Origin of the sequence: Vibrio sp. zbq_1, assembly GCF_043102935.1 — a bacterium.
Taxonomy (GTDB): Bacteria; Pseudomonadota; Gammaproteobacteria; order Enterobacterales; family Vibrionaceae; genus Vibrio; species Vibrio parahaemolyticus.
The window spans coordinates 1-54328 of the sequence record NZ_JBICJH010000021.1; the positions used below are offsets into that span (position 1 = coordinate 1).

55 protein-coding genes, 1 tRNA gene, 1 pseudogene and 1 riboswitch are annotated in these 54328 nt (G+C 46.5%); of the genes and pseudogenes, 20 read left to right on the forward strand and 37 right to left on the reverse strand.

Annotated elements, in window-relative coordinates; all coding sequences use genetic code 11:
• Window positions 1–173: 173 nt before the first annotated feature.
• Window positions 174–629, forward strand: a complete 456-nt coding sequence (locus ACF8CV_RS10715) for an RNA-binding protein (protein WP_023583996.1) — start codon at window positions 174–176, stop codon at window positions 627–629.
• Here the strand turns inward: ACF8CV_RS10715 and murI are convergent.
• The 3 genes from murI to btuB are packed head-to-tail and all read right to left on the reverse strand — an operon-like array spanning window position 583 to window position 4014.
• A complete protein-coding gene (murI, locus tag ACF8CV_RS10720) occupies window positions 583–1395 on the reverse strand; it encodes a glutamate racemase (protein ID WP_138937999.1) in 813 nt (270 codons plus the stop codon). The genes ACF8CV_RS10715 and murI overlap by 47 nt on opposite strands.
• Before the next feature lie 40 nt (window positions 1396–1435).
• A complete protein-coding gene (locus tag ACF8CV_RS10725; protein ID WP_023583995.1) occupies window positions 1436–2119 on the reverse strand; it encodes an ATPase in 684 nt (227 codons plus the stop codon).
• Window positions 2120–2178: 59 nt separating this feature from the next.
• The gene (gene btuB / locus ACF8CV_RS10730; RefSeq protein WP_138938000.1) at window positions 2179–4014 is read right to left on the reverse strand and encodes a TonB-dependent vitamin B12 receptor; all 1836 of its coding nucleotides are present in this window, start codon (window positions 4012–4014) and stop codon (window positions 2179–2181) included.
• Between the two features lie 56 nt (window positions 4015–4070).
• Window positions 4071–4273, reverse strand: a riboswitch (cobalamin riboswitch).
• 184 nt (window positions 4274–4457) lie between these two features.
• Here btuB and trmA point away from each other — a divergent pair.
• A complete protein-coding gene (gene trmA, locus ACF8CV_RS10735; protein ID WP_005480873.1) occupies window positions 4458–5567 on the forward strand; it encodes a tRNA (uridine(54)-C5)-methyltransferase TrmA in 1110 nt (369 codons plus the stop codon).
• A 65-nt stretch (window positions 5568–5632) separates the two neighbouring features.
• Here trmA and ACF8CV_RS10740 read toward each other — a convergent pair whose 3' ends face one another.
• Both ACF8CV_RS10740 and fabR read right to left on the reverse strand, forming a co-directional pair.
• Window positions 5633–5998, reverse strand: a complete 366-nt coding sequence (locus tag ACF8CV_RS10740; protein WP_005460363.1) for a YijD family membrane protein — start codon at window positions 5996–5998, stop codon at window positions 5633–5635.
• Window positions 5998–6639 (reverse strand): HTH-type transcriptional repressor FabR, encoded by a 642-nt coding sequence (gene fabR / locus ACF8CV_RS10745; RefSeq protein WP_005480868.1) that lies wholly within the window; start codon window positions 6637–6639, stop codon window positions 5998–6000. The genes ACF8CV_RS10740 and fabR overlap by 1 nt, the downstream gene beginning before the upstream one ends.
• Window positions 6640–6901: 262 nt before the next feature.
• On the opposite strand from fabR, the gene sthA reads away from it, so the two are divergent.
• Window positions 6902–8332 carry a Si-specific NAD(P)(+) transhydrogenase gene (gene sthA / locus ACF8CV_RS10750; protein WP_072829052.1) on the forward strand — a complete coding sequence of 477 codons (1431 nt, stop codon included), beginning with the start codon at window positions 6902–6904 and terminating at the stop codon, window positions 8330–8332.
• Window positions 8333–8427: 95 nt separating this feature from the next.
• Here the strand turns inward: sthA and dinF are convergent, their stop codons facing one another.
• From dinF to lexA, 3 genes are all read right to left on the reverse strand, one after another.
• Entirely contained in the window at window positions 8428–9771 is a 1344-nt protein-coding gene (dinF, locus tag ACF8CV_RS10755; protein ID WP_171055909.1) for an MATE family efflux transporter DinF, read from the reverse strand.
• A gap of 55 nt (window positions 9772–9826) precedes the next feature.
• On the reverse strand, window positions 9827–10621 hold the full coding sequence (locus ACF8CV_RS10760) for a class I SAM-dependent methyltransferase (protein WP_021454316.1): 795 nt from the start codon (window positions 10619–10621) through the stop codon (window positions 9827–9829).
• A gap of 193 nt (window positions 10622–10814) precedes the next feature.
• Window positions 10815–11435: a transcriptional repressor LexA gene (gene lexA, locus ACF8CV_RS10765; protein WP_005480871.1), complete on the reverse strand. Its 621-nt coding sequence runs from the start codon at window positions 11433–11435 to the stop codon at window positions 10815–10817.
• 367 nt (window positions 11436–11802) lie between these two features.
• Between lexA and plsB the strand changes: the two genes are divergently transcribed.
• Complete coding sequence (gene plsB / locus ACF8CV_RS10770; RefSeq protein ID WP_005460370.1) at window positions 11803–14229, forward strand: glycerol-3-phosphate 1-O-acyltransferase PlsB; 2427 nt, start codon at window positions 11803–11805, stop codon at window positions 14227–14229.
• A 57-nt stretch (window positions 14230–14286) separates the two neighbouring features.
• Here plsB and ubiA read toward each other — a convergent pair whose 3' ends face one another.
• Together ubiA and ACF8CV_RS10780 are read right to left on the reverse strand one after the other, a co-directional pair.
• Window positions 14287–15141, reverse strand: coding sequence for a 4-hydroxybenzoate octaprenyltransferase (ubiA, locus tag ACF8CV_RS10775; protein WP_005460372.1), 855 nt, complete (start codon window positions 15139–15141; stop codon window positions 14287–14289).
• Window positions 15142–15681 (reverse strand): chorismate lyase, encoded by a 540-nt coding sequence (locus ACF8CV_RS10780; RefSeq protein WP_005460374.1) that lies wholly within the window; start codon window positions 15679–15681, stop codon window positions 15142–15144.
• 153 nt (window positions 15682–15834) lie between these two features.
• Between ACF8CV_RS10780 and ACF8CV_RS10785 the strand changes: the two genes are divergently transcribed.
• Complete coding sequence (locus tag ACF8CV_RS10785) at window positions 15835–16245, forward strand: flagellar basal body-associated protein FliL (protein ID WP_015297469.1); 411 nt, start codon at window positions 15835–15837, stop codon at window positions 16243–16245.
• A gap of 59 nt (window positions 16246–16304) precedes the next feature.
• Here ACF8CV_RS10785 and glpG read toward each other — a convergent pair whose 3' ends face one another.
• The 6 genes from glpG to ftsY form a co-directional block, all read right to left on the reverse strand.
• Window positions 16305–17147 carry a rhomboid family intramembrane serine protease GlpG gene (gene glpG / locus ACF8CV_RS10790; protein ID WP_005496414.1) on the reverse strand — a complete coding sequence of 281 codons (843 nt, stop codon included), beginning with the start codon at window positions 17145–17147 and terminating at the stop codon, window positions 16305–16307.
• Complete coding sequence (gene glpE / locus ACF8CV_RS10795; protein WP_005460380.1) at window positions 17147–17467, reverse strand: thiosulfate sulfurtransferase GlpE; 321 nt, start codon at window positions 17465–17467, stop codon at window positions 17147–17149. The genes glpG and glpE overlap by 1 nt, the downstream gene beginning before the upstream one ends.
• A gap of 491 nt (window positions 17468–17958) precedes the next feature.
• Entirely contained in the window at window positions 17959–18819 is an 861-nt protein-coding gene (gene rpoH / locus ACF8CV_RS10800) for an RNA polymerase sigma factor RpoH (protein ID WP_005490420.1), read from the reverse strand.
• A 175-nt stretch (window positions 18820–18994) separates the two neighbouring features.
• Window positions 18995–19963 carry a permease-like cell division protein FtsX gene (ftsX, locus tag ACF8CV_RS10805; RefSeq protein ID WP_005481956.1) on the reverse strand — a complete coding sequence of 323 codons (969 nt, stop codon included), beginning with the start codon at window positions 19961–19963 and terminating at the stop codon, window positions 18995–18997.
• Window positions 19953–20627: a cell division ATP-binding protein FtsE gene (ftsE, locus tag ACF8CV_RS10810; protein WP_005481953.1), complete on the reverse strand. Its 675-nt coding sequence runs from the start codon at window positions 20625–20627 to the stop codon at window positions 19953–19955. The genes ftsX and ftsE overlap by 11 nt, the downstream gene beginning before the upstream one ends.
• Window positions 20628–20649: 22 nt before the next feature.
• Window positions 20650–21843, reverse strand: a complete 1194-nt coding sequence (gene ftsY, locus ACF8CV_RS10815; RefSeq protein ID WP_138937899.1) for a signal recognition particle-docking protein FtsY — start codon at window positions 21841–21843, stop codon at window positions 20650–20652.
• Between the two features lie 223 nt (window positions 21844–22066).
• Between ftsY and rsmD the strand changes: the two genes are divergently transcribed.
• Together rsmD and ACF8CV_RS10825 are read left to right on the forward strand one after the other, a co-directional pair.
• Complete coding sequence (gene rsmD / locus ACF8CV_RS10820) at window positions 22067–22666, forward strand: 16S rRNA (guanine(966)-N(2))-methyltransferase RsmD (RefSeq protein WP_005455148.1); 600 nt, start codon at window positions 22067–22069, stop codon at window positions 22664–22666.
• 25 nt (window positions 22667–22691) lie between these two features.
• Window positions 22692–22958 carry a DUF1145 domain-containing protein gene (locus ACF8CV_RS10825; RefSeq protein WP_005496405.1) on the forward strand — a complete coding sequence of 89 codons (267 nt, stop codon included), beginning with the start codon at window positions 22692–22694 and terminating at the stop codon, window positions 22956–22958.
• Between the two features lie 52 nt (window positions 22959–23010).
• Here ACF8CV_RS10825 and ACF8CV_RS10830 read toward each other — a convergent pair whose 3' ends face one another.
• The 3 genes from ACF8CV_RS10830 to ACF8CV_RS10840 all read right to left on the reverse strand — a co-directional run bounded on the left by ACF8CV_RS10830 (window position 23011) and on the right by ACF8CV_RS10840 (window position 24626).
• Window positions 23011–23595, reverse strand: a complete 585-nt coding sequence (locus ACF8CV_RS10830; protein ID WP_005455144.1) for a YhgN family NAAT transporter — start codon at window positions 23593–23595, stop codon at window positions 23011–23013.
• A gap of 119 nt (window positions 23596–23714) precedes the next feature.
• On the reverse strand, window positions 23715–23936 hold the full coding sequence (locus tag ACF8CV_RS10835; protein WP_015297472.1) for a YecH family metal-binding protein: 222 nt from the start codon (window positions 23934–23936) through the stop codon (window positions 23715–23717).
• A gap of 69 nt (window positions 23937–24005) precedes the next feature.
• Window positions 24006–24626 (reverse strand): lysoplasmalogenase, encoded by a 621-nt coding sequence (locus tag ACF8CV_RS10840; protein WP_005481960.1) that lies wholly within the window; start codon window positions 24624–24626, stop codon window positions 24006–24008.
• 733 nt (window positions 24627–25359) lie between these two features.
• Between ACF8CV_RS10840 and ACF8CV_RS10845 the strand changes: the two genes are divergently transcribed.
• The gene (locus tag ACF8CV_RS10845) at window positions 25360–25539 is read left to right on the forward strand and encodes a hypothetical protein (protein ID WP_005458791.1); all 180 of its coding nucleotides are present in this window, start codon (window positions 25360–25362) and stop codon (window positions 25537–25539) included.
• 62 nt (window positions 25540–25601) lie between these two features.
• Here ACF8CV_RS10845 and ACF8CV_RS10850 read toward each other — a convergent pair whose 3' ends face one another.
• On the reverse strand, window positions 25602–25970 hold the full coding sequence (locus ACF8CV_RS10850; RefSeq protein ID WP_005489749.1) for a hypothetical protein: 369 nt from the start codon (window positions 25968–25970) through the stop codon (window positions 25602–25604).
• Window positions 25971–26211: 241 nt separating this feature from the next.
• Between ACF8CV_RS10850 and ACF8CV_RS10855 the strand changes: the two genes are divergently transcribed.
• On the forward strand, window positions 26212–26541 hold the full coding sequence (locus ACF8CV_RS10855; RefSeq protein ID WP_069548449.1) for a DUF2500 domain-containing protein: 330 nt from the start codon (window positions 26212–26214) through the stop codon (window positions 26539–26541).
• A gap of 1 nt (window position 26542) precedes the next feature.
• Here ACF8CV_RS10855 and ACF8CV_RS10860 read toward each other — a convergent pair whose 3' ends face one another.
• Window positions 26543–27556: an acyltransferase gene (locus ACF8CV_RS10860; RefSeq protein WP_017449415.1), complete on the reverse strand. Its 1014-nt coding sequence runs from the start codon at window positions 27554–27556 to the stop codon at window positions 26543–26545.
• A gap of 251 nt (window positions 27557–27807) precedes the next feature.
• Here ACF8CV_RS10860 and ACF8CV_RS10865 point away from each other — a divergent pair, with 251 nt between their 5' ends.
• On the forward strand, window positions 27808–28188 hold the full coding sequence (locus ACF8CV_RS10865; protein WP_021449829.1) for a cystatin domain-containing protein: 381 nt from the start codon (window positions 27808–27810) through the stop codon (window positions 28186–28188).
• Window positions 28189–28268: 80 nt separating this feature from the next.
• On the opposite strand, the gene arsJ is transcribed toward ACF8CV_RS10865, so the two are convergent.
• The 6 genes from arsJ to rhtB all read right to left on the reverse strand — a co-directional run bounded on the left by arsJ (window position 28269) and on the right by rhtB (window position 33601).
• A complete protein-coding gene (gene arsJ / locus ACF8CV_RS10870) occupies window positions 28269–29486 on the reverse strand; it encodes an organoarsenical effux MFS transporter ArsJ (RefSeq protein ID WP_069488508.1) in 1218 nt (405 codons plus the stop codon).
• A gap of 256 nt (window positions 29487–29742) precedes the next feature.
• A complete protein-coding gene (locus tag ACF8CV_RS10875) occupies window positions 29743–30237 on the reverse strand; it encodes a cyclin-dependent kinase inhibitor 3 family protein (protein WP_025533671.1) in 495 nt (164 codons plus the stop codon).
• Window positions 30238–30249: 12 nt separating this feature from the next.
• Window positions 30250–31251 carry an ArsJ-associated glyceraldehyde-3-phosphate dehydrogenase gene (locus ACF8CV_RS10880; RefSeq protein ID WP_005459102.1) on the reverse strand — a complete coding sequence of 334 codons (1002 nt, stop codon included), beginning with the start codon at window positions 31249–31251 and terminating at the stop codon, window positions 30250–30252.
• Between the two features lie 42 nt (window positions 31252–31293).
• Window positions 31294–31629 carry a metalloregulator ArsR/SmtB family transcription factor gene (locus ACF8CV_RS10885; protein WP_005478993.1) on the reverse strand — a complete coding sequence of 112 codons (336 nt, stop codon included), beginning with the start codon at window positions 31627–31629 and terminating at the stop codon, window positions 31294–31296.
• A gap of 106 nt (window positions 31630–31735) precedes the next feature.
• Window positions 31736–32959: an EAL and HDOD domain-containing protein gene (locus ACF8CV_RS10890; protein WP_005459079.1), complete on the reverse strand. Its 1224-nt coding sequence runs from the start codon at window positions 32957–32959 to the stop codon at window positions 31736–31738.
• A 24-nt stretch (window positions 32960–32983) separates the two neighbouring features.
• On the reverse strand, window positions 32984–33601 hold the full coding sequence (rhtB, locus tag ACF8CV_RS10895) for a homoserine/homoserine lactone efflux protein (protein ID WP_005459098.1): 618 nt from the start codon (window positions 33599–33601) through the stop codon (window positions 32984–32986).
• Between the two features lie 65 nt (window positions 33602–33666).
• Between rhtB and ACF8CV_RS10900 the strand changes: the two genes are divergently transcribed.
• On the forward strand, window positions 33667–34677 hold the full coding sequence (locus tag ACF8CV_RS10900) for an alpha/beta fold hydrolase (RefSeq protein WP_025501751.1): 1011 nt from the start codon (window positions 33667–33669) through the stop codon (window positions 34675–34677).
• A 245-nt stretch (window positions 34678–34922) separates the two neighbouring features.
• A complete protein-coding gene (locus ACF8CV_RS10905; protein WP_005478981.1) occupies window positions 34923–35747 on the forward strand; it encodes a Cof-type HAD-IIB family hydrolase in 825 nt (274 codons plus the stop codon).
• Between the two features lie 51 nt (window positions 35748–35798).
• Here ACF8CV_RS10905 and ACF8CV_RS10910 read toward each other — a convergent pair whose 3' ends face one another.
• Window positions 35799–36269 (reverse strand): EVE domain-containing protein, encoded by a 471-nt coding sequence (locus tag ACF8CV_RS10910; RefSeq protein ID WP_023623316.1) that lies wholly within the window; start codon window positions 36267–36269, stop codon window positions 35799–35801.
• A 47-nt stretch (window positions 36270–36316) separates the two neighbouring features.
• Here ACF8CV_RS10910 and ACF8CV_RS10915 point away from each other — a divergent pair, with 47 nt between their 5' ends.
• Window positions 36317–37867 (forward strand): COG3650 family protein, encoded by a 1551-nt coding sequence (locus tag ACF8CV_RS10915; RefSeq protein ID WP_138937901.1) that lies wholly within the window; start codon window positions 36317–36319, stop codon window positions 37865–37867.
• Window positions 37867–38481 carry a tRNA-uridine aminocarboxypropyltransferase gene (locus tag ACF8CV_RS10920; protein ID WP_138937902.1) on the forward strand — a complete coding sequence of 205 codons (615 nt, stop codon included), beginning with the start codon at window positions 37867–37869 and terminating at the stop codon, window positions 38479–38481. The genes ACF8CV_RS10915 and ACF8CV_RS10920 overlap by 1 nt, the downstream gene beginning before the upstream one ends.
• Before the next feature lie 72 nt (window positions 38482–38553).
• Here ACF8CV_RS10920 and ACF8CV_RS10925 read toward each other — a convergent pair whose 3' ends face one another.
• From ACF8CV_RS10925 to ACF8CV_RS10955, 7 genes and pseudogenes are all read right to left on the reverse strand, one after another.
• Window positions 38554–41040 (reverse strand): EAL domain-containing protein, encoded by a 2487-nt coding sequence (locus ACF8CV_RS10925; RefSeq protein ID WP_021822232.1) that lies wholly within the window; start codon window positions 41038–41040, stop codon window positions 38554–38556.
• Between the two features lie 139 nt (window positions 41041–41179).
• Window positions 41180–41896, reverse strand: a complete 717-nt coding sequence (yigB, locus tag ACF8CV_RS10930) for a 5-amino-6-(5-phospho-D-ribitylamino)uracil phosphatase YigB (RefSeq protein ID WP_025541918.1) — start codon at window positions 41894–41896, stop codon at window positions 41180–41182.
• Between the two features lie 8 nt (window positions 41897–41904).
• Window positions 41905–42837, reverse strand: coding sequence for a tyrosine recombinase XerC (gene xerC, locus ACF8CV_RS10935; RefSeq protein ID WP_005459099.1), 933 nt, complete (start codon window positions 42835–42837; stop codon window positions 41905–41907).
• Entirely contained in the window at window positions 42803–43534 is a 732-nt protein-coding gene (locus ACF8CV_RS10940; RefSeq protein WP_171055910.1) for a DUF484 family protein, read from the reverse strand. The genes xerC and ACF8CV_RS10940 overlap by 35 nt, the downstream gene beginning before the upstream one ends.
• Entirely contained in the window at window positions 43528–44358 is an 831-nt protein-coding gene (dapF, locus tag ACF8CV_RS10945; protein WP_005459097.1) for a diaminopimelate epimerase, read from the reverse strand. Before dapF ends, ACF8CV_RS10940 begins: the two co-directional genes overlap by 7 nt.
• A gap of 10 nt (window positions 44359–44368) precedes the next feature.
• Complete coding sequence (lysA, locus tag ACF8CV_RS10950) at window positions 44369–45622, reverse strand: diaminopimelate decarboxylase (RefSeq protein ID WP_138937904.1); 1254 nt, start codon at window positions 45620–45622, stop codon at window positions 44369–44371.
• Between the two features lie 60 nt (window positions 45623–45682).
• Window positions 45683–45894 (reverse strand): annotated as a pseudogene (locus ACF8CV_RS10955) (lipoprotein).
• On the opposite strand from ACF8CV_RS10955, the gene cyaY reads away from it, so the two are divergent.
• Window positions 45874–46188, forward strand: coding sequence for an iron donor protein CyaY (gene cyaY, locus ACF8CV_RS10960; RefSeq protein WP_005459084.1), 315 nt, complete (start codon window positions 45874–45876; stop codon window positions 46186–46188). The pseudogene ACF8CV_RS10955 and the gene cyaY overlap by 21 nt on opposite strands.
• Before the next feature lie 63 nt (window positions 46189–46251).
• Here cyaY and ACF8CV_RS10965 read toward each other — a convergent pair whose 3' ends face one another.
• Window positions 46252–48780: a class I adenylate cyclase gene (locus ACF8CV_RS10965; RefSeq protein ID WP_005496375.1), complete on the reverse strand. Its 2529-nt coding sequence runs from the start codon at window positions 48778–48780 to the stop codon at window positions 46252–46254.
• Between the two features lie 347 nt (window positions 48781–49127).
• On the opposite strand from ACF8CV_RS10965, the gene hemC reads away from it, so the two are divergent.
• The 5 genes from hemC (at window position 49128) to ACF8CV_RS10990 (ending at window position 53974) form a co-directional block, all read left to right on the forward strand.
• The gene (gene hemC / locus ACF8CV_RS10970) at window positions 49128–50066 is read left to right on the forward strand and encodes a hydroxymethylbilane synthase (RefSeq protein WP_005496374.1); all 939 of its coding nucleotides are present in this window, start codon (window positions 49128–49130) and stop codon (window positions 50064–50066) included.
• 2 nt (window positions 50067–50068) lie between these two features.
• Window positions 50069–50797 carry a uroporphyrinogen-III synthase gene (locus tag ACF8CV_RS10975; RefSeq protein ID WP_138937905.1) on the forward strand — a complete coding sequence of 243 codons (729 nt, stop codon included), beginning with the start codon at window positions 50069–50071 and terminating at the stop codon, window positions 50795–50797.
• A gap of 17 nt (window positions 50798–50814) precedes the next feature.
• Entirely contained in the window at window positions 50815–52026 is a 1212-nt protein-coding gene (locus ACF8CV_RS10980) for a uroporphyrinogen-III C-methyltransferase (protein ID WP_025522962.1), read from the forward strand.
• The gene (locus ACF8CV_RS10985) at window positions 52026–53207 is read left to right on the forward strand and encodes a heme biosynthesis protein HemY (protein WP_020904458.1); all 1182 of its coding nucleotides are present in this window, start codon (window positions 52026–52028) and stop codon (window positions 53205–53207) included. The genes ACF8CV_RS10980 and ACF8CV_RS10985 overlap by 1 nt, the downstream gene beginning before the upstream one ends.
• 512 nt (window positions 53208–53719) lie before the next feature.
• Window positions 53720–53974, forward strand: a complete 255-nt coding sequence (locus ACF8CV_RS10990) for a transposase (RefSeq protein WP_392416881.1) — start codon at window positions 53720–53722, stop codon at window positions 53972–53974.
• Between the two features lie 198 nt (window positions 53975–54172).
• Here the strand turns inward: ACF8CV_RS10990 and ACF8CV_RS10995 are convergent.
• Window positions 54173–54263: transfer RNA gene (locus ACF8CV_RS10995), tRNA-Ser, on the reverse strand.
• Between the last annotated feature and the right edge of the window lie 65 nt (window positions 54264–54328).

Genomic DNA, 54328 nt, shown 5'->3' on the forward strand with positions numbered 1-54328 from the left:
CTTTCAACCGTTCATTAATCCATCAAAACGCCGAAATTTGCATATTTCTTCGTCACATTTGAGACATATCACAGCAATTGGTTGGAAAAACACCAACCATATACGTAAGATTCATGTGTCTATTCTGTTAAATAGACAATCGATCTCTTTATTATCTATATGTAGTAATCAAAATGACGTCTAAAAAAAATCTGATCCTATGTGCCGGGCTGGCCGTCATTGGGGGAGTACTATTCTCTCAATTCGCTATTCCACCAGCTTTGAGCTTTCTTATCGGTGTTGCCGCTACTGCTTTTCTATTTTCATTTTCTAGCCAAACACCATCTATGCAACCAACGGAATCTGATCCTTCAACTAAAACGCTGTATGTCGGTAACCTTCCTTACAAAGCAAATGAGAGTCACGTTCGTGATTTATTTGCAGAGTATGGGCAGGTATTTGCTGTGCGCTTAATGAAAGATAAACGCACAGGTAAAAGAAGAGGGTTTGGTTTTGTCGTTATGGCCGCTGCTGATGCAGAACCGGCTATCGCGAAGTTAAATGAAAGGGAATACATGGAGCGAACACTTAAAGTTCGTATTGCTAACGATCCGAAACACCCAGATGGCGATAAATCTGAACTGGATTAAATCCTAATTTCGCCAGACAAATGTTCAGTGCATCTTCTTGCCAAGGAGGTGCACTGGCAAAGATTCGTTTTATCCCTTCTTCTTTCTCTTCAAGCTCACCACAAGACAGTAATGCTTTAACCCGGCGCGCTATCGCCTCCCCAGAATCAATCAAAACGACGTTGCTACCCAGCACTTGCTGAATTTCGCTTTTGATTAGTGGGAAGTGTGTACAACCAAGTACAGCGACGTCTACTTTATTGCATAGCGGCGATAAGATACTTTTCAGTTCATCCAAAGGAACACTATCACCACGTAGCTTTTCTTCTGCCATATCAACCAAACGCGTCGAACCTAGCAGTTCAACTGGCTTACCTTGCGCAAAATCGCGGATCAGCTCATGAGTGTATTGACGAGTGACGGTCGCAGGCGTTGCGATTAACCCTACTCCCTGAGTCGCAAGTAAGGAAGCCGGTTTGATGGCAGGCACGACGCCAACAACTGGCACTGATAAGTTGCCACGCAATGACGGCAGCACGATTGTACTGGCAGTATTGCACGCAATGACGACGATATCGATGTGATGCTCTGCCACCAATGCGGAAACCAGCTGATTGACGCGCGAGATAAGCACATTCTGATCGAGTTCGCCGTAAGGATAAGCTTCGTTATCGAACAGATAGAAGTAGTCTAAGTGTGGAAGGAGTTGGTGAATTTCTTGGAAAACTGACAGTCCGCCGACACCGGAATCAAACACTAGAACTTTTTTCTTACTTGATGCTCGCACGAGTCTTACCTGATGAATAGAGACTCGGCGATCATACTGGTTAGATTTGTTTTGGCAATGCTTTGGCGCGGTATCTTTGATGGCTAAATCGCTCCCCTATTTCTACTTCAAGCTTAGTCAGTTCTATATGTCCTTGAAATGATGGGGTTGATGTCACCAATGTGTGGAACTCACCATTTTCTCCACATGGATCAATATGACGTGGTAATGACTCGATTAATACTTGGTCATACCAACGACCACACCATTCTGGAGAGAGAACACTTCCGTCTATGGTGATCAACATAGCTTGAATACCACGCTCTATGACTTCCATCGCTAAGCTCAAACTATTCTCCCCTAAGAGAGGAAAGACACATTCCCATCCTGCTGGCTCAATGTAGCTACGACGATAATCGGCAATACCATTGCAGAACATATCGCCAAAAGCGACAGCTTCTACGTTCAGCCCACTACTTTGTAATGCATTAACGATGGTTGATTGATAAATGTCGTTACTCGGAAAGACTTCAGGCAGTTCGATAGTAATGAGCGGAAGCGCAAGTAAGTCTGCTTGCATTTGTACAACCTCAAGCGGAGTTGCTTGAAAAGGGACTTCTTTCCCTACGTAAGTCGTGTACAAACCGACAACTTGATAATTTGGATTCTCGTTAAGGCGCTCAAGCGTTAATGTCGAATCTTTACCGCTGGACCAACTGATCACCACTCGCTTGGGTTTCTTCATTCGATTTTCCACCACAAAATATTAAAAACCGCCCGAAGGCGGTTTGTGCTCATTCACGATTAGAATCCGTAGCCAACGTTGAGATAGTACGCTCGCTCTGCAGCAGGGTAACCTTTTGCCATCTCATACTCTTCATCAAGTAGATTATCGATACGAGCGCTAATAGAGGTCGACTCATTCGGATAGTAAGTCACCGCCGTATCAACCAACGAGTAAGAAGAAAGCGTAATATCTTGTGAAGGCCAAGTGCTGTAATCCACATCTGGACGCTTACCGACGTACTGATAGCTAACCGACCAATCCACTTTATCGAAGCTCACTAAAGCATTCCACTTATACATTTCTTTAGCGCGGCGCTGCAACTGATGCCCTTTATCGTCTTCAGCATCTTTGTAATCTGCACTCAACTGGTGCTGCACAATCCCTGTATCAAACTCAGCAACAAGCTCCACACCTTGGATATGTGTTTCACCATCGACATTCAAATATTTGTATGTGGTTGGATGGTAATCGATAAGATTCGTGATTTTATAGTCATAACCCGTTACGGACCAAAAAACGCCTTGGACATCACCGCTGAATGCTAACTCCCAAGCATCTGACTCTTCCGGCTTCAGATCTTTCTCACCGTATGTTGGGTCATACTGTTGATATAGGTTTGGAGCCTTAAACGCAGTACCAAAAGAGGCTTTAACCCCAAACTCTGGTACAAACTGGTAACCAGCCGCTAAACTGTAAGTGAACTCACTACCGTATTCTTCGTTATCATCAAGGCGAGCACTGCCCTCGAGCATTGCTTTATCAATACTGGTGGTTGCCATACCAAACAGAGCGCCATTGGTACGATCAAACGTTTTATTCGCACTCTTGTCATTATAAGACTCGTTGCGCCAATCAATACCACCAGCCAACGTCGTATTGTTGTTTAGCAAGTAACTGTTGGTCCACTGGACATTTTGCTGCTCAAGTTCATCTTCAGTACCTGAGTGTTTGCCTTTTGCTTGCTCATAGTTCCAAGACTTCTGTTTCTGTGCTGTTACTTGTAGTTCTGACATCACATTATCAGACTGATACTTACCGCCCAGAGTGACAGAAAGATCGTCTTTTTCTGCTTCGTAGTAACCGCGACTGCCGTAGCTGCTGTCATATTGATAAACATTTTCGTAAGCACGTAGGTTACCAAATGCAGACCACTGGTCATTGAAGTTATGCACGTAACCTAGCAGACCATTCTTTGTATCAAAGCCATGGCGATCGCCGTCATTAACTCCCGGTACAGGACGAACGTTATAACCATCATCACTTTCACTACCAAGCGCGATATTTAGCTGGCCGCTCTCTGTGACTTTAATACCAGATGCCACACTCAATTCTTGATAATCTAAACTACCTAAACCCGCACTTAACTTCGTTCCTTCTTCGTCAGCACGCGCAATGGTGATGATATTGATCACGCCACCAATCGCTTCTGAGCCATAAAGTGACGCACGCGCACCACGCACGTACTCAATACGTTGAACGTAAGTAAGTGGGATTTGGTTAAAGTCCACAGCGCCCTTCGCTGCTCGTGCAAAACGTACGCCATCAACCAGTACTAAAACTTGGTCGGAACTGGTTCCACGAACAAATAAAGACGCTAACTGACCACGACCACCATTTTGTGAAACTTGAATCCCTGTAAGACGACGCAATACATCTGGTAGGGTTTTCGCTTGAATGCGATCGATGTCTTGTCGAGTAACTACTTCGACATCTGCCAACGTACGGCTTTCGGCTTGCTCAAAACGGTTTGCCGTAACAACGATGGTTTCGTCAGTGGAGGTTTCTTGGGCCTGTAGATAAGAGACAGGTGAAAGCAGCGATGCCAAAGTGATCGCCAGTGCGGATTTTCTCATTGTATTGTCCTAAATCGCGTAATTCCTTCCGAGCCCTGCCTCCTTAGGCAGTCCAATGCTGTGGCTCAGTTGCTGGCAGGTATTCGGACTGAAGAGCGAGGTTTACACCACCTAGTTGCTCGACTTCCCACATAAACTAATGCAGTGTCGTGATGAGCGTTCGTTCTCTTTTACCGCTGCGCGTCAGTTCTGGATTTTCACCAGATTCCCATTTCAGCCATCTAGATTGCTAGATGACACCAGCTTGAGGCAAATATTATTCAGCTATTGATTATTTGTCCAGCCAATATTGCCCATAGAAATTGTAACGTTTTGATTAATTTTGCTTTCTCCTCAACCTGTACGCACTATCTTTAAATCAATTCCCGTACAAAACTGGACATACTGTTGAGATTGAATAAAATCTGCGCTCTTAAATTGAATGCACCATAAAAGGTAAGATCATGGCTACTCTTGATGTAAATCCACAACGCTACCAAGAACAACTGGCTGAAAAAGTCGAACGTCTCACTGATATGTTCGCGCCATACAACGTGCCAGAACTGGAAGTGTTTGAATCACCAGAGCAGCATTACCGTATGCGTGCTGAGTTCCGTGTTTGGCATGAAGGTGAAGACCTGTACTACATCATGTTCAACCAAGAGACTCGTGAGAAATACCGCGTAGACCAATTCCCAGCAGCCAGCCGTCTGATCAACGATTTGATGCCGCTATTGGTTGAAGCGATGAAAGACAACGAATCCCTACGCCGTAAACTATTCCAAGTCGATTTTCTATCGACGCTAAGCGGTGAGATTCTGGTTTCTCTGCTTTACCATCGTCAATTAGATGAGGAATGGATTGAAAACGCGAAAGCGCTGAAACAGCGCCTCAATGACGAAGGTTTCAACCTCAACATCATTGGCCGCGCACGTAAGATGAAAATTATCCTAGACCGTGACTACGTGATCGAAAAACTGGACGTAAATGGCCAAAGCTACATCTATCAGCAAGTTGAAAACAGCTTCACCCAACCGAATGGCAAAGTCGCAGAGAAGATGTTGGAATGGGCGGTTGACTGTACTCAAGAGAGCACTGGCGACCTACTAGAGCTTTACTGTGGTAACGGCAACTTCTCGTTAGCATTAGCGCAAAACTTCGACCGTGTACTTGCTACTGAGCTTGCTAAGCCTTCGGTAGAATCAGCACAATACAACATTGCAGCGAACAAGATCGACAACGTACAAATCATCCGTATGTCGGCAGAAGAATTTACAGAAGCAATGGAAGGTAAGCGCGAATTCCGTCGTTTAAAAGACAATGGTGTCGACCTGAAGAGCTACAACTGCAACACGATTTTTGTCGATCCACCACGTGCAGGTATGGATGTGGATACGTGCAAAATGGTGCAGGGCTACGAGCGCATCATGTACATCTCTTGTAATCCAGAAACACTAAAAGAGAACTTGGACATTCTAAGCGAAACTCACAATGTGACGCGCTTTGCTCTGTTCGACCAATTCCCTTACACCCACCACATGGAAGCGGGCGTTTTACTAGAACGTAAAGCGTAAGCCACCAGCGAAAGACATAAAAAAAGCGAGCTTAATAGCTCGCTTTTTTGTCGGAATTTTTTCAATTATTCAGCAGAAGTTTTCTTTTCCATGAAACCCAGCTTTTTACCAATCCATGCCAATAGGATCATCGACACCATGATTGCGAAGAAATTTGAGCCTGCTTCTGGGTATTGCGCTTTGATAAACGCAGAGTGACCAAAGGCACCAACAAAGAAACACGCTAAGCCCACTAACGGAATATCTTCCGATACCGGGTTGTTTAAGTACTCTTGGTAAAGAGCTTGTACAGCCAGTACGAGTGCAATCAATGGGAAGATTGAGAAAGACACTTCACTCATGGTCAACCATGACAATAAAGCATCACCACACATACCTGCAACCAGTGCCAAAATCAGCGTTTTCTTTTCAGATTTATTTCCATTCGACATTATTCTATCCCGCCTTTTAATCGGTTACGTTCACGTTCTTTGCGATACCAATAAGCCCCTTTGGCTATCATTCGCAATTGCATGATCAATCGCTCGGCGAGTTCATCGCGCTCACGTCGATCTAAATCTAAAGCTTCAGCACCCGAACTAAAGACCAAAGTCACCGACGCCTCTGCTTGAGTATACGCCTCTTCTCTGGTCATACCGGTGCTCATTAAATACTCGGTTAATTCTGCCGCAAAATGCTGGATTTCTCGAGCGACGGCAGTACGAAATTCAGAAGAAGTGCCAGAGCGCTCACGCAATAATAAGCGGAATACGTTAGGGCTACTTTCAATGAATTCCATAAAGGTTTCAACCGAAGTTCGAATCACACTGCCTTCTTTGACAATACGTTGACGTGCCTGACGCATCAGTTGACGTAATAGTAAACCGCCTTCATCAACCATTGTTAAGCCTAGCTCATCCATGTCTTTGAAGTGACGATAAAAAGAAGTGGGTGCAATTCCTGCCTCTCGGGCAACTTCTCGCAAGCTGAGACTGGAAAAGCTGCGATCCGCACTTAATTGACTAAATGCCGCATCGATCAGTGATCGACGTGTCTTCTCTTTTTGTTGCGCGCGGATTCCCATCGATTTCATTCTTAACTTGCTCTTTTCTGTAGGGTACAAGAGCTTCAATATAACGCAATTCCCCCCTACGGAGAAAGATATGTTGCCTCACCTGAGGTAAGCGGCGAGAACGTTACTATTGGCATGCATCTAATTGCAATGTTCTCGAGTCAATTTATAGACATACAACATACCAATTCATCCTTTTGTTCGATTCTGCGTGATCACTTCCACTCTCTCGCAGCCATTACGTGTACGTATAGAGCAAATGAGTTAAAATCGCGCTAAAGCAATGTTAAGCAAATATAACAAGGAAGGCATCATGGCGCATGTTAATCACTATGACGTGATCGTAATTGGTAGTGGCCCTGGCGGAGAAGGGGCTGCAATGGGGTTAACCAAAGCGGGACTGAATGTTGCCATCGTCGAGAAAGAAAGCAGTGTGGGCGGCGGCTGTACGCACTGGGGAACCATTCCATCGAAAGCGCTGCGCCATGCAGTAAGCCGTATCATCGAATTCAATAGCAACCCGCTATTTTGCAGAAACAACACCAGCCTTCATGCAACATTTTCTGACATTTTAGGCCATGCGAAAACGGTCATCGATAAACAGACTCGCCTTCGTCAGGGGTTTTACGACCGCAATGACTGCACGCTGCTGTTCGGTACTGCACGTTTTATTGATACGCACTCTATCGCGGTAATGCAAAATGACGGTACGGAAGAAACCTACTCGGCCGATAAATTTGTCATCGCGACGGGCTCTCGTCCTTACCGACCAAGCGATGTCGACTTCTTGCATGAACGAATCTACGACAGTGACTCTATCCTGAGCCTGAAACACGACCCTCGTCATATCATCATTTATGGTGCAGGCGTTATCGGTTGTGAGTACGCCTCTATCTTCCGCGGACTTGGTGTGAAAACCGACCTGATCAATACCCGAGATCGTTTGTTGGAATTCTTGGATAACGAAGTGTCTGATGCGCTGTCTTACCACTTCTGGAATAGCGGCGTTGTCATTCGTAACGACGAAACCTACGAGAAAATCGAAGGCACAGAAGATGGCGTCATTATTCACCTGCAGTCAGGCAAGAAAATGCGCGCCGATTGTTTGCTGTATGCGAACGGCAGAACCGGTAACACCGACAAACTCAGTTTGGATGTCGTCGGTCTAGAATCGGATTCTCGCGGCCAGCTTAAAGTGAACCGCAACTACCAAACGGCGGTTGAGCACATTTACGCAGTGGGTGATGTGATTGGTTACCCTAGTCTTGCGAGCGCAGCCTACGACCAAGGACGCTTTGTCGCACAAGCGATCACCAAAGGTCAGGCTGAAAACTATCTGATTGAAGACATTCCAACAGGCATCTACACCATTCCAGAAATCAGCTCTGTTGGTAAAACAGAACAAGAACTGACGGCAGCGAAAGTGCCTTATGAAGTTGGCCGCTCTTCTTTCAAGCATCTGGCCCGTGCGCAAATTGCAGGCAAAGATGTCGGCAGTTTGAAAATTTTGTTCCATCGTGAAACCAAGGAAATTCTCGGCATTCACTGCTTTGGTGAACGTGCAGCGGAAATCATCCACATTGGTCAAGCCATCATGGAACAAAAAGGCCAAGCCAATACGATTGAATATTTCGTGAATACTACTTTCAACTACCCGACCATGGCTGAAGCCTATCGTGTAGCGGCATTAAATGGGCTGAACCGATTGTTCTAGTAGCCATACAATGCTGAGATAATGAGGTTAAATGAGTATTTGGGTTGCCATGATCCAAATGCAAAAACAGCAGGTTTTCGACCTGCTGTTTTTATTTACGCGAGGAACGTTCCTTTACGCCATTGATAGAAGAATATTACTCCAAGACCAATCCCTCGCATTGCCATAAAGCTGGTCATCGCAAACCACAGTGCATGGTTTTGCCAGCCAGAGAACAAAAAGAAGATTACGAAGAAACAGCAAGTCGCCACGAACATACTGTTCCGCATATCTTTACCTTTGGTGGCACCAACAAAAATGCCATCGAATAAGAAACACCACATAGATGTCAACGGCATCACCACCAGCCAAGGTAGATAGATCGCTGCTTGCTGCTGCACAATCGCAATAGAAGTGATCATGGCGATCAAATTCGATCCCGCTAAGCCAAATACCGCAGTAAGCCCTAAGCAGATGATCAGACTCCAAAAGAATGTCCCGCTCAGAGAATCACTAAGCTGAGCTCGGTCTTTCGCGCCAATCGCTTTCCCCACCATCGCTTCCATCGCGTAGGCAAAACCATCCATGCCGTAGGAAATCATCATCAAGAAGCTCATCAACACAGCGTTTGCCGCGACAACATCATCACCAAAGCTCGCGCCCTGAAACGTCATAAAGCTAAACGCAGCTTGCAAACATAATGAACGAAGAAAGATATCGCGATTGAGTTTCACAAATCGCCCTAGCCCATGCTGAGTGTCAGCAAGTAATTGCTTGGGTGACGGCAACTGACGTGCTTGCCATGTCTTCCACACGCAGACCAAACCAAACGCCATGCCTGAGTAATCAGCAATCACGGATGCAAGCGCAGCACCTTCAACTTTCCAACCTAAGCCCATCACAAATAACAAATCGAGAGCGATGTTGGTGACATTGGTGATGATCACCATCCACATAGGCGCTTTGGAGTTTTGCGTGCCGAGCAGCCAGCCCAACAACACAAAGTTCATTAGAGCTGCGGGGGCACTCCACACACGGATAGAGAAATATTGCATGCCGTAGTGCTTCACTTCGGCACTGGCATCACTCCAGCCAAAAATCAGATCAGCAAGTGGGTTATGGGCTATTAAGAAAACCAAAGCAAACAGCAAAGCCATGAATGAGCCCTGCATGAACACCAAGGCGAGCTGTTTTTTGTCTTCACCACCGTAAGACTGCGCCGCTAGGCCAGTCGTCGACATGCGTAAGAAGCCGAGCAGCCAGAACGTCACGCTGATCATGGTACTGCCCAACGCAACACCGCCCAAATACCAAGCGTGGTCTAGATGACCAATCACCGCAGCATCGACCAAACCGAGCAATGGAACAGTAATATTCGACAGCACCATAGGTATAGCTAAAGCTAAGACTTGACGATGTACTTGAGGATTCGATAAAGGAGAGAAAATAGAGTTTGTCACAGGCACCTCGTTGTTTAGATCGACGAGTGTACCTGAGTGCTTAATGACTAGCCAATTACCACTTGATGTGAACAAGCACTGGCGTGAGACGGTGCTTTAGCATTGGAATTTTATTGAGCCAGCGTTGCCAAGCTTTCCATCGTGAACAGAATCGGTCGAATGGCGAGAACGCTTTCACCCATTGTGCCCACGGCAACCATCTCAGAACTTGTTCCGCCGGTGCCTCAAATCCATGGGCATAGCAATCCGAACCAAGCTTTTGCCCCCACTTGCTTTCTGTTAAGTCTCCAGCGAGTACCATACAAACCTCAGCTGAGATAAAATGGCGACCTAAGTTTTGAATAAACCGCGCAACATGTCGCTCAGAGCAATCCAACAATGCCATTTCGCACAGAATCAATACGGGTGATTTATCTGGAATGGTCAGAGATTCGAGCCACGACATATCTTCCACACTCCCACTGCGATGTTCGTAGCGTTCGTTTTTATGGAATAGACGCTGACGCCAAACTAGATTCTCCGTAACATCCAATTCAATCCAGTGACAGCGGCCGTTATCCAAACGGTAAAAACGGGTATCGAGTCCAGCTCCAACATTGATGATCCAAGCGTCCGGATTTTGCTGCAAAAACTGCGTTACCTGTTGGTCGCACAGTTGAGTCAACGTCACGTGTAGCAACTGCTTTTGCGCGACATCACCACTTAAACAATCAGGTGCCATCTTGCAGCTTAGACAAGCTTTCGCTGCAATGGGGTCATACACCAAACCATTGTCGACCATGCTTTCACGGCTGCGTAATAGCAAAGGCTTCAATAGATGATTAGGAACTTGATGTTTTGACTTAGACATGGGCATTTCCTGCGCCAGTGAGAAAGAGTGGACACTGGAAAAGATGATAATGAATATCAATTACATTATCAAGCACAGAGAGAGCCGACAAGAATATGAGAAATAAACTGCGAGCAGGAAATCAAAGCGGATGAGAAAAAAGTGCTAAGACAAATAGGCAACAGCCCAGCGAAGCTGGGCTGTTGCGATAAACTTACATCCAATCGGTATTGCGAATAATACCAACGGCTAAGCCTTCAATAGTCAGATGCTGAGACGTTAAGTCCACTTGAATCGGTGCGAACTCTTCATTCTCTGCATGCAGTAAAACGGTTGAACCTTTACGTTCCAAGCGCTTGACGGTCACATCGTCATCAACACGAGCAACGACAACCTGACCATCGCGAACATCTTGTGTTTTGTGCACAGCAAGCAAATCACCGTCCATAATACCGATGTCTTTCATACTTTCGCCATTTACGCGAAGTAAGAAATCCGCTTGCGGCTTGAACATCGCAGGGTCAACTTGGTAGTGCGCTTCTACGTGCTCTTGAGCCAGAATCGGCTCACCCGCAGCGACTTGACCAATCAGAGGCAAGCCCTGTTCGTCATTGGCCGCATCTTCAAGCAGGATTCGGATCCCACGCGATGCGCCCGGAATAATTTCAATGGCTTGCTTACGAGCAAGCGCTTTTAGGTGTTCCTCTGCGGCATTCGCAGAGCGGAAGCCAAGCTCACGCGCAATCTCTGCACGAGTTGGTGGCATTCCGGTGTCATCGATTTTGCTTTTAATCAAATCGAAGACTTGTTGTTGGCGTGGCGTTAACGGCTTCATGTCTCACCTGTCTTTTTATACAGTTAACTGTGAGTATATCCAGTAAATGGTCAAATGGAAACCCAATTGGTTGTTTTTTAATTTATTTGCTTCGCTTTCTGAACTTGCCCACAAACTGTGGCGCAAAGCGCGTTTAAAACACCGTGTCTAAAGTTAATCAAAGTAAAGCAACAACTTAGGAGTTCGACTAATTTCCACTCAATAAAATTAAAAGGTTTGACCAGTTTCTGGTATCCTTGCTGCGCTTAAAATTTATTGCCTAGGCTTATTTCTATTGCCGTACTCATTTCTTTGCCAAGAAGTTGAGCCACGCGGACACAGAACTAAGGTTGGGCCTGTTTGAATACCTATTGAGGCTGTGAACTTTATGTCTTCTGGACAATCATTTTCACGTTCATTACTAAAACTACCTTTATCGGTAATGGTAAAGGGCACCACAATCCCATCGAATCCGATTGACGATCTCAACATCGACCTAACTAAGCCGATTGTGTATGCCTTGCCGTTCCGTTCGAACGTGGATTTGCTGACACTGCAAAAACAAGCCATGAGCCTTGGGCTACCAGACCCGCTCAGTCCGCTGGAAATCAATGGCAAAACGCTTAATCGTTTCGTCTTTATTGCCTCACGTCCAACCGTGATGGGTAATGACAACGACATCCCGACAGATTCTGTTTCTCTATTTACTGAGCTGCTGGAACTGCACAAACTTGATAGCGAGCTTGATGTGCAGATGATCCCGGCGACCGTACTTTGGGGACGCAAACCAGGTAAAGAAGAGAGCCATCGCCCGTACCTGCAACCAATGAATGGGCCACAAAAAGCGAAAGCGGTAATGGCAGCAGGTCGTGACTGTTTGGTGCGCTTTAGCCCGGTGGTTTCACTGCGTTATATGGCGGACTCTCACGGTACAGACAGTGCTATTGCGCATAAATTAGCGCGCGTGGCACGTATCCACTTTTCTCGTCAAAAATTGGCGGCATCAGGTCCAAACCTACCGCAACGCCAAGTGCTGTTTGCTCGCCTGTTAAAGTCACCTGCAATTGAACAAGCGATTGAAGACGAGGCAAAAAGCAAAGACATTTCGATTGAGAAAGCGCGCAAAGAAGCCCATGACATCATGGATGAAATCGCAGCCGACTTCTCATACGGTCTGGTGAAAAACGGCGATCGCATCCTGAGCTGGCTGTGGACCAAACTGTATCAAGGCCTGCACATCAACAACGCTTCGACAGTGCGTCGCTTGGCGCAAGATGGCCATGAGATCGTGTACGTGCCGTGTCACCGTAGTCACATGGACTACCTACTGCTGTCTTACGTTCTGTACCATGAAGGTATGGTGCCACCGCACATTGCTGCGGGTATCAACCTGAACTTCTTCCCTGCGGGTCCGATTTTCCGTCGTGGTGGTGCGTTCTTTATTCGTCGTAGCTTTAAAGGCAACAAACTGTACTCCACGATTTTCCGCGAGTATCTAGCCGAGCTGTTTGCAAAAGGCTACTCGGTAGAGTACTTCAGCGAAGGTGGTCGCTCACGTACCGGTCGTTTACTGCAAGCGAAAACGGGTATGTTGGCCATGACGATTCAAGCGATGCTGCGTGGTCTAAACCGCCCCGTAACGCTGGTACCGGTTTACATCGGTTACGAGCACGTAATGGAAGTAGGCACTTACGCCAAAGAACTGCGCGGTAAACGTAAAGAGAAAGAGAACGCAGGTCTTGTTCTGCGCACTCTACGTAAACTGCGTAACTTTGGTTTGGGCTACGTGAACTTCGGTGAGCCTATTCAGCTCAACCAATACCTTAACGAGCACGCGCCAGAGTGGACAAAAGACATCGATAGCATGGGCGGTAGCAAACCACAATGGATGAATCCTGTGGTCAATGAGCTAGCGAACAAGATGATGACGCATATTAACGATGCGGCAGCGGCAAACGCCTTAACGCTTTGTGCAACAGCATTGTTGGCTTCTCGTCAACGTGCACTGTCTCGTGATTCTCTGATCAATCAGATTGAGTGCTACTTGAAGCTACTGAAAAACAACCCATACTCAAGCACTTCAACCATCCCAACAGAAAGTGCTGAAGAGTTGGTTGATCACGCTATCTCGTTAGATAAGTTTGTGATTGAAACAGACAGTATGGGCGACATCATTTCTCTGGATCGTAGTCAATCGATTCTGATGACTTACTATCGCAACAACATCATTCACTTGTTTGCGCTGCCATCGTTGATTGCCCAGATGATTATTCGTCAGCGCAATCTCACCGTGGAGAAAATCCAAGAGAACGTTGCGCAAATCTACCCATTCTTGAAGAAAGAGCTGTTCCTAAGCTACCAAGAAGAAGATTTAAACGACCTTGTGGTGAAAACGTTGAATGAGTTTGCCGAGCAGAAAATGATCTGTCTTGATGGCAACAAATTGGAAATCAACCAATCAAACAACCAACCGCTGGTTCTACTTGGTCGCACGATTACTGAGACGCTGCAGCGTTACTCAATCGCCATGAACCTATTGGTTGCGTACCCTGAATTGGGTAAATCAGATCTGGAACAGAAGAGCCAAGACATCGCGCAACGTTTAGGTCGCCTGCACGGTATCAACGCGCCGGAGTTCTTCGACAAAGGTGTGTTTACCGCCATGTTCAATACGCTCAAACAGCAAGAGTACCTCGATAGCGACGGTAACTGCGATAAGAAGAAAACGCAGAAATTTGCCAAGCTACTGTTTACGCTGCTGTACCCAGAAGTGAAGTTGACCATCGAAGAAAGTATCCACCAACTTCAGGCATAACAAACACAAAAAAACAAAAGGCATCCAATTGGATGCCTTTTTTGATCTTCGGATTGATTACCAGAACGCGACTAATAAACCTATCGCTATCACCATGCCAACGTAGTTGTTGTTAAGGAAAGCTCTGAAACACAAATCGCGCTCGCGGTGGCGGATCAAATGCTGCTGATAAACAAACAATGATGCGGCAATCAGAACCGTCCAGTAGTAACTTTGGCCTAATTGATAAAACTGCCCTAGCCCCACCAACATCGCCAACGTCACTAACTGTAACACTCCAATAATTAACTTGTCGTGGCGACCGAACAGAATCGCTGTCGATTTGATACCGATTTTTAAATCGTCATCGCGATCCACCATTGCATACTGAGTGTCGTAGGCAATCGTCCACAATGCATTAATCACAAACACAAACCAAACCATCACTGGTAGCTCACCGGTTTGTGCCGCCCATGCCATAGGAATCGCCCAGCTAAACGCTAATCCCAAAAACAGCTGCGGGATATGCGTGTAACGTTTCATAAAAGGGTAGATAAAGGCTAAGACAAGGCCCGCAAAAGAGAGCTGAATCGTTAAGGGGTTCATGGTCAACACAAGTAAGAATGAGCTCACGGCCAACACCAAAAATAAGCCAATCGCCTCTTTCGCCGTGACCTTACCCGAAGGCAATGGACGCTGTTTAGTACGCTTCACATGACCATCGACTTTACGGTCTGCAAAATCGTTAATGACGCAGCCTGCGCTACGCATTAAAAATACACCCAACACAAATACAATGAGCACATCCCAACTCGGTATGCCTTGGGCTGCAATGACCAGAGCCCAAACCGTTGGCCACAACAACAATAGTGAACCAATTGGGCGATCCATTCGCATCAGCTGCCAATATGCTTTGGCTTTTTCTGCGGACATTTACACTCTCTCCTTGGCGTAAATAGGTGAATTCGATAAGAATAACTCAGCGACTAACATAGGTTTGTGATTCATCCACAACCTTGAGCGTCGTGCGAGAAAACGACCTTGAGGCAAGTGAACCCAACCCATTTGTAGCGAGTCGCGCTCGACATTATCGGCGCTAAAGACGGTGAGCCCTAGTGGGATATCGCCTTGCTGCGCTAAGTCGTATTGCTGATCGACCAACGTAGTACGTGGGATCAAAGTACGACCAACAACCCAAGGGCAGTCGTCTCCACACAGGACGACCTCTCTTAGGAGGCAATCTTGCTCAGACAGTAACTGACTTTCATCCGATTTCAGTGTCTTCGCTGTGACGATATGATTTTGCAGCAGTTCTACTGTCAATTCCTGACAGTGCTGCTTTAAACGACGTGACAAAGACCCTTGTTCTTCCAGCCAATGCTTGGCAAATTCGTTTGGAAATTCAAATTCTTCGGGCTTTTGCCACTCTACTTCCAATAAAGAAGCAAGATAGAGTGATGTTGGCTGATTCATACTAGTATTCAATTGGAGGCTTTATGCGTACAATAAAGCAACAACTTACCGTCTTATTGAAACCGTAAGTTCCGTTATTTGTTATAGACGGTCTATTGTATCAAGACTGAAGCGATTCGAATATCGCGATCCAGAGAAAGAAAAGTTAGAAATATGTACAAACGTTATGTAGCCCAAATTATTTTTGCGTTAACAATCCTGATCTCCGCACCAAGTTGGGCTGAAACGGAAGAGACTGGACCAAAATTAGCGTACTTCACCCTAGAGCCAGATTTAACCACTAACTTTTACACCAAAGGTAAAAAATTAGGCTATGTACAAGTGCGTATCGACATCATGGTGATGAGCCAACAAGACCTAGCGATTGTTGAGCACCATCAACCCTTGATTCGCGATGCAGTCATCGAACTCCTAGGCAAACAAACCGAAGATACGATCAAGTCGCTTGCTGGCCGAGAAGACCTACGCAAAACGTTGGTGAAAGAGCTAAACGAAACCTTACTGCCAGAGACCGGAAAAACCGTCATTGCTGATTTGCTGTTTACCAAATACCTCTATCAGTAAATAACGCTGCTTTAGATACAAAAAGACCGCTTTCGAGCGGTCTTTTTTTGTTTTTGCTATCACGCTTGTTGTTGGTATTTCTGCTTGCCCGAGTCGAACAGCGCAATCGCCATCCCGGCCAACAAGCCAGCTAAGTGAGCCGTATTGGCAATGGCCATAAACGGTTGCACAAAACCAAGTACCAGCCACACCAACATAAAACCGATGATGGATTTCGGCAGCGTTAAACCTAAATGAGGTAAGCGGTAACCCAAAACCCACAAATAACCGAGTAGCGCGTACACAACACCAGATAACCCACCGAAGTTTGCACCTTCAACATAGAACTGACCAGCACCAGAGAGTGCCGCAGACACCACAAAGATTTGCAGTAACTTACCAGAACCAAGGCGACGTTCAATATCGCCACCAAGTTGCCACCACCACAACAAGTTAAAGATGATGTGTGTTACCGAGAAATGCAGCAATGCATGACTCACCCAACGCCATAATTGCCATTGCTGGCCTTCAAACGCGGGAAAGTGCAACAGAGCAAATACCCCATTTCCAAAGCCTAACATCTGCAAACCATAAATCACGGCACATACGGTCATGATCAATAAGGTCACTGGACCGGCTTTGGCTTTGATCATTCCCATGATGCTTGGGCTAGCGTAATGAAATTGGCTCTTACGAGTATCGGCAACGTCCCAGGAAGCGGCGCTGTATTTGCTAGCGGATGGATTCGCCAAAAATTGCTTCAGTTCGGCTTCTGCCTCAACTTCATGCTGGCTGTCCGTAAGCCAAAGTGCAAATTGTCCTTCACCTTCGGGCATCATCTCAATATCTATCTGACGAGAGGCCATATAATCGATAAAGGCTTGCGCCATTCGTGGATTATTTAACGTTACCAATCTCTTCATTAACTTCTCACTATCGGTAGTTGTGCTCGCTGCCAGGCTTCAAAGCCACCGTCTACACTGTACACCTGTTCGAAGCCTTGGTTAACTAAATATTGTGCTGCGCCTTGGCTGCTAATTCCGTGATAACACATCACGAGGATCGGTTGTTCAAACTCTACATCTTCCATAAACGCCACAATCGTATCGTTGGTTAGATGATAAGCCGACTCAGCATGTGCGACGGCAAACGATTGAGGATCACGAATATCTACAAGCTTTGCCTCGCCCTGCTCAAGCAAAGCCTGTGCACCTTGTACATCGATATGCTGAAACTGGTCCATTTACTTTCTCATTTTGTCGTTATGAATATACCCAAATAACCTTGGCACCCGAGCTAAACACTCTGTCGCTCGGTGTATTAAGTCGGAGAAAGTCATTTGGGTATACTGCCGCCATTGTAACCTATCCAGTGGTAAACTTAGACACAAGGATAATCAGGGCTTTTAAAATTGTACACATTCCAACCATTTGTGGATAAAGCTGTGAATTGCGTTGATAAAGTATATTTGGATCTTTTGATCCACAAGATGTAGTGATGATCCTGATCTAGCTGTGTGTATATTTATAACTATCCCCAAGCGATAAAACCGCTATCACCCTTATTTTGTCTGGGTTTCGAACAGTTGATAAATAATTACTTCACAGAGTTATGCACAGGTAGCACAGAAAATTTAGATCGCAAACGCTACCTATTTTCGATCGAAAATAAAAAAGCCGAGATCACATGATCTCGGCTTTCTATGAAAATCTTACTTTATATTAGAGGCTGAAGTTAGAACTCACCAACGGCCAGTTTCAGCTTCTTCATCGCATTCTTTTCTAACTGACGAATACGCTCTGCAGAAACGCCAAACTCATCAGCCAAGTCTTGCAATGTTGCTTTCTCATCGTCTAACCAACGAGAGCGCACAATGCGTTGGCTACGCTCATCTAGGCTTGCTAGTGCGTGACCAAGACGATTGTTGGTGTGCATTTCCCAGTTTGCAGCTTCGATGTTGTCAGCCACGTCCGACGATTTGTCTTCTAGGTACAGCATCGGTGCAGTGTATGAACTAGTCGCACTGTCATCATCGTCAGTTGGCATATCAAACGTTGAATCAACCGCCGCAAGACGTGATTCCATTTCACGAACTTCGGAAGGTTCTACGCCCAACTCACGAGCTACGGTTTCGACTTCGCCATTGTTAAACCAACCTAAGCGTTTTTTCGATTTGCGTAGATTGAAGAACAATTTACGCTGCGCCTTAGTTGTTGCAATTTTAACGATACGCCAGTTACGTAGTACGTACTCATGGATCTCTGCTTTGATCCAGTGAACAGCAAAAGACACCAAACGTACGCCCACTTCTGGGTTAAAACGTTTAACGGCTTTCATTAGACCGATATTGCCCTCTTGCACTAGATCTGCCATTGGCAAACCGTAGCCTGAGTAACCTCGAGCAACGTGAACAACGAATCTTAGGTGTGACAGGATCAGGCCTTTCGCAGCCTCAATCTCACCTTTGTAGTGTAATCGTTCTGCCAGTTCACGCTCTTCGTCTGCTGTCAGCATTGGGTAGCTGTTTACAGATCGAATATAGCTATCAAGGCTATCTTGCGTGACTAGAGCCATCGGATACGCTTCTTTTGTCATTCAATTCCTCATCAATCTCTGATCTGGAGCATTACATTGCAATTTAGCTTCGATATCTTGAACTCAAAATGAACAAGTTTCAAGAAGGGCGAGCAATTATCCATAAACAATTGGTCTAAACAAGAGGTAAAAATTAGCTTGTGCTAATAAATTCCAAGTATAAGACCTTCATCACTTAAACTGGTTCAATTTCTTTTAAGTGACGCTGCGCTGAAATGCGCGCGGCAATACAACCTAAAAGGCTACCGGTGATAATCAGCAGCAAAGATTCATCCCAACTTAGGCCAATCAAACGGAATTGGCTGTCGTACAACGCGGCAAGATCTTCTACAGCGCTGTTCATCACAATGGTCACTAACGCCGTGACAAACCATGCAATGACAGCACCTAATACACCAAACCACATGCCTGTGTATAGGTACGGACGCAAAATGAAGCCGTCGGTCGCACCGATAAGCTTCATGGTTTGAATCTCTTCTTTATTCGCCAGTACATTAAAACGTAATGTGTTACCAACGATTAAAAATACCGCACCCAACATCAGGATTGTCAGAGTCACGACAATAATGCCTGCTAGTGTTTTGATGGCATTTAAGCGCGCAAGCCAGTCTTCATCTAGCCTAACATCGGTCACATCTTGTTGTTGACCTACTTCTTTTGCTAGGGCTTGAATGTCTGTTTTGATATCAGATTCTGGCGTAATCACCAACACGCCTGGTAATGCATAACCGCTTAGCAAGCTCAGTGCTTGGTCAAAACCCGCGTACTGGCTTAAATCGGCCAAACCTTGCTGTGGAGAAATATATTCCACTTCTTTTACAAGAGGCCAAGTTTCAATTTGATCTTTGAGAACCATCACACGCGCATCCGGCATGCCTTCCACTAAGTAAGCACTAACTTGCGAGGGAGATGCCACATCTTCGGCAGCGCCTGCCACGTTTTTGCCCAATAGATACAAACAAGCTGGCATGGCAAGTGCCATGGAGATCACCGCTAGAGTCAGAATGTTGCCTAGTGGTCGTTGCCATAAGGCGCTAAAAGAGGATTTTGCTTGTTTTGCATGAACAGAGAAAAAACCATCGGTATTTGCACGCTTGGCACTGCGGCCTTTCCCTTTTTTTTGGGAGTGCTTGTTACCTGCCATAGTCTTCTACCTCACTTAGGAAGCCTTGGTTCAATTCAAAATGACGATATTGTGGGCGAGTGTTTACTAACCCAACATCGTGCGTGGCAAGTAGGATGGTCACGCCCGCACGGTTAAATTCTTCGAATAAACGCAACACACGGTTGGATAATTCTGGGTCAAGGTTACCCGTTGGCTCATCTGCCACTAATAACGTTGGTCGGTTTACCACTGCACGGGCAATACCAACGCGTTGTTGTTCACCACCAGAGAGCTGGCTCGGCAAACAACGGGCTTTATCGAGTAAGCCCGTTTTGTCTAACGCCGCAGAAACGCGACGCTTAATTTCAGTTTCGGAAATCGATTCAATACGCATCGGCAGTGCGACGTTGTCGTACACACTGCGATCCATTAATAGACGGTGGTCTTGAAAGACAATCCCTATATTGCGGCGCAAAAATGGAATGTCTTTGCTTGGAATGCGCGTGATGTCGTGACCATTGAAATGGATTTTGCCATCGGTCGGACGCTCTATCGCACATATCAATTTCAACAAGGTACTTTTACCGGCGCCGGAGTGCCCGCCTAAAAACGCCATTTCTCCGCGCCTCAGGTGAAAATCGACTTTCTGTAGTGCTTGTCGACCACCTCGGTAAGCTTTACTCACTTGTTGAAATTTGATCACCGTTGATTTCCTCTAACTTCAATTACTCTTCACGGCTAAACAAAGCGTCGATAAACTCTTGAGTTTCAAAAGGACGCAAGTCTTCAATGCCTTCGCCTACACCAATGTAGCGAATTGGAATACTAAACTGATCAGCGATAGCGAAAATAACGCCGCCCTTCGCTGTACCATCCAGCTTAGTCAATGTAATCCCGGTTAGAGGAGCTACATCACTGAAAAGTTTCGCTTGGCTAATCGCATTTTGGCCAGTACCTGCATCCAGCGTCAGCATGATTTCATGTGGTGCAGAATCATCAATTTTCTTCATCACACGCACAATCTTGCGTAGCTCTTCCATTAGGTTGGCTTTGTTTTGTAGACGACCCGCCGTATCGGCAATAACCACATCGACGCCACGCGCTTTTGCCGCTTCAATCGCATCGTAGATAACCGATGCGCTGTCTGCGCCAGTATGCTGCGCGATCACAGGAACATTGTTACGCTCGCCCCACACTTGTAGCTGCTCAACTGCAGCCGCTCGGAAAGTATCGCCAGCCGCTAACATCACTTTCTTGCCTTGGCTTTGGAACTGCTTCGCAAGTTTACCGATGGTGGTGGTTTTACCCACACCATTCACACCAACCATCAAGATGACATAAGGTGTTTTGCTGCTGTCGATCTCTAGAGGCTGTTCTACTTTAGATAGAATCTCCGCCATTTCTTCTTTCAGCAGACCATAAAGAGCTTCGCCATCTTTCAGATCACCACGAGAGGCTTTTTCTGTCAGGTTGTTGATGATTTTTGTGGTGGTGTCCATGCCCACATCGGCAATGAGCAGTTGCTCTTCTAGCTCTTCAAATAGGTCGTCATCGATTTTTTTACCGCTGAACAGACCAAAGAAACCAGCACCGATGTTCGCTTTCGTACGGCTAAGGCTGCGTTTAAGGCGAGCGAAGAAGCTTTCTGTCGGCTTTTCTTGCTCTTGAATACGAGGCGCAACCGGTACTTGTGGCTCTTCTGCTTCTGCTTCTACTGGGGCAGCCTCAGCTTTTTCTGGCTCTTGTTCAAGCTCTTGAGTTTGTTGAGCTTGCTCAGCAAACTCTTCGGTTTGCTGCTCTTCAGAAGGCGCTTCCACTGCTTCTTCTGTTACTGTTTCTTCAGTTTTTGGTTTTGGGCTTTGTTCTTCGTCACCAAAACCTAGCCACGAAAGTAATCCGCGCTTCTTTTTTTCCGTCATCTGGGGCTATCCTAGATTGTCTTTTTATCTATTAATGACTCTTTTTTGACAAGATTATTATCTGTCTAAAAAAGGCTAATGACAAAGTTGTGAAAACTTTCCAATTAGGTGATTCTAATCTTATTAGTGTTACACTCTGTCATCTTGAATTTTCTGGGCTGTATCCAAGCTCAAAGCTTGGGCGATTGGGTATAGTATCACTTTATTAGCGGTCAAAAAATCTATGGTAAGACGTCGCCAGCAAAACACATCACAAAAAAAGCCAACAACGGGCTTTGTTCGCATTATTAGTGGTTTATGGAGAGGCAGAAAACTCCCTGTTCATGACGCTGAAGGTTTGCGTCCAACCACTGACCGCGTGAAAGAAACCCTGTTTAACTGGTTAGCACAAGATGTGCCGCAAGCAAAATGCCTCGATTTATTTGCTGGCTCTGGTGGTTTAGGTTTTGAATCGGCGTCACGCCAAGCAGAACTCGTGACCATGATTGAGCTCAACCCGCAAGCTTTTCAGCAGTTACAAAAAAACGTCGCGTCGTTGAAAGCCACTAATATCCAAGTGGTGAATACCGATGCCTTGAGCTTTCTGAAACAACCAGGCACACCACATCACGTGGTTTTCATCGATCCACCTTTCCGTAAGGGACTATTGGATGAAACCGTGACCTTGCTAGAGCAAAACGGTTGGCTTGCAGAAGATGCAATGATTTATATTGAAACGGAAAAAGAGCTGAGCATTGCCGGGCTTCCGGAAAATTGGCACCTGCACAGAGAAAAAACCGCAGGCCAAGTCAGTTACCGTCTGTATGAACGTACCTCAGCCTAACGCCTCGATTTAAAAGGACACTTAAATGAAAGCACTACTTATCCTAGCTAAAGCGGCGATTGCCTTTGTTTGGCTGGTTTTGATTCTGAATATTGTGATGCCATTTCCAGGTAATGCTGCGATTGCGTTGTACATCATGACAGCCTTCTTGTTCATCATGCACGGTTTGCAAATGGCAATCTTCATTGGTGCATTTGGAGATAAGATTCAGATGAGCAGTTGGGAAAAGTACTCCATTTTGATTTTTGGTATTTTTGCCCTACTCGACATTCGTCGTAAACACATGATGTAAACATCGCCATAAAGAAAGCCGCTCACTGGAGCGGCTTTTTGTTGTCTTTGATTTATCCCAAATAGCTTTTCACACCATCTAGGAACATCTGGGTGGAAATCATCACCAATAACAAGCCCATTAAGCGTTCCACCGCTTTCAGACCGCGTTCGCCCAACAGACGATTGAAAAAGCCATAGAACATCAAAATAAAGAAGGTCGCGCCCCACGCAATCACCACCGACGCTGAAAGTTCGACCAGTTTGTCGGGATGCTGGGAAGAAAGCAGAAGCAACGCGGCAATCACTGATGGGCCAGCAATCATTGGAATTGCCATTGGCACAATAAACGGCTCTTCACCCGCTGCTAACCCGGTGATGCTCCCTGCACTTGGGAAAATCATCTTAATTGCGATGATAAATAAGATGATGCCACCAGAGATACTCAAAGTTTCCGGCTGTACGTGCAAAAAGCTCAAGATGCTTTGTCCGGCGAACAAGAACAACATCAAAATCAACAAGGCAAAAATCAGCTCGCGGATGAGCACCTTACGACGACGTTTGGGATCGATGTGTTTAAGAATGGACAACACAATGGGCAAATTGCCAAGAGGGTCCATGATAAGAAACAGCATGGTCGCTGCAGAAAGAATATCCATGTTCTGGCCTCGACGAAAAAAATGGCGACCAGTGTATAGTAAGGAGATTGTGCGAGTATACGGCTAAGGGCGAAATCAGATAATTCGCCCTCGATTACCGAAACAACCTCAGACGCCGCTTAATGGTTGCAAATACGCGCCATGTTGACGACGAACTTGCCTTCGAGTTCGCGAACCTTATCGCGCTGTAATAAAAAGGTTAGCAATGCATCTAAGTCTAGATCATTCAACTTACAGGTATGAAAACGTACGTCTGCGCCAAAATGTTGTGCGAGCTCGTCGCGGCTCATTGGGGTTTCACGTAGTAGGTTTAGTAAGTTGTGAGCATGAATGTCACTCATCATTAACTCCAGTTAGCAAATAGAACCCGACCAGTGTACTGAAATCGTCGAGCACTGCTTTGACTTACGTTAGTAAATGATAGAAGCAACAATGAGTGCATGAGCAAGAAAGTAGCTACCACTTACCCAAACATACGCGCGCTTCATTGGTTTACGGAATCCGTGTATGGCGTAAGCGAGCGCGGAATACGTCATGATGACGGTGCCACTAAAGCCAATGGCATTCGCGTAGCTAGGCGTTTGCAGCCAAACCTCACCGGCTGCCCAAGCGAGCTGCACTAGCATTATGCCCATAGTCACAACGGGAAAAACGAGCGAATCTAACTGCGGTAAAAGAAGGAAAAACGCCACGATACTGGCGGCAAGCAACAAAGCCAGCAACCACCACACGATATCGCCATTGAGCTGAACCCAAAAAGATTTGCTGTAGCACACTTGCGCTGCGAGATAGGCAGCAAAATAGATCAGCTTACGTGTTTTAAACGAATGCAGCGTATCGGCGAACATAGAAACCACCAAACCACCAGCAATCCAGTAGCTGTGATCGGCCGACGGCCCTTGGGTTAGCACCAAAATAAGAAGAAGTAATAGCGTAAAGATTTTAAACACTAAGGATTGTGTCGGGTTCGCTTGCTTTGCACCCAACACGGAATACATACCTGATAACCCTATCGCCAGCCAACTCCACATGCCGTACATACCTTTTACTTAAACTCGCCGCTAGTCTAGGTAGACCAGTTTTGATGTAAAGACACAATCTACGAAAGTTGGATCTCGCTAGCGATTCGAAACATTTTGTAACCCTCTCTAGCGCTAGCAAAAATAATGTGGATTGGAATTCGTGGTTAGTGCTCACACGATTTCATAGTGTGTGTAAAAAAGCCAACTTGTGTGTATGACCATCAACACGGACAAACATCAACCACAAAAAGTCTGGTTACCCCTATTCATCCTGATATGGGAAAGAATGCCATGATAAGCCCATCTAAACATCACTCTCCAAGTAGATTTGTTTGTATTAAAAATATCATTAAAACAACGTAACCCAATGATAAATAAAACACATTAACGTTAATGAGGGCAAAAACACCATTAGCCGCTCCACGACCCACCAATTATACTTCCTTGCCAGATTTTCTCATCAGATAAGAAATTCTTGCACCATCCTAGTGCCTTCATTAACCACCGCCATAACACAACACTCACTTTTCTCAACTTTTGAGAAATACAGACAAAATACCAAATCAACCACCAAACTGAGACAAAAAACAATATAACAGCCACTTATTAACCATTTACAACGCATCAAAATCAATAACTTAAAACACAAAAGCATAATTAAGACCCAAAGCGAACACTTTAAATACAGCCCAAAAAACACTGTTTTATTGGTCAATTTAAAGTAAAAACAACCAAGTTAAGTATGAGTTTTGAAAAGTTTTCTACAGATACGTTGATCAACAGCCAAAAACAGTGCTATATTTACTCCATCGAGTTCATCAAAGATTTAAGAGGTAGTGTTATGATTTCATCTTCTCAAAAACAAGGGCTGGTTATGATTGCAGTGGTTGTGGGTTTAATGACACTGCCAATGATGTACTAAGTCACTGATTAAAAATAAAAAAGGACGCTTTCGCGTCCTTTTTTATTTCTCAATTTTTAGGTTTACTGTATGTGCTCTGACAAGATGTCCCAATGCATGTAGTAAAAACCGAGTGCAGCGAGTGTGATTAGCGCCATTAGCAAAATAGCGGTTCGCCAAATAAAACGGGAACTTCTTGGCGTTAACTCTTTTTCACAGTCATCACACGCTGCCATGAAACCTTTTCGATCATCCAGCTTATAGTTGTCCTCATGCACGACTTTATTACGCACAGTGGCGATAAAACGCAATTTCGCGATCACATCATGAGGTAAGCGCTCTTCACAACTGCTGATAAGTTGGTGCAACCCTTTCCCTTCTGCGTGATATTGAGTACGCAGAAGCTTTTCGATCGTTCGGGTACGCATGACTACTTTTTCGATATCTGACATCGTAACCCTCCTTTACTGACCTTCCCTTCGTTAGTCATTTCATTCTTCTATAAATTTAGAGCTTTTTCGAGCGGTTAAGTGCAATTTTCCTTTCAAATTGTGCCCTTGCACGCATATAAACTGTGAAGTCCGCCGAATAAAATCTACACCCCTTTTATTAGATCACGAATAGTTTATCTCAACTCATAGTTTAATCAGGGAGTTCTGTAGAATAGGGCCCAATGAAACATTGGAGGTTATCATGCCAATCTCACTTATCTTGGCCATTTTTGCCCTCATCGCCCTTGGCGCTTGGGTGTTCTTTCGTTTCTACAGCAAACATTACGTTGGTGAAGATGCGCCAGAACAAAGTGTTCAAGTCACTATTTTAGACAAACAAGCGATCGATGTGCCGGATGCGCAGCCGGGACAGGACGACCAAGAATATTGGATTTATGTGCAACGTGGCCCAATCGGCCCGAAACGAGAATTCCAAATTGGTGTGCACTATTACCACGCGCTTAATCCAGGTGATAAAGGCACCCTGACCTACAGCGGCGACAAATTCCTACATTTCGCAATCAAACGCTAACTTACGGCAGTAACCAACGAGTCTTGGCTGATTTCGAGAACAAATAACTCATCGCCAAGGCTCCCGCCCCACTTAACACAATCCACACAGGGATCACCCATGCCGGATGACCGGTATACCAACCGAACTCTTTCATCGGCCATAAAAAGATTGGGTGAAGTAAGTAAATGCCTAAGCTGTGCTGGCTGATAAAACTCACCACTTTCTGCACGTTCTTCGGCAACCCTTCCCCAAAATACCGACACAGCATAAAAATCATCGATGCCGCCAAAATCACGTTCAATGTTTTGTATGACAACCAACGCCCCACGGTGTATTTCTCTGCTTCTAAACTGTTAGTCACCACCATGGTGAATGTCACGGCTAACGCTACCAATCCAAACCCAGTGAACAACGTCACCATAGAACGATTTAGTGGCACTTTTTGAAACAGAACATAACCCAAAGGCAGATAGCCCATATAGAGCCACATTTGGTTACTCCATGGTCCATCAATCTTGAACAGGAATAGCGTGCTAGTGAACATCCAAAAAGCCAGATAGGTATAGAGGACATTGTCATCGACATTACGTGCCATCCATTGGAATAGAGGAATCACGAAATACAGTGGAATAAAATAATAGAAGAAGCCTAAATGGTAATAGGTGGCATGAAACGGACTATTACTCAGCACTTCTTTGACGGTTTCAAAATCGAATCCTTGTGCCGTCCAACCCGATAGATACGCGTAGAACGTCGACCAAATTAGAAAAGGCACCAACACCTTCCCCAAACGCCGCTTCACGTAATACTTGCCATCAAAAGGACGTGTATCACTGAGCATCAGAGCGCCCGTAATCAAAATAAATACCGGCACCGCCCATCGGGTCACGCTGTTCACTCCAACGGCGGTGAGCCATTGGTCCATTGGTATCACGCCCAACTCGTTTCGATAAGGCGCCAAGACATGAATAGCGATCACAGCCACTGCGGCGACGCAGCGCAATAAATCAAAAAACAGAACCCTTTCTCTCATATCCTTTCCTACCTTGGATCGCTTATCGTTTATAGCATAGGGCAATTTTCACTCAATTAAATAGTTAACAATCTGTTTTTGCTTATTTTTAACCCAACAATGACCTGTTAATTGTATTTAACCGATAAATACTGCTGAACAGAATCAATTGAAACGAAGCGATATGTGACCAACACTTTCTCGAATATGAAACAGATATAATGAACAGAACCCCCTAGGATACTGAGCACATTACAAAGAAAGGTCTTGTTATGAAGAAAACATTATTGGCGTCACTCGTATGTGTAGTGGCTTTAGCTGGATGTAATCAAAAGGAAGAGACCGTGGCACCTGCCCAATCGCAACCGGAAGCGAACCCAATCTGTAACTTAGAAAAACTGCCCGGCGGATGGTCACAAAGTGACATGACCGATGAAGCGCAACCATTGCTTGATGTGGTACTCGCGCAAATGAACACTTCCGCTAAGTTAAAGCAAATCCTCAGTGTTCGCACTCAGGTGGTAAGCGGCATGAATTACGCGATTGAATTTGAAATGGATAATGGCGAAATCTGGAATACGATTGTCTACCGCTCGTTAGACGACGAAATCAAGATGACGCAACCTGCAAAACTTGGACGCTTCTGCTCATAATATGCAGACATAAAAAATGGCTTCCGATTGGAGCCATTTTTATTCACGATGTTCTGTTCAGCCCATCACATTCATCAGAACTAAGCCGTGGCGATATTAGCTTTAGGCAACTTAATCGAAATCAACGTTGTCAGCGCCAAGAAAGCGAAAGAGACCCACAAACACGCCGCTAGTCCAGCTTCTTGGTAAATCCACCCCGACAATACCGTGCCAATCAAACGTCCCATGGCGTTGGCCATGTAGTAAAAGCCGACATCCAACGAGACGCCGTCGCCTTTGGCATAGCTCACAATCAGGTACGAATGCAGCGAAGAGTTAATGGCAAAGACCGCACCAAAAATCATCAGCCCAACCACAATCACGATTTCCGGCTGCCAACCAATTTGTACTCCGTAAGCAATCCCGCCGGTGATTAAGGCAAGAATCCCCGCCCACACTAATGCCGCACTTCCATCAGGCACGCGACCCTGCGCTTTACCCGTAATGCGCGGCGCAAAACCTTGTACAAAGCCATACGCGATCACCCATGATGCTAAAAAGCCACCAACCCACAAGTGATCCCAGCCAAATACGCTGCCGAGATAAACCGGCAAAGCCACCACAAACCAGACATCCCGCGCACCAAACAGGAACATGCGCGCTGCGGACAAGATGTTGACCGATTCAGACTTAGAAAAAATGTGGCTAAACTTAGGCTTAGTTTTCGCTTTGCCCATATCGGCTTCTAGCCAGATCATGCTGCAAATGAACACTACCGCGAGCACACTCGCCATAATAAGCATCGAGTTTTGGAAACCCACCCAAGACAACAACAAGCCACCGACAAAGAAACCCGCCCCTTTGAGTGCGTTCTTCGAGCCCGTCAAAATCGCCACCCATTTGTAAAGCGCGCCTTGCTGCTCATCTGGTACTAGCGTCTTAATCGCACTCTTGGCACTCATCTTGTTGAGGTCTTTAGCGATACCAGACAAAGCTTGCGCAGCCATCACCCAAGGAATCGTCAGCCAAGCGTTGGGCACTGCCAACATTAACAACGCAAACACTTGCATCGCTAGGCCAATATTCATGGTTTTGTTCAGGCCTAACCGGGCCCCTAACCAACCACCAATCAGATTGGTCACCACGCCAAAAAATTCATAGAAAAGAAAGAGCGAGGCAATGGCTAACGTTGAATAACCCAAGTCGTGAAAATAGAGCACCACCAGCATACGCAGCGCTCCGTCGGTTACGGTAAAGTTCCAATAGTTAAACGTCACTAACATGTACTGACGAATACTTTTGCTCAATTGAGAAATCATATTGACCTCTTATGTACAGCGATAGACGCATTTAGATCATCATGTTCTAAATACTGATTAACCTGCACACCAGCCATAAGGCGATACAACCTTAGTTCAAGTTTACAAACACGCTGGCATTTATAATTGAAAATTAATAATCAATAAAAACAAAAGGTTAAATTACCACCTTCCGCTTTATCGCTGAGCTATATTCCATTATAAAAGCCAGACAATAGCTTTTGGATCATGATGTTCCAAAAGCTATTTAAGCTGATCAGGCGTCTTTCGCCACCCGTTCGATGTACTCAAGCTGCACTGGTTTGGTAAACGCGCCTGGGCGCAGTGCCTGAACTTCTCGCACGATATCGTCCAGCGTCCATTCTTTTTCTAGCAGCAAGTGAGCTGCGAACAAACCAGTGCGACCCGAGCCGCCCATGCAGTGCATCGCGACTTTGCCATCTTGAGCAAGAATCGCATGCAGTTCAGGGCTAGCTTGTTGCCACTTCACCGCGAAATCCTCACTGGGTGCGCAATCATCTTCAATCTCGATCTGGAACCATTTCATGCCCAGTTGTTGGGTAACTTCACCCAAATCCGCGACGTCTTTCGATGCTAGCTCAGCATTGTCCAGTGCCGTAACCACTGCTTGAACACCCTGCTCTTTTAATTGCTGTAAAGACGTTTTCAAATCGACGCCTTTCGTGCCCGGGCACGGTGTTAGGACTAATGCACCAGAGGCCAAATCTAATTGCCATGTAGGATGAGACATTGTGAACTCCTATTAAGCCAAACCAACGTTACGAACCAATTCTGCGGTACGCGTTGCGTAACCCATTTCATTGTCGTACCACGCGTAAATCTTCACCATGCGAGAGCCAACGACCATTGTTGAGAGTGCATCAACGATGGTTGAGCGTTGATCGCCTTTGTAATCGATCGACACCAACGGACGCTCTTCAAAGCCAAGAATGCCTTTTAGCTCCCCTTCCGACGCTTCTTTCAGCAAAGCATTCACTTCTTCTGCGGTGGTATCGCGTTTCACATCGAAGATGATGTCTGTCAGTGACGCATTCGCTAACGGTACACGCACTGCGTGGCCGTTAATCTTGCCTTTTAAATCAGGGAAAATTTCCACAATCGCAGTCGCACTGCCCGTGGTGGTCGGGATAAGACTCATGCCACACGCACGAGCACGACGCAGATCTTTGTGCGGAGCATCCAAAATGGTTTGCGTATTGGTCAAATCATGAATCGTCGTGAAAGAAGATTGCTCAATGCCCAATTTCTCATGAATGACTTTTACCACTGGTGCGATGCAGTTGGTCGTGCACGAAGCCGCTGTCACGATACGATGTTTGTCAGGATCGAAAATGTGGTCGTTCACGCCAACAACGATGTTCGCAATGCCTTCTTCTTTCACTGGTGCGCTAACCACCACTCGCTTCACGCCCTGATCGAGATATTGGTCAAGGTACGAAGTTTTGCGGTGCACGCCTGTCGCTTCAATCACGACATCACAACCAGACCAATTCACTGCATCGATGTCGCGATGCTGTGTCGTCGCGATGCGCTTGCCATTGATGACGAGTTCATTTCCCTCAACCTGCACTTCATGGTGCCAACGGCCTTGAACAGAGTCGAACTCCAATAAGTGGCCCAACGTTGCTGCATCGCCCGCAACATCATTGATTTGCACAAATTCCAATTCTGGCCAATCGAATGCCGCGCGCAGCGCCAAACGCCCAATGCGCCCAAACCCGTTAATCCCTACTTTAATCGTCATAGTCTCACCCTTTAATCTTCAACCTTGAATCTTTGTTCGCTGTTAACAGCAAGCCTCACGACTTTTATCGTGCAAGCGTGTAATGTCGTCTTGGTATTCTTGCTTCAAGCAATTCGATGCTACTAAGTCTTCAATCAACTTGCGCATCCATCCTGGCAATTGCTGCGATAACTCGTAGTACACCCATTGTCCCTGACGCTTATCGACTAAAATGCCACTCGATCTTAACTGAGCAAGATGACGAGAAACTTTCGGCTGACTCTCTTGCAATGCAAACGCCAAATCACCTACGCAAATTTCTCCTTCGCGGGCCACCAGCATTAAACAGCGCACACGAGTCTCGTCAGATAAAAGCTTGAAAAACTGATGTGGAAGCATAGTTAACATACCTATATATGGATATGCGCATATGTTTATTTAATTGTGCCAAGGCGTCAAGAGCCACGCCCTTGCCTTCATAAAAGTTTCATACTAATAGAGAGAATTAGACCGTGACGACGCTTTGGCTCCAGCGAACCGCTTCACTTAACGAGGCTTTGACTTCATCGAATGACAAACCCAACTGACCCGAGAGCTTTTCGACGCCATGCCAATCTGCTCGCTCGTAGCATTCTTCTAGTGAGATCAGCACGCCGTACTCACCCTTACGATGCAGTAACGCTTGCTGCACAGAATCACTCAACGGCAGTTGCTTCACCAAAGCTTCGATCGATAAGTCGAGCATGGCATCTAAGATCGACAATAAGCCGACCATAAAGCCTTGCTCATTAAGATGAGAAAAAGGTTGGTAACGCGACATCAGCTCACAGAACTGGGCACGTTGCAAAGAGAGGTTGTACAACTCACGCGGTTTGTTGCTTGAGATGTAAGACGCCACCACCAAAGAGACAAATTGCTTCAGCTTGTCTTGACCAAGGTAAATCAGCGCCTGACGGAACGAGCTGATTTCCACCTCTAATGTGGTGATCTGGGTATTCACAAAACGCAGTAACTTGTACGACAAGGCCACATCTTGCGTAATGATGCTTTCAATGCGGTCAAAATCCGGCTCTGGCGCGCAGACTTCCCGAAACAGTTGTAACGCTAACACCTGCTCCGGACTGACGTATTTGGTTTGCGACACCAATGGCTTGCTAAAAAAGTAGCCTTGAAAGAATTTAAAACCCGCCGCTTTGGCTTGCTCAAACTCTTCTGCGGTTTCGACGCGTTCCGCTAAAAAGTGATATTTGACGCGCTTAGCGAGGTGGGTTTTAACCAGCTCACACGCTTTTTCTAGCCCCATCGCCATGATATCGAGTTTAACGATGTGCACATAAGGTAAGAAGCGACGCCACTCCGGCGTTAAGGTGAAATCATCCAGCGCGATCAAATAACCTTCTCGATATAACTCGCGAATTGCATCGAGAAGATCATCGGTAGGTTGGCAAGTCTCTAAGACTTCTACGACGATTTTGTTTTTTGGCAAGCTGCGAGGCAAACGGCGTACCAAGCTCTGATGAGGAAAGTTGATGAAGCATCGCGAAGACGCAATCACTGGGTTAGTACCCAGTGATAGAAAGTTCTCGACGATTAATCGGTATGTCGCTCGGTTTGATTCGATATGAGCGGGATAGGCGTTGCTTTCTCCATCTCTAAATAACAATTCATAACCCAGCGTCTGTCTTTTACGGTTAAAAATCGGCTGACGAGCGACATACGTTGTATTCATGCGATAGAACTACCTATAAATGGCTTAGGATTTTGCAGCCGCTAATAATGCGCCACAACCCATAAACATTGAACCGAATACTTTGTTAATTTTACCCATGATCTTGTCTGAACGGATAAAGCGTCCCATCTGCGCCGCTAACGTGGTGTAACCCAACATTACGCACGCATCAATCACCACTGTCGTCACCCCTAGCGCCAACAATTGCGTCAGTTGGTCTTTTGCAGGGTCGATAAACTGAGGGAACAACGCCACCAAAAAGACGATCGATTTAGGGTTAGTCAGGTTAATTAAAACGGCTTTATACAATAATGCGCTACCTGACATCTCTTTGTGACTCTCATTGGCAATCAAGCCTGAAGTGTCACGCCATTTCTGAATACCCAACCATACAAGGTAAGCCGCGCCTACCCATTTAATGATAGTAAACGCAGTTGCCGATTGCGCCACCAGCGCACCGATGCCAGCGCCAACCAAGGCGATGTGAATCGCGAGTCCGATTTGCAGACCAACAATCGCGCCAAGCGATTTACGCGTGCCGTAACTCAAGCCATTGCTGATTGAGTTAACCGTGCCTGAACCCGGAGCCAAACTAAAAACGATTGCAGTTACCACATAGGCCAACCAAACGTGGGTATCCATTGCATTTCCTCACTAATTCTTCGATGATACATCGCGTCTACAATGTATCTTCAGGTAATCGACTAATGGCTACTAACCATTCACCTTTGACTTATACTCAAGAGACTTTATTTGAGCAAGCAATTGGTGGTCCGATCGCAGCACTTTGGCAAACTCGCCAAGAGGGCTTTGTTAAAGGGACAGAGAAAAAGAAAATCTACTGGTGCAAACTCACCAACCCTGAACACAAAAAAGCCGTGCTGATCGTCAATGGCCGCATCGAATCTTCCTGGAAGTACCAAGAGCTGTTTTACGATCTCTACCGCCAAGGTTACGATGTGTATTCCTTTGACCACCGAGGACAAGGTTTATCAGATCGCCTATTATCTGACTCTGATATGGGTCACGTCTATGACTTTACTGACTATATTGATGATATGGACGTGGTGATCAAACAACACGACCTTAAACAATATCAGCAATGCTTTATCATCGCGCACTCCATGGGCGGTGCCATCGCAACGCGCTACCTGCAAACCCACCCAGAGAACCCATTCACTGGTTTGATTTTAAGCGCACCCATGTTTGGCATTAACTTACCGTGGTACTTATCACCCATCGCTATCCCAGTGACGCAAATTCTTTCTGCCGTGTCACCACTGCCGCGTTATGCGCCGGGCCACAAGCCGTACTTTCCCAAGCCTTTTGAGGACAATCCTCTCAGCCAAAGCGCAGGCCGCTACCAGTGGTTTCGCAATCTCTATACAGAAAAACCGGAACTGCAAGTCGGTGGACCAAGCACTCGCTGGGTATGGCAAGGACTCATGGCAGCGAAACAGTGCTTTTTGTTAACTCGCCAAGTAAAAGTGCCTGTGCTACTGGTTCAAGCAGGCAATGATCGTATCGTCAGCAATCTCGCGCAAAAACGCTTTATCGAGAAGCTGCGTAAAACCAATCCTCATGCGGCATTGCTTTCTATTGAAGGCGCACAGCATGAAATCTTGTTCGAAACAGACCAGTACCGCAATCAAGCGCTCGATGCGATCTTCCGCTTTATGGATGACCCTACTTCGTCGTCAGACGAAAAAATGCAATAAGAGTTGTAGGCGACCACTTCACCGCAATAATTAAAGAGGAAATGTCTCTCAAACGATTTACCCTCTTTTTCATCCTTATTTTGGCGTACACTGCTTGCGTCTGTTTCGCCCACCTCGCACGTTTAACGAGGAAAGCAGGCAGCATTACGTTCCCCCGCATTCGGAGCAGTATGATCTAGTCAGTCTACTGTACTCCGTTTGCAATCAACCTGTTCCACTCTATCCAAACCGTTTACGAGGGCTTCATGAGCACATCGCTACCTTGCAAAGAGATCACTAAAATCGTTGCCTCAGATCTGGATGGCACGTTACTGGCACCAAACCATCAGCTAAGTGCTTACTCAAAAGAGACGCTAAAAGCGCTGCATGAAAAGGGTTACACCTTTGTCTTTGCAACGGGTCGCCACCACGTAGACGTTGCAAGCATTCGTCGCCAAGTGGGCATTCCGGCTTACATGATCACCTCAAACGGTGCGCGTGTTCATGACCAAAACGATCAACTGATGTACAGTGAAAACGTACCTGCGGATTTGGTTCAAGGCGTGATCGACACGATCAAACATGATCACGAGATACTTATCCACATGTATCAAAACGACAGTTGGTTGATGAACAAAGACGACGAAACACTGCGTGATTTCCATGACGAATTTACATACGTCTTATTCGATGAAGACCAAGCGCCTACCGACGGCATTGCGAAAATTTTCTTCACCCATCCAGCGCAAGATCATGAACGTTTGGTGGTGTTTGAAAACAAACTGCGTGAACAGTTTGGCGACAAATTGAATATCGCGTTCTCTACTCCTTGGTGCTTAGAAGTAATGAGTGCCGGCGTTTCGAAAGGCCACGCGCTACAAGCAGTCGCGGAAACTCTGGGTTTAACGCTCGAAAACTGCATTGCATTTGGCGACGGCATGAATGATGTCGAAATGCTATCAATGGCAGGCAAAGGCTTAGTAATGGGCACTTCGCACGAGAAAGTGATGAAAGCGCTGCCAAACAATGAAGTGATTGGCAGCAACGCAGACGATGCCGTGGCGCATTACCTGCAAGATCACCTGCTCTAACCCTTGGGTTAACAACAAAATCACGAAGGGCTGCAATTTGCAGCCCTTTTTTTATCTCTGGCTTGGTAACTTCTCTTTGCCAAGAATCGCTTCCCACTCATCTTCGGTCACAGGCATGATCGAAAGGCGATTTCCGCGTTTCACCAGTGGCATGTTCTCAAGTTCAGGCATCGCTTTCATGACCGACAGTGGGATCACCCGCGCGGTTTTACGCACAAACTCAATATCGACCATGATCCAACGAGGGTTATCTGGGTCCGATTTTGGGTCGTAATAATCACTTTCTAGGTCGAACTGAAAATGGTCGGGATAGGCTTCTCGTACGACTTTGGCAATCCCCGCCACGCCAACATTTTTACAGGAAGAGTGGTAAATCAGGACGAAATCGCCCACCTTTACTTGGTCACGCATCATATTGCGCGCCTGATAATTACGAACTCCCTCCCAACATGAAACCTTTTGGGTTCTAAGCGTGTCAATAGAAAAGGTATCTGGTTCTGTTTTAAATAACCAATATGCCATAATGCCATCCGATGCCGATTGAGTAACAATAATGAGGAAGATATAACATGAAGGCTTTGAAAAACCCAGTGGCACTCGCCACTCTGCTGGTTCTGCAAGCATGTAGTTCGCAACCGCCACAATCTGGCGCGGAAACACCAACCTCTCCACCAGCATCATTAGATAAGCCTGAAACCATTCAACCTCAAACTTTTATGTTGCGCGGCAAAGTAATCATCGGCCATGAAAGCCAATACATCATGCCTTGCGGCAGCGACAAACAATATTGGTTGCAACTGTCACCACAACAAATTCAACGCGCCATTAAGCTCGGCAATGAACCGTACCAAACCATGTATGGCGAAGTCATCGGTCATCTTAATCCTCCGGGCATTGATGGTTTCTCTGCGGATTTCGACGCCAACTTTGTGGTTGAGCAAGTGAACTTCCTCACTACCGAAAACCCAAATCGTTGCAGCCAACCGCAAAAACCGACGCGTGTATTTGGCAACGAGCCGTCTTGGGCAGCCAGTTTTGAAGCCAATGCGCTTAAGTTCCAACAAATGGGTAAAACCACCGAAATGCTGTCTATTCAAAGCAGTCAACTGCAGCCGCGCCAACGCACTTATAGGCTTGATGATGGTGAACTACGCATGACGGAAAACCTCTGTTCAGACACCATGAGCGACTCTTTATATGGCTGGAAAGCAACACTCAAACACGATGGAAACACTTACCAAGGGTGTGGCATGGCAGCGAACGTTGATGCAACGCTTAGCTGGGCAAATACCTATGTAGCCACCTCAACGCAATCACAAGGTTTTGAGGTGCAAATGACCTTAAACCCTGACCACAGCGCCACGACGAAATACAGCTACTCAAACGGTCAAGACCCATTAGTGGAACGCGGCTTCTGGCAACAGTTGAGCCCGTCGCAAGTTCAAGTTGTGATGACCCACCACCAGCAACAACGTTTGATGTCTGAGCGACTCTTTACGCGCGATGGCAACCAACTCAAAGCCACCAAGGAAAAAGTGGGCAGCATGGTGTACCCGATCGCCGATGGTGGCTTAGTGCTTTACCCAGCAACCGTTCGTGATGCAGGCGTTCAACAACCGGCGGCGAAGCGCGCAGACCAACCTATCGGCAGTGCTGACGTCCCATCCAGTGCCGATTTCGATTCCAAAGTCGATGCTGCGGTACGTAACTACTTCTTCATTCACCAAACCGACCCAAGCAATAACCAATACCGCTGGTTAACGTACGATCTCAATGGTGATGGTAATGAAGAACTGCTGGTTCAATTGGATTGGTGCGGCTCAGGCGGTTGTACGCTCTTGGTGTTCGAAAACCATGAAAAAGAATGGCGCTTCAATAGTCGAATTACACTGGTAAGAAGCCCAATAATGCTCGGCCAACAAACGTCGCACGGTTGGCGCGACCTGATTTTCGATGTTAGTGGCGGTGGCGCAACACCAGCAAAACATGTCATGCAGTACACTGGCGTAAGCTACCCTCTGAACCCGAGCATGGCACCAACAGCCACACCAGAACAAATCAGTGGTGTTCGTCTGTTCTCGGATGGTATTAGCCCAGTGCGTGAAGGGGTTCGACTGTAATGTCACAACCGTGTCCCCATTGCGGTTTTCAGTTCAACTGTATTTGCTCGCTGGTGCCTAAACTCACCAGCAAGCACGACATACTGCTATTGATGCACCCAAATGAGCTTACTCGTGACACCAATACGGGCCAGCTATTACAGCATTGCCAACTCAACGTCGAGCAAGCAATCTGGGATCGCAAACAACCACCAGCAGAGTTGCTCACTCGCTTGGCTGATCCTTCGCTGTACCCGGTGATTCTATTCCCAAGTGAAGAAAGCATCACACTCGAACATGTGGAAATGCAAAGCCAGCAACAAGCCAAAATGCCGCTGTACATTATTTTGGATGCCACCTGGCAAGAAGCACGCAAGATGATCAATAAGAGTCGCTGGTTAGAAGGTATCCCTACCATGGGACTTTCCGCACTCGCCGATTCTCAATATCAACTGCGACGTAATCAGCAACAAGGCAACTTGTGCACCTTTGAGGTTGCTGCCCACTTATTAGGTCAACTTGGTGAGCAGGATAACCAACAGCAACTGCATACGTTTTTTGCTCACTACCTTGTACTGTTCCAAGCCGAGAAAAGTGGCCATGCTCTCAAGCCGTCACCACTCTCTCTCGAATAAACCCAATCGACGAAACAAAAAACGCAGCCAAGGCTGCGTTTTTTTATTGGCATTGTTTCACGTGAAACACGACTAAAACAGACGCGTAGGTTCACCTAAGTAGTAGCCTTGCAGATAATCGACGCCCATATCCTGCGCGATTTTGCACACCTCTCGATTGTGCACAAACTCCGCGACCGTTTCTGCATTAAACACCTGGCACAAACGCACCAACTGAGAAGCTATTTTGCGCTGCTTTAAATCCTTATCGATGTCTCGAATCAAGCTGCCATCCAGCTTTATCACTTCCGGCTCTAGCTTTAAGATCTCATCAATATTGGAGTATCCAGAACCAAAATCGTCCACGATAATGCGCGCACCCAGTTTTCTGAAATGGCTGCACACTTCTATCATACGGCCGTAATCTTTAATCTGTTCAGACTCCAGTACTTCCAGCCCTATTCGCGTCGGGTCATTCAACTGGCTGATTTCATGCTCCAGCAACATCAACGTTTTGTCGCTCAACAAATCTTGCGGAGACAGGTTAATCGAGAAATCCCCTTTCTTATCTCGCATGTAATGCAGCGTCGAGCGGATCATGTGACGACTCAATCTGGTGTACAAATGCGTGTCTGAGATGATCGGTAAAAATCGCCCTGGAGCAATCACTGTTCCGTCTTCTTCTAAAATCCGCACCAGACATTCTTGGCTGGCAGGAAGATGACTGTAAGCGTGCACAATCGGTTGGCTATACGTAATAATGTTCTGCTTGAGAATCGCGCGGCTGACGCAACTCAACCACCCTAGTTGCTCTTTACGTACATCTTCACTGACTTCGATGTCTTTAGCGTTGCAAATATGCGTGTTGCTGCGAACGCCAGAACGACGCGCTTCTATGCCTTTTAATAAGAGCTCATCAGGAGAAGCCGAAGGAAAATCACGACGGCTAACCAAGCCACCACACAAGGAAATAGACAGGTAATCAATTTCGCGCAGGCCGAGCGGCTCAAAGTTAGTTTGCTCAACCGCATCAGCAAAACGAGTAAAGTGCTGTTTGATAGTCTCGCTACTTTGTTCAGCCTTAAACACAAAAGCCCACTCACCTACACCAATGCTGTACAGTTGCAGCGCCGCTGGCATGCCTAAGCGCTTTCTCAATCGATTGGTAAAATGCATCGACAGATCTTTGAGCAGCTGGTCTCCGACTCGATACCCGTACTTTTCGTTGATGTGGCTGAAATTGAGTAGCTTAAGCGTTAACAAATGCTCGTCACAATCGATGTGACTTAAGCGCTCTTGCAGCGCCACGCGATTTTGCAGCCCCGTGCGACTGTCACGACGGTAGCTTTCTTGTAACTTGCGAGTTTGACGATCAAGTTGATAACCCATGTGAGCGTTCATATGATTCAAATCGCCAATCGCATTGCGTATTAAGCTAAACAGCGGTGAAATCGAAGCGCTCACTTGCGGTTTAGGCAAATTCAGCGATTGCACCTCATCGCCTTCGCGCATCGCAAGGTACGTCAAACTGTGGTGAAGAATTTCTGGCTGGCCAATGTCACCATGTATTTCACCCATGCAGTAGCTGCCAAAGGTCGCGGCAATATCCATAAACGCCTGCACTTCATCGCTGCTATCAATAAAATCCAGCCGTGAGGCACAGTTGTAAATCATCACTACTTCTGGCTGATGCATAGCAAGTTCCACCACCCCATGACGCACTTGTTCTAACGTCAGAGAGGGATGGTTATAGCAAAACTGAACCTCATCACCGAGGCACCACGGCCTATCGAAACTCATGCTTCCATCAGCGTGAAGTTCTGTGACGGTACAAACTTCCTTGCGCCCCAACGTTTCTCGATACAACGGGAAACTGAGTAATTGGTTAATCGTCACGTCGTGCCCGTCGGCAAGATAATGCTTGTAAACATCGAGGGCTTTACGCTCTCCTAAGCAATACAAGCGCGTGCCTTTCGCATGCGTCACTTTGTGCGGCATGCCGATTGGGTTCCACTCGGAATACGCGTCTGTCCAAGTTTTCAAAGTATCACTGTGCAAAGCCACTGCCACTACGGCGTTGTCGTATGTTTGGTTTTGATAGAGCACCCAACAACCGTCTTCTATGGTTTGCGCTAATCCACCAGACACTCGCACGTTTTCGGTCGCAAAAGTTTGATACAAAGGATAATCACGACGTTCGATTTGCACGGCAAAACTGATGATGACTTGAGAGTTGCTTTGTAACTGCAGCGAACGTTTGAGCTCGCCACCGTCTATATCGGGAGAGAAAGAATACGCTTGGACGGCAGACGTTAGCGTGGTTTGGTCAAACTCAATCAGGTTGATGAGGCAGCCAGAGGTAAAAATGTCGCCATCCAAAATTACATTGCGAGTACTGTGACCGATGACATGAGCATTGGGCAACATCGACAAAACCGCTTTGGCGAGTGCAGCCGCACATTCTCGCGATTGCGTAGACAAAATTTGCACCAAATACTGTTTATCTGGGTGCAACTGAGAAGTGACTAAAAAGTCATTAAGCTGACTTACATCGTGGACCCGTTTGGAAAAAGCTCGCATGTACCCTACTACTGCCGTAACACTATTTTCACCACGATGAGTGGCGTCGTTATTTTTACTTTAGGCTTAGTAATTTACGTTTCTTTTTGATGCTTTTCTAGGCACAAAATGACTTTAGAATGGATTAATGCGAAAGCAATTAAAAAAGTGTGAGTAACGGCTGCAAACTATTGATTTCAATGTCAGGTAACGTACGTGTTCTTGAATGATTAATGACATTTTTATTCATATCATTAAACCAACATGCGGCAAAACCCGCTAACTTTGCACCATATACATCCGTCGTGAGGTGGTCACCAACATGCAAAATGTTTTCGGCAGGTAAATCGAGGAACTGCTGCGCTTTGACAAACAAATCGGCAGCAGGCTTGGCGAGACCGTCAGGGCCCGCTTTTAATACGCGTTGGAAGTATGGCGTCAAACCGATTTTATCTAAGTCGACATTACCATTGGTGATCGCCACCAGAGGAATGCGTTCTCCCAACTCCGCCAATACATCGAGACTTTGCTGCGGCACGTCAAACTGACTGCGCCATTCCAACGCCAGTTGCACGCCCTCTTCCGCTGCGACTTGAGCGTGCGCTTCATCATAGCCAACCGATAGAAAAGCATGCTTTAGCTGCACTAGGCGCCAAAGCGTCACATCGCTTTTGAGATCAGGACTTTGCTGGAGCACATGTTTTTTTACCTGCAACCAGTCGGCCTTTTCCATGTGCGCCACAGCAGGATGCGTTTGTTGCAACCAGGTCAGTAACTCGCGCTCCATACGGACAATCACTGGATGGTTGTCATACAGCGTGTCATCCAGATCGAATGTCATGGCCTTAATCGGCTCGATACGGCGGTAAAATTTCATGCTTTGGCTCACTCCCCGTTCTTTTTGCGGGCGCGTGGGTGGGCTTGGTCATACGCTTGCGCTAGATGCTGGAAATCCAAGTGTGTGTAGATTTGGGTCGTCGATATGTTCTCGTGACCTAAAAGCTCTTGCACCGCACGTAAGTTGTTGCTCGACTCCAGCATGTGCGTAGCAAATGAGTGGCGCAACTTATGTGGGCTAATGTGACTAGCTACAGACTGTTTTTGTCCCCACTCGGCCATGCGTTTTTGCACGCTACGGTGCGAAATACGGGTTCCGAGTTTAGACACAAACAATGCAGGTTCACCTGGCGCTGCTAAGTCACCACGAACGCGTAGCCACTTACCAACCCATTCCGTTGCCATCCCCGAAAAAGGCACTTTACGTTCTTTGTCACCTTTACCGATAACACGAAGCTCGCCACTGCGCAGCTGCACATCTCGCACATCCACACTGACCAACTCGGCTAAACGCAGGCCGGCACCGTACATCAGCTCCATCATTGCGCGATCGCGGATCGCCAATGGGTCATCTTCATTCACTTCGAGCAGTTGATTCACTTCATCCACATCGAGGTTTTTTGGCAGCGGGCGCTTTTTACGAGGTGCAGACACCCCTTTGGCAGGGTTGGCTGACATCTCACCACGCAAAATCAAGAAATCGAAAAAGCTACGCAGCGAAGACAAGCGCGTAGCTAAGCTGCTGGCCTTCATGCCTTCTCGCATGCCTTTACCCGCAAGTTGTCGAACCCAGCCAGCATCAACTTGAGACCAGTCTTTCAGTCCCATTTCGGCAAGATGCTGCGCCATGGTTTCCAACTGTTGCTTGTAATTGCGTTGAGTGTGCAAGCTGAGCCCCTTTTCGCTTCGCAAGAATTCGTAAAAGCGTTCAAGAGGCTTTTGAAGACTATTTGGCAGAGGAGTGTTGGGAGTTGTCGTCATCGTAACTTTGCCATACCAATGTTTGAGCAAGATGTGCCACTACTAAGGATAGGTGACGCAAAAACAAGGTATCCATATCTGGTTGGAAATGACCGCCATCTTCGCTAGAAAACGCAAGCACGCCAAGCGTCTGCTTCTTCACCAGCGGCAGTACCACATAGGAACCCATTTCTGGCACATCCATATTGCCAAACAACGCTTCACGATCCACTTTACGCAAGCGGCCCAAATAAGCCTCTTTGCCATTTAGGTGGTTGGTCGCAAAACGCTGGTAATGTTCTTTGCTAAGTTGCGTCGATGCATCGCATTGGCTAAACAAGCGAACATACGCACGCAGTCCGAGATCTTTGGCTTTTAGCTCTATCGCGCTAATAACTTGCTTGAAGTCACCACACTTTAGAATCGAGCCCTGCAAATCCATGAACTCGTAGAAGGTACGATCGTTGTTTGCCGCAAGCGACATTAACGTGGTGATCTCTTCTTCAAGCTCTTCAATACGCTGACGCTGGCGATTCATTTGAATATGCACCAACGAAACCGTACCTAAATCCGAATGTGGAAAAGACAGACGATCCACCATCTCAGGGCGCTCAACAAAAAAGTCAGGGTGATCTTTTAGGTATTCAGCCACCACTTCTGCCGTTAATGCGTCAGCTTCAACTTGAGACAAACCGTTTCCTTTTTCTTTGACTAGCACGACAGTTGACCATCAAATACGTGAGTAGCAGGGCCGGTCATAAAGAGTGGTTTGCCCGGGCCTTGCCAAGAAATATGCAGCTCACCACCAGGTAGCGATACTTTCACACTCTCATCCAAAAGTCCTTGCAAAATACCCACAGCCACCGCGCCACATGCGCCGCTACCACAAGCTTGTGTTTCACCTGCGCCGCGCTCGTAAACTCGAAGACGAATATGGTCACGACTCACCACTTGCATAAAGCCAGCATTCACACGCTCAGGGAAGCGCTCGTGTGATTCAAGCAGCGGACCTAGAGTGTCCACATCTGCGGTATCCACGTCATCCACTACTGTCACCACATGCGGGTTACCCATGCTGACGGCGCCACAAAACAGCGTCTTGTCACCCGCGCGCATGATGTAGGTTTTTTCTTTCTGCTTCGCTTTGAACGGAATTTTGTTCGGCTCAAACTCAGGCACACCCATGTTGACCGTCACTTCACCGTCGTCTTCCACATCAAGAATCATCTTACCTTTCTTGGTGCTCACGCTGATGCTGTACTTATTGGTCAACCCTTTCAAACGAACAAAACGCGCGAAACAGCGCGCGCCGTTGCCGCATTGCTCCACTTCACTGCCATCGGCATTAAAAATGCGATAGTGGAAGTCGGTTTCAGGATCATAAGGTGCTTCTACCACAAGCAATTGGTCAAAACCGACGCCAGTGTGACGATCCGCCAAACGACGGATCAAGTCTTGCGAGAAAAACACGTTCTGGGTAATGCAGTCGACGACCATGAAGTCGTTGCCCAAACCGTGCATTTTGGAAAAGTGGAAATGCATTTGTTGTGTGTTACTCCGGTAGAATCTGTTCCAGCTGCCACAAACTGGTCAGCTCTTCACGCTGGCGAACAAGGTGGCTTTGATTACCATCCACCATTACTTCTGCCGCTCGGGTACGAGTATTGTAGTTCGAAGACATCACAAAACCATAGGCACCTGCTGAACGAACCGCGAGTAGATCACCTTCTTGCAAAACGAGCGCGCGATCTTTACCCAAGAAGTCACCAGTTTCACAAATCGGGCCAACCAAATCGTAAGTTTGTGGCTCACCATTGCGAGGGGAAACAGGCACAATATCTTGCCAAGCTTGGTACAGTGCTGGACGCATCAAGTCATTCATCGCCGCATCAATGATGGCAAAGTTTTTATGCTCAGTGTGTTTTAGGAACTCCACACGGGTGAGCAAAATACCGGCGTTTGCTGCAATCGCACGGCCTGGTTCAAAAATCAGTTCTAGGTCTTGATGATTTTCAAGGCGCCCCAACAACGCTTTCGCGTAATCAGACGGCTGAGGCGGTAATTCATCACGATATACCACGCCTAAGCCACCACCAACGTCGAGGTGACGAATGTTGATGCCTTGTGCTTTCAGGTCATCAATCAAAGCCAGCAAACGGTCGGTTGCATCAATAAATGGGTCAATGCTCGTTAACTGAGAACCAATATGGCAGTCGATACCTTGCACATTCAGATTAGGTAGGCTCTGGGCGAATTGATACACTACTGGCGCGCGGTCAAACGCAATGCCAAATTTGTTGTCACGAAGACCAGTCGAAATATAAGGGTGAGTTTTCGCGTCAACATCTGGGTTAATACGTAGCGAAATAGGCGCAATCACACCAAGCTCGCCCGCCACTTTATTCAAGCGTTCGAGTTCCGGCTCTGATTCAACGTTGAAGCACTTGATGCCAAGCTCTAGTGCGCGCTTCATTTCTGCTGGCGTTTTACCCACACCAGAAAACACGACTTTCTTCGCATCACCGCCCGCTGCAATCACACGCTCTAGTTCACCACCAGATACGATATCAAAACCCGACCCCAAACGAGCCAGCGCGTTCAGTACGCCCAAGTTTGAGTTGGCTTTTACTGCGTAGCACACAAGATGAGGATGTTGACCCACAGCACTATCAAACGCCTTCCAGTGGCGCTCTAGCGTGGCTCGAGAATATACGTAAAGAGGAGTGCCATATTGCTCGGCAAGAGCTTGAAGTGGGACGTCTTCGGCCCAAAGTTGGCCATCATCCTGATAGTTGAAGTAATCCAAAATTCGCTTCCCTTATTTAATTCGACTGCTGAACCCTAATTTCACCCTAAGGTGCGGTTATTATTGTGATTGCTCGTTTTGTTGTGCGTCATCTGGGATGTAAAGCGAGCCAGATTGGCCACACCCTGCCAGCATCGCGGCAGCCATCACAAACAACACAGTTACTAATTTTTTCATTTGGCATATCGTGATTATTGAATCAATGCCCCCTATAATCGCACCACACTCAGGAAAAGCAATAGGATAGACGGATGAACGATACTGAATTTCATCAACTGGTGGATGCGCAGATGCAAATCATCGAAGAATCCATCGATGATTCAGGCGCAGACATTGATTACGAGGTGTCTGGCAACGTAATGACATTAGAGTTTGAAGACCGCAGCCAGATCATCATCAACCGCCAAGAGCCAATGCATGAGATTTGGTTGGCCTCAAAATCGGGTGGTTTCCACTTCAAGTTAGTGGAAGACAAATGGACCTGCTCAAAAACGGGTATGGAACTGTTTGAAATGGTGAAGCAAGAGTGTGAAAAACACGCTGGCGAAGAGATTGATTGGGCGTAAATCCTCTCGATGAACACCAAAACAAAAAGAGCACCTCGGTGCTCTTTTTGTTTATGGATATGGTTACGCGTTTACCGCTTTAGTAGGACGATGCGGTGAGCACCCATCATTGCGATAAGGAATGATGTAAGCGTTACCCTCTTCAGGGTGAATGATCTGATAGTACTGCGGTAAGTTGAAGTTAATAAACTTCGACGCCACGCGGCTGTCGTCTTTAACCGAAGTGTAGAAGCTGTTGACCGAGGCGATCATCTCATCTTTTGAGCCACTGAACTGGTGATACACTTCCACTTGGTTCGACTCATCCAATACATAGATGTTGAAACCATCTTCGTTATCTTCAAAGAAGAATTGCACCAAACCTTCACTGGCAAAACCATCCACCGCTTCTGGTAATTGGTATTCTTGCTCACGGTCGAGCATTAACAACGGCGAGCCTTTAAGCTTGTTGGTAGAAATGCTGCGGTAGAAATCGATGGAGTTTTCTAACTTCTGCACCGACACACCACGGCGTTCAAAGAACAATCCGTAGGTTTGGTTACCAAGACGCATCGCTTTAAAGCGGCGGCGTTTTTCTTGCTCCACCGGCTTCAAACGCAAGTCGATGCATTCCGCAAGAAGCTGATACACCATATTACGCATCACTCCACGCATGTTTTTCGCGTAGCAGAACACATCAACCGATTCTGGTGGCAACGCATCTTGGTGCATTTTGCCCAAAATGGTTTTTAGCGCATCCAACATCGCCGTTTCGCCTTTGAAATGCAGTGTACGTACTTCATGCCAGGAGTTGCGGTAAACCAAATCGACACTGCCGACTAAGTTTTTATGTTCTGGACCAAAACTGAAGATATCGGTATTTTTCACATCCACTTTCAGTGAACGCCCCGACAGCTCCGAGGTAGGGTCATTTTCGAAGTTGATGAACATCGCCAACTGGCTGATTTCACACGGGCTCGCTAACGCTTGCATCGTCGGACGACGTTTACGCAGTGCAAAGGTATTTCGTAAGTCACTCACCATTTGGTAGAACTTATCGATATCTAGCTGTGCTTCACGCACCACGGCATGCAAACGCGTAGATTCGGTGATGAGGCCATTAAAGAAAGCCCACGAGACCAGTTTGCTCAAGTACTCGTGATGCTCAAGACATGGCTGACCAAGAATGCGATGTGCGATCAATGGTTGCTTGTAGAGATACCAACCCGACTTGTTCACCCCGCCTTCTTTAACTTCGATGAAGCTCAAATCTGGTTCATGTAAATCAGGGGAAATTTGTGGGTTCAGCAACGTCACTTTACCCGGCAACACTTCAAACGCAGCGTACAACTTACGCGCAAGAATGCTGATGTCTTGCGGGCTGATCGCGGATGTGATGTCGTTGCGACGCGCAAACTGAATCAAGTTACGGTAGCTCTGCATCAACGCATCAAGCAACGCATGATGTACGACTTTCACCTGTTCAACTTTCCAGTTGCGGCGGTCATCGAGCTCGGCAACCACACTGTCATCCCAATTCCATTTCGCAATCATGTCGCTCAGCGCTTCACGACGCCAGGCCACTGAACCGACATCGGGCTCACGCGACAGCTTTTCATGGGTTTTGAGATAAAAACAACGACGCACCAAATCCAAACGTGTATCGTCTTGGATTCGTTCTAAATAGCGCGTAACTTTTTCCAACATTAAGTAGTATGCGTCCATGCCATAGAGATCTGGCTCATGGGCAAAGAATCGACGCTTGGTATCAATACTTAACAGTTGTGTGTGCGGATATTCCCACGAGTAAGCTTCTAGCAGAATGGCTTTTAATACCGACTTGTATGGCGAATCGATACTTTTGTACAGTTGCCACAAGTTCGAGCCAAAGTATTCTTCGGCAGGAATGCGGTTCAACTTACCAAAATCGATCCATTCGCTACAGTCGATGTAGCCATCGCTGCACAATTGAGAAACGTACTCGTCGTAACACTCTTCCATTTCTGGTGGCACAATTTGCCATAACAGGCGCTGGCCAGCGATACGCACTGCACTGCGATAGAACTCATCAAGCAAAAGCAAATGCTGTGAGGAGCCGCAGTTGTCACCCGTCATCTCTTCAGAATGGTTACTTCTAAAACGCTCTTCATCCATCAAGAAGAAGTTTGCTTCCACCCCTTGGCTTTGCGCCCAATCGGTGATCAGCAAACATTTGTTGGTGAGCAGTTCACGTTCGTCGCAATCCATCTCTGGCGAAATACATACCCAAATGTCTAAATCGCTGGAAGTGCTTTGACCAATCGATGACGTACTACCCATGGTATATAAGCCCAAGATCGCTGGCTTTTCTGCCGTCTTGAGTGGCTGACCAATAGCGAGTTGTATGTCGTCGATGAATTGCTGTTGGATAGGATTGAGTTCAAGACCGTGTACGCCGTACGGAACGTCAGCGTCGTAGTAGCCCGGAATGACTGGGTGATTGTAGTTCAGTAAGGCAGGAATCAAGTGGAAAACTTGCTGGCTTTGCGAATCCATAAGCGCCAGCGCGCGATCGATACGCTGCTGGTTCAAATTGTCTAATCGCTGAATGATGGTATAGGTGTAAGCCTGCAAGGGTAATTCCTTGGTTGAACAATCACGGACATCTGCTGATGTTTTAAACCAAAATGGCCTAAAAACGTGATCAATTTAACACTTTCATTGGAGTTGGTAAAGTTTTCCACCCGTAATTCGCACCGGACGTAAAACCATACTTTAGTCACAAAAATGAAGACGCGGTAGTGTCGCTTGTAATCGCCTCTAACTAATAATAGTCCTTAGTCTAATTGAGAATCCAGTCACACTATTTTCACAACCTTATGTAAATCCTTCCTTAGCCCCACGAGATAACTAACTAACAGTAAGCATTTCTTTATGAGAATGGTAGGATAAAGCCAAATCCAAACAGCATTGAGAAGATCATGACCCAATCCACACCAATTCGCATTGCAACTCGAAAAAGCCCACTTGCACTATGGCAAGCTCATTTTGTTAAAGACGCTCTTCAAGCCGCTCATCCTGGCTTGGAAGTCGAGTTGGTAACCATGGTGACCAAAGGTGACGTGATTTTGGATACACCGCTGGCTAAAGTTGGTGGCAAAGGCTTGTTCGTTAAAGAACTTGAAGTTGCCATGCTTGAAGGCCGCGCCGATCTAGCCGTGCACTCAATGAAAGACGTACCTGTCGACTTCCCTGAAGGCCTTGGCCTCGTGACCATTTGCGAGCGCGAAGACCCTCGCGACGCCTTCGTTTCTAATACCTATAGCAGCATTGATGAACTCCCTCAAGGTGCGGTCGTCGGTACTTGCAGTTTGCGTCGCCAATGCCAACTGAAAGAATACCGCCCAGACATCATTATCAAAGAACTGCGTGGCAACGTGGGGACTCGACTTGGCAAACTGGATGCGGGTGAGTACGACGCTATCATTCTTGCAGCCGCAGGTCTAAAGCGCTTGAAATTGGAAGACCGAATTCGCAGCTTTATCGAACCAGAACAATCACTGCCAGCGGTTGGCCAAGGCGCAGTCGGTATTGAATGCCGCGTAGACGACGAACGCTTACTCAAACTTCTGGAGCCACTCAACCATAAAGACACTGCCGATCGCGTGTTGTGCGAACGTGCCATGAACCTGACTCTTGAAGGTGGCTGTCAGGTGCCAATCGGTAGCTACGCGCTACTTGAAGGTGATGAAATTTGGCTTCGCGCGCTCGTCGGAGAACCAGATGGCAGCGAAATTGTGCGTGGCGAAGTGCGTGGTCACCGTAAAGATGGAGAAGCGCTCGGTATCCAGTTGGCTAACGAGCTACTTGATAACGGTGCCCGCGACATTCTAACCAAGCTGTACGCAGACCACGATTAATCATGGCAGTGTTGGTCACTCGGCCGGGAGAGCAAGGCAGCGCGCTTTGCTCTCTGCTCGAAAGGCACGGCATTTCCGCACACCACCATCCGCTGATCGACATTGTTGCCGATCTCACGGACACGCACCTCACGACTCATCTCCATCAAGCTCAAATAGTTATCGCCGTTAGCCGACACGCCGTGCAATGTGCCCAGCAAATCCTAACCAGCAATGGCGCATCATGGCCGAAACAAGCGGTATACCTTGCCGTTGGTCAAAAAACAGCACACTATTTAAGCAAATGCACCCAACAGAAAGTACACTATCCCGAAGTCAGTGATAGTGAACACTTATTGCGACTTCCAGCGTTACAGAATGTAGAACTGCAGCCGGTTCTTATCCTTCGTGGTAACGGAGGAAGAGAGCTGATCAAAGATGCATTGGTGAGACGCGGAGCAAAAGTTCACTATAGTGAGACTTACAAGAGAGAATTCATCCCATTCGATCCAGTAAGCTGTGTCTCACTATGGAAAACCCTACAAATTGACCAGATCGTCGTCACCAGTGGTGAACAACTGGATTATTTGTGCAGCCAATTGACGTCAGAGCAATTGACTTGGCTTAATCAACAAGAGTTGTATATCCCCAGCCAGCGCATCGCTGACATTGCAATTCAAAGGGGGTTCACTCGGGTGAGGTGCACAGGAAGCGCATCCAACCAAGAATTACTGGCTGCTCTCCAGCCCTAGCTACACAGGATATAGGCATGACAAGTAAAAATAACGACCAAAAAAATAACGATAAAAACCTTTCCGAAGAAACCTCATCGGCACCGCTAGCTGAAAAAGACGCACCGAAAAAGGATGCTGAATCTAAAAAGGAAGCCTCTAAACCGGTTGAGCCTGCAAAACCAGCAGAACCAACAAAGGTTGAATTTGAAGAGAAGCAAGGCAAACGTGGCGTCAAGCTCGGCACCGTAGCGATCATTCTTTCAATCATCTTCGGTGGCGGTCTCGCTTATAAACTTCACGAGCAACAAGTTGATTACCAAACCCAAATCGCTCAGCTACAAAACCAACTAGAAAAAGCGCAAGCTTCGATGAAGCAAGAGCTAAACCAAGTTAAAGAAGAAACCATCGAGAAAGCGACCACAGTAACGCACAAAGCAGAAGTAGTGCTTGGTCAACAACAAAAGAGCATTGAAAGTTTACAACTCGCCGTCGCAGATGTGAAAGGCCGACGTCCAAACGACTGGCTATTGGCAGAGGCCGATTACCTTGTGAAGTTGGCTGGTCGTAAACTGTTCTTAGAGCATGACGTAGAAAGCGCAACTCAACTAATGGAAAGCGCAGACCAACGTATTGCCGCGCTAAACGACCCAAGCTTAGTTAAACTGCGTAAAGCGATGGCAAACGACATCACCAAACTGCGCACTGTCCCATTGATTGACCGTGACGGTCTTGTTCTGCGTTTAACTGCTCTACAGCAGCAAGTAGATAAGTTGCCTCTAGCAAATGCACTACTGCCGGAAGCCCAAGTCGTTGCTCAACATGAAGTATCAGAAGACATTTCAAACTGGCAAGATAATTTGATGACCTCTCTGAAAGACTTCTCTGAGAACTTTATTACTTTCCGTACTCGCGATGGCAACGTCATCCCATTATTGTCTCCAGAGCAGCATTTTTATTTAAAAGAAAACATCAAGGCCAAACTGGAAACAGCAATCAAAGCGGTTTACCAAGAGCAAGGCGAAATCTACACCACGTCGTTAACGACAGCTGACAAGTGGGCGATGGCTTTCTTCAATCAAGACGACAACGCAGTGAAAGAATTCAACAAAGCACTCAACCAATTAAGCCAACAAAATATTCAAGTTGAGTACCCTGCAAAACTGGAAAGCCAATCTCAGCTATCGGATGTGATTCGTGAGCGACTACGTCGTGAAGTCACAACAATGACAGGTACGGGGGATAAATAATGATTCGCCTTATTTTCCTATTTGTCGTTCTAGGTGCAGGTCTATTTGTCGGTACTCAGTTTTCTGGTCAACAAGGATATGTACTGATCTCAATAGCAAACAAGACCATCGAAATGAGCGTGACCACTTTGGTGATCTTCGTTATCGCTGCGCTAGCTGGTCTTTTCCTCCTTGAATACCTGATTAAAAAATTGGTTTACGCAAGCTCAAGCACTTGGAACTACTTCAGCGTACGTAAAATGCGTCGTTCTCGTCGCTACACCAATGAAGGCATTATCAAGCTCCTTGAAGGTGATTGGAAAGGTGCAGAGAAGAAAGTCACTCGTTGGGCAAATCACCATGATATGCCACTACTGTGCTATCTCGTTGCTTCTGAAGCTGCTCAAGGTCAAGGTGATAAAGCAAAACGCGATCATTATCTTGCATTAGCTAGCCAACAGGAGAATGCTCATCTCGCTGTCGAACTGACTCGAGCCAAGCAATTTATTCGTGATAATGAGTTCGAAGCCGCTTTCGATACCCTGCAATCGCTAAAAGGCCAATACCCAAATAACTCGATTGTCTTGAACTTACTCAAAACAACTTACATGCAGCTTAAATTGTGGCAGCCATTGATTGACCTAATGCCACAACTGGCGAAAGCAAAGCTAGTAACGGAAGAAGAGCAAGCAGAACTGATTCAGAAAGCACAATGTGGTTTACTGCATGAAGTCGCGCAACAACAAGGTAGCGAAGGGCTAATTTCTCATTGGAACAGTCTGGCTCGTAAAGTGAAGCAAGACACGCATCTTATTGCTTGTTTTGCACGTGAGCTTATCGCTCGTAAAGCCGATACCGAAGCCTTTACCGTACTAAAAGAAGCACTGAAAAAGCAGCCTGAACCAGAACTTTACCAACTACTGCCAGACTTAAACCTACCAGATATCCATCCTGTAGTAGTCTTCCTAGAAGGCGTAGTAAAGAAAGAAGCTGACAACGCAGCGGCACACAGCGCTCTAGCACACTTCTACTTCCGTCAAGAGAAATGGCAACAAGCTCAGGAGCACTTTGAAATAGCTCTAAAACTTCGCTCAGACGTATCTGACTATGCTTTCCTAGCAGACACACTAGAGAAGCAAAATCTAACCAAAGCAGCTCATGAAGTCTCTCGTAAAGCTCTGATGCTGGTTCAGCACGACTAACCAGTAACAACATTATCAAGCCGACAGTTTACTGTCGGCTTTTTATTGCCTGCCGTTTATCAATAACCATCAACACGTATTAAATTAACTAGAAACCCAGCCCCTCTCTCTTAAACCACTCGCTACAGTTTGACCCTTATCGTTTTTTCGGCTTTTCTCCACCCACGCCAATGAGCACCACTCAACAGACAAGTAATACCTATCTAAGTAAAAACATGATCCAATTGAGGCTGTCCAACAACAGAACTGATTCGCTATGGACAGCCTCAATAATATCGACTTTAAAAAACTCGCAAGTCAGCAAAAATCCATTCAGATGAAAATGAGGCCACTGACCCTTGCTCATTTCAAATGATGGACACTCACTTACACAAATCGCCAAGTTTCTCAAGGTAAGCCGAACCAGTGTCAATAAGTAGGTTTAAACCTTTCTTGAAGAAGGGCTGGAAGGACGGTAAGAAAAGCCAAGAATAGGAAGACCACCATTCTTAACTTCCGAGCAAAGAGAGCTGTTGAGCCAATACATAAAAGATAAAGCCAATGACTTTAAAACTGTCAGTGTCATCAAACTTCCGCCCTATTCTCCAGAGCTAAACTCTATCGAACAAGTCTGGAGTGGGTTGAGACAACGCTATTTAGCCAACCAATCTTTTACGGGTTACGACGACATCATCTCCAAAGTCTGTGATGCATGGAATCGTTTTTTGGATAGCTCCAAAAGAGTCACCAAAATGTCTTCGAGAAGATGGATAGACCTGACCAGTTAGTTTTCCAGATTGGGACAACCCCCTCTCATTTCCAGCTTGCGCTGAAATAAAAAAAGCCTCGCTATTTCTAGCGAGGCTTCTTAATTGTACAGAGAGTCTGGGTCGCGACCGGCTTGGGGTTTAATACAAACCCCATCTAATTCTCAAACGTCAAAAATGACGAAAGCCTGCAAATTACTTTGCAGGCTTTCTGTATAGTGGCGGAGAGATAGGGATTTGAACCCTAGATACGCTATTAACGTATGCCGGTTTTCAAGACCGGTGCTTTCAACCACTCAGCCATCTCTCCACAAATTGTCATCATCAGATTAGTACACTGAAGATGTTGTTACACGTAGTACATACAGGTAACGA

Excerpts from the sequence above, each read along its gene's own strand:
- ACF8CV_RS10715 (WP_023583996.1), top strand. The coding sequence starts at position 174 with ATGACGTCTAAAAAAAATCTGATCCTATGTGCCGGGCTGGCCGTCATT.
- ACF8CV_RS10725 (WP_023583995.1), bottom strand. The coding sequence starts at position 2,119 with ATGAAGAAACCCAAGCGAGTGGTGATCAGTTGGTCCAGCGGTAAAGAT.
- btuB (WP_138938000.1), bottom strand. The coding sequence starts at position 4,014 with ATGAGAAAATCCGCACTGGCGATCACTTTGGCATCGCTGCTTTCACCT.
- trmA (WP_005480873.1), top strand. The coding sequence starts at position 4,458 with ATGGCTACTCTTGATGTAAATCCACAACGCTACCAAGAACAACTGGCT.
- ACF8CV_RS10740 (WP_005460363.1), bottom strand. The coding sequence starts at position 5,998 with ATGTCGAATGGAAATAAATCTGAAAAGAAAACGCTGATTTTGGCACTG.
- fabR (WP_005480868.1), bottom strand. The coding sequence starts at position 6,639 with ATGAAATCGATGGGAATCCGCGCGCAACAAAAAGAGAAGACACGTCGA.
- sthA (WP_072829052.1), top strand. The coding sequence starts at position 6,902 with ATGTTAAGCAAATATAACAAGGAAGGCATCATGGCGCATGTTAATCAC.
- ACF8CV_RS10760 (WP_021454316.1), bottom strand. The coding sequence starts at position 10,621 with ATGTCTAAGTCAAAACATCAAGTTCCTAATCATCTATTGAAGCCTTTG.
- lexA (WP_005480871.1), bottom strand. The coding sequence starts at position 11,435 with ATGAAGCCGTTAACGCCACGCCAACAACAAGTCTTCGATTTGATTAAA.
- plsB (WP_005460370.1), top strand. The coding sequence starts at position 11,803 with ATGTCTTCTGGACAATCATTTTCACGTTCATTACTAAAACTACCTTTA.
- ubiA (WP_005460372.1), bottom strand. The coding sequence starts at position 15,141 with ATGTCCGCAGAAAAAGCCAAAGCATATTGGCAGCTGATGCGAATGGAT.
- ACF8CV_RS10780 (WP_005460374.1), bottom strand. The coding sequence starts at position 15,681 with ATGAATCAGCCAACATCACTCTATCTTGCTTCTTTATTGGAAGTAGAG.
- ACF8CV_RS10785 (WP_015297469.1), top strand. The coding sequence starts at position 15,835 with ATGTACAAACGTTATGTAGCCCAAATTATTTTTGCGTTAACAATCCTG.
- glpG (WP_005496414.1), bottom strand. The coding sequence starts at position 17,147 with ATGAAGAGATTGGTAACGTTAAATAATCCACGAATGGCGCAAGCCTTT.
- glpE (WP_005460380.1), bottom strand. The coding sequence starts at position 17,467 with ATGGACCAGTTTCAGCATATCGATGTACAAGGTGCACAGGCTTTGCTT.
- rpoH (WP_005490420.1), bottom strand. The coding sequence starts at position 18,819 with ATGACAAAAGAAGCGTATCCGATGGCTCTAGTCACGCAAGATAGCCTT.
- ftsX (WP_005481956.1), bottom strand. The coding sequence starts at position 19,963 with ATGGCAGGTAACAAGCACTCCCAAAAAAAAGGGAAAGGCCGCAGTGCC.
- ftsY (WP_138937899.1), bottom strand. The coding sequence starts at position 21,843 with ATGACGGAAAAAAAGAAGCGCGGATTACTTTCGTGGCTAGGTTTTGGT.
- rsmD (WP_005455148.1), top strand. The coding sequence starts at position 22,067 with ATGGTAAGACGTCGCCAGCAAAACACATCACAAAAAAAGCCAACAACG.
- ACF8CV_RS10825 (WP_005496405.1), top strand. The coding sequence starts at position 22,692 with ATGAAAGCACTACTTATCCTAGCTAAAGCGGCGATTGCCTTTGTTTGG.
- ACF8CV_RS10830 (WP_005455144.1), bottom strand. The coding sequence starts at position 23,595 with ATGGATATTCTTTCTGCAGCGACCATGCTGTTTCTTATCATGGACCCT.
- ACF8CV_RS10835 (WP_015297472.1), bottom strand. The coding sequence starts at position 23,936 with ATGAGTGACATTCATGCTCACAACTTACTAAACCTACTACGTGAAACC.
- ACF8CV_RS10840 (WP_005481960.1), bottom strand. The coding sequence starts at position 24,626 with ATGTGGAGTTGGCTGGCGATAGGGTTATCAGGTATGTATTCCGTGTTG.
- ACF8CV_RS10845 (WP_005458791.1), top strand. The coding sequence starts at position 25,360 with ATGAGTTTTGAAAAGTTTTCTACAGATACGTTGATCAACAGCCAAAAA.
- ACF8CV_RS10850 (WP_005489749.1), bottom strand. The coding sequence starts at position 25,970 with ATGTCAGATATCGAAAAAGTAGTCATGCGTACCCGAACGATCGAAAAG.
- ACF8CV_RS10855 (WP_069548449.1), top strand. The coding sequence starts at position 26,212 with ATGCCAATCTCACTTATCTTGGCCATTTTTGCCCTCATCGCCCTTGGC.
- ACF8CV_RS10860 (WP_017449415.1), bottom strand. The coding sequence starts at position 27,556 with ATGAGAGAAAGGGTTCTGTTTTTTGATTTATTGCGCTGCGTCGCCGCA.
- ACF8CV_RS10865 (WP_021449829.1), top strand. The coding sequence starts at position 27,808 with ATGAAGAAAACATTATTGGCGTCACTCGTATGTGTAGTGGCTTTAGCT.
- arsJ (WP_069488508.1), bottom strand. The coding sequence starts at position 29,486 with ATGATTTCTCAATTGAGCAAAAGTATTCGTCAGTACATGTTAGTGACG.
- ACF8CV_RS10875 (WP_025533671.1), bottom strand. The coding sequence starts at position 30,237 with ATGTCTCATCCTACATGGCAATTAGATTTGGCCTCTGGTGCATTAGTC.
- ACF8CV_RS10880 (WP_005459102.1), bottom strand. The coding sequence starts at position 31,251 with ATGACGATTAAAGTAGGGATTAACGGGTTTGGGCGCATTGGGCGTTTG.
- ACF8CV_RS10885 (WP_005478993.1), bottom strand. The coding sequence starts at position 31,629 with ATGCTTCCACATCAGTTTTTCAAGCTTTTATCTGACGAGACTCGTGTG.
- ACF8CV_RS10890 (WP_005459079.1), bottom strand. The coding sequence starts at position 32,959 with ATGAATACAACGTATGTCGCTCGTCAGCCGATTTTTAACCGTAAAAGA.
- rhtB (WP_005459098.1), bottom strand. The coding sequence starts at position 33,601 with ATGGATACCCACGTTTGGTTGGCCTATGTGGTAACTGCAATCGTTTTT.
- ACF8CV_RS10900 (WP_025501751.1), top strand. The coding sequence starts at position 33,667 with ATGGCTACTAACCATTCACCTTTGACTTATACTCAAGAGACTTTATTT.
- ACF8CV_RS10905 (WP_005478981.1), top strand. The coding sequence starts at position 34,923 with ATGAGCACATCGCTACCTTGCAAAGAGATCACTAAAATCGTTGCCTCA.
- ACF8CV_RS10910 (WP_023623316.1), bottom strand. The coding sequence starts at position 36,269 with ATGGCATATTGGTTATTTAAAACAGAACCAGATACCTTTTCTATTGAC.
- ACF8CV_RS10915 (WP_138937901.1), top strand. The coding sequence starts at position 36,317 with ATGAAGGCTTTGAAAAACCCAGTGGCACTCGCCACTCTGCTGGTTCTG.
- ACF8CV_RS10920 (WP_138937902.1), top strand. The coding sequence starts at position 37,867 with ATGTCACAACCGTGTCCCCATTGCGGTTTTCAGTTCAACTGTATTTGC.
- ACF8CV_RS10925 (WP_021822232.1), bottom strand. The coding sequence starts at position 41,040 with ATGCGAGCTTTTTCCAAACGGGTCCACGATGTAAGTCAGCTTAATGAC.
- yigB (WP_025541918.1), bottom strand. The coding sequence starts at position 41,896 with ATGAAATTTTACCGCCGTATCGAGCCGATTAAGGCCATGACATTCGAT.
- xerC (WP_005459099.1), bottom strand. The coding sequence starts at position 42,837 with ATGACGACAACTCCCAACACTCCTCTGCCAAATAGTCTTCAAAAGCCT.
- dapF (WP_005459097.1), bottom strand. The coding sequence starts at position 44,358 with ATGCATTTCCACTTTTCCAAAATGCACGGTTTGGGCAACGACTTCATG.
- cyaY (WP_005459084.1), top strand. The coding sequence starts at position 45,874 with ATGAACGATACTGAATTTCATCAACTGGTGGATGCGCAGATGCAAATC.
- hemC (WP_005496374.1), top strand. The coding sequence starts at position 49,128 with ATGACCCAATCCACACCAATTCGCATTGCAACTCGAAAAAGCCCACTT.
- ACF8CV_RS10975 (WP_138937905.1), top strand. The coding sequence starts at position 50,069 with ATGGCAGTGTTGGTCACTCGGCCGGGAGAGCAAGGCAGCGCGCTTTGC.
- ACF8CV_RS10980 (WP_025522962.1), top strand. The coding sequence starts at position 50,815 with ATGACAAGTAAAAATAACGACCAAAAAAATAACGATAAAAACCTTTCC.
- ACF8CV_RS10985 (WP_020904458.1), top strand. The coding sequence starts at position 52,026 with ATGATTCGCCTTATTTTCCTATTTGTCGTTCTAGGTGCAGGTCTATTT.